The sequence below is a fragment of the Roseivirga sp. AWQ4_251 genome, assembly GCF_056158225.1.
The window spans coordinates 2,014,537-2,072,207 of record NZ_JBSWSW010000001.1 but is presented as its reverse complement, the minus strand read 5'-3'; the positions used below and the strand labels follow the sequence as shown (position 1 = coordinate 2,072,207).

The window sequence follows — 57,671 nt, the reverse complement described above, 5'->3', positions numbered from 1 at the left end:
GAATCCTGCTGTTAGGTTGGGCAACAACCATAAAAACGACATGTATTCAGGGTGAGACGGGAACAAATACGTGTCGAGAAAGCCATAATAAAACGTGAAGTATAGGCCATTTGACAAGGTGTATAAACCATAAAATAGGAACTCGTACTTTCTCACATAAATGAAGAATGTGAAGCCCAAAACAGAGAGCACCAATAACAAACCAGTGAAAATCCCCTCTAAAAGGCCTTTGTCTTCAATTTGCTTATGCCAATCGTCCATCGGCACAATTTTGAAATCGAAGCGGGGAGGGAAGTTATCCAGAGATTTTATCTTGATCAGGATTTCCACGCTTTCTTCTGCATGAAGACTTATTCTGAACCTAGATTGAAAACCTTGTTTGATATCTCGTTCCTCAATAGGCACAAAGTAGCCAGTTTTTAAAGTATCAACTCTGCCATTATGATTTAAGTATGCAGTTGAGTAGGCATTGTCTCCTGTATAGAGCACAAAGTCGCTGTGTTCTTCGGTAGAATTGGTGAGAGAAAGCTTTACCCAATAGGTTTTGGTTTTCTCAAATAGGTCAATTTGATTGAGGGATATAAAGTAACTTTGATTGAAATCTTTAACATCGTCATATTCCAAGAGATTGGTGTCATCTCGGAATACCATGATTTGAGAAGGTGATATTTTCTGTGTTTTGTTACTATATATTTTGTGTTGTTGCCAAAAAACTTCCGCCTTTGCCCAATGAGTTGAACTCAAAGAACAAAGCACTACAAAAACGAGTAAGTTGGTTAGTTTCAGTATTTTAAATCTTCGGGCAAACATGGCCATTGCCTATAATTAAGCGGCAAATTGCGAATTTATCCTATCAATATTAAATGCTGATATATAAAAAAAATGCTATTGCTGTAATAAGCTAAATAGTGAATTCAAACGATCAATTTATGGGTATAAAAACTACGCAAATTTGATGGCGTCTTTACTCCAAGGTTCTGACTGATTTATGGCTTCAATTACTTTTTCAGGATCATCAAAAGTGGTCCAGATGCCTTTATGTACAGGTTTCATGAAATTGTGGTCTATACAATTGTCAAGCATTTTTAGTAGTGGATTGTAATAACCATCTACATTGAGAATTAATATAGGTTTTGTGAAAATCCCCAATCGTTTTAAGGTAATGGCTTCCATAAGTTCTTCCATGGTTCCACAGCCTCCGGGAAGAGTAATTAAAGCGTCAACCCCAACCATAAACTGCTTTTTCCTTTCATGCATATCGGCTGTGAAAATGAACTCATTGACATCTTTATGATGGAATTCAACTTCTCTCATAAAATGAGGCATGATACCGACAATTCTACCTTTTTCAGAAATGATTGTGTCAGCTAGTTTGCCCATTAAGCCCCTTCCGCCACCACCATAAACAACAGTAATGTTGTTCTTCACTAGTATTTTGGCCAGTTTTTCAGTAGCCTCAAAATACTTTTCATCTATATCTTGGCTTGAAGCGCAGTAAACGCAAACCTTTTTAATCTTTTGCATGAAAATTAAACTCAGTTGAGCTTAGCAAGTTCGATATGATTCTTGTGAACTCAAAAGGTTGATCACTAAAAAAGGTAAGTACATACCTTTTGGGTTCGGTTCAATATGGATTTTTGGTATCTTCCACAAACTATCAATAAATAAAACATGATTAGATATTTAACTACACCTCGTTGGATTCTTCTCTTTTTAGCTGCTTGCAGTGCATTTTCTTTGAATGCCCAAGGCACCAGATTGCTGAGAGAACCAACGATATCTCAAAACGAAATTGTTTTTGTTTATGCCAATGACCTTTGGTCTGTTGGTTTAAATGGAGGAGAGGCCAAGAGGCTCACTACTAATATTGGAGGGGAAACCGATCCTCATTTTTCACCAGATGGTAAGTGGATTGCATTTACCGGCCAGTATGATGGAAACGGAGACGTTTATATCATTCCTTCCCATGGAGGCGAGCCACAAAGATTGACTTATCACCCAGGGAATGATGTTGTAACAGGATGGACCCCTGACGGAAAAGTGTTATTTAGTTCAGGTAGAAATGGTCATCCAACGAAAGAATCTAAGTTTTTTAGTGTTAGCACCAAGGGTGGAACATCAGAAGAGTTGATTATTCCAAGAGGAGTGGATGGTCAAATTTCTGCAGATGGAAAATATATTGCTTATCAACAGATTTCATTCTGGGATCCTGAATGGAGGAATCACAGAGGTGGCCAAGCCAAGCCAATTTGGATTGTAGATTTAAAGAATTATGATTTAAAGGAAACGCCTCAATTGGATGGTGAAAGACATACAAGCCCGGTTTGGTTAAACGGAGTAGTTTATTATTTGTCAGAAAGAGATTTCGCTAATAATATTTGGTCTTTCAACCCCAAAAATAATGAATCGAAGCAAATTACTTTCCATGCTGATTTTGATGTAAAAAACATTGATGCCGGTGCAGGAATGTTGGTTTACGAGCAAGGAAGCTATTTGCATACCTTAAATCCGAAGACGGGTGAGCACAAGCAACTCAACATCACTGTTTCGGGAGATATGAATTGGGGTCGCCCAAGGTGGGTAGATGCTTCTGCAGGTCAGTTGATTAATGCAAATATTTCTCCCACAGGAAAGCGTGCCGTCTTTGAGTTTAGGGGCGAAATAATTACTGTTCCGAAAGAAGAAGGCGATTGGAGAAATGTTTCTAATGACAATAGTTCAGCGGATAGGTCTCCAGTTTGGTCTCCTGATGGAAGTAAAATCGCTTGGTTTTCAGACAAAACCGGAGAATACACTTTAATGATTTCTGATCAGGAGGGTTTGGCAACTCCTCGATCTATAAAACTGCCAAATCCCACCTTCTATTTTAATCCAGTTTGGTCGCCAGACGGAAAGTACATTGCCTATACCGACACGGATTATAACATGTGGTATGTGGATATTGAGAAGGATGAAGCAAAAAAGGTTGATACAGAATTGTATGCTCACCCAGATCGTTCTATGAATCCTATTTGGTCTCCAGACAGCAAGTGGATTGCTTATGTTCGATTGCAAGAAAATCAGTTCAAAGCGGTTAAAGTGTATAGCTTAGAATCGGGTAAATCAACTCAAATAACCGATGGAATGTCCGATGCTATTACGCCTGCTTGGGATGCGAACGGTAAATACCTTTACTTTTTAGCAAGTACCGATTTCGGCCTAAATACGGGTTGGCTCGATATGAGTAGCTATAATATGCCAGTCACCAGAGCTCTTTATATGGTATTGCTTGATAAGTCAGAGCCTTCTCCATTCCTTCCTATCAGTGATGAAGAAGTAGTTAAAGAAGAAACCAAGAAGGAAGAAACTAAAGGTGATGTTTCTGTGAAAATTGATTTCGAAGGCATAGAAAAAAGAATCTTAGCGGTTGATGTTCCTTCAAGAAATTATACCGCTTTGATAGAAGGTCCTGCCGATCATGTCTTTTATGTTGAAGTGCAGCCAGAAGGAGGGAATGCGCTTCATCGCTATAGTATAAAGGAAAGAAAAGAGGTTCAGTTTATGGAAAGAATCAGTTCCGCAGTAACTTCTATGGACAAGAAAACGCTTTTATACCGCAGTGGCGGAACTTGGGGGATGGTATCAACTTCAGGAGGGTCAAAAAAATCTGGTGATGGCAGAATCAGCACTTCAGATATCAGAGTAAAAGTAGATCCGCAGGCTGAGGCTAAGCAAATTCTCAAAGAGGGTTGGAGGTATATGAGAGATTTCTTGTATGTAGACAATGTACATGGCGCTCCTTGGGACAAAGTTTGGGAGTGGTATTCACCTTGGGTAAAGGATGTTCGTCATCGTTCCGACCTCAATTATATTGTCGATATTATTAGTGGCGAAGTTGCTGTAGGCCATTCTTATGTTTCTGGAGGAGATTTCCCTAGGGTTGAGAGCGACCGAGTAGGGCTTTTAGGGGCTGATATCACCCAAGATAAAAATGGTTTTAGAATAACTAAGATCTATACTGGTGAAAGCTGGAACCCAAGTTTACGGGCTCCTTTGGCTACTCCTGGTATTAATGTAAAAGAAGGTGATTATATTCTGAAGGTTGACGGTGAAATGGTTGATGCCAATAAAAACTTCTTTAGCTACTTTGTTGGAACCGCTAATCGTCAGGTTAAACTTTTAGTAAACGACAAACCAAAAGTTGATGGCGCCAAAGTGATTACCGTAGAAACCATTTCAAGCGAAAATGGACTTCGTAGTTTCGACTGGATTGAAGGAAACCGTAAAAAAGTAGATGCACTTTCAGGAGGAAAATTGGCCTATGTGTACGTTCCAAATACTTCAAACCCTGGGTACACTTACTTTAATCGTTACTATTTTTCTCAACAAGACAAAAAAGGAGCTGTTATAGACGAGAGAAATAACGGTGGTGGATCGGCTGCCGATTACATGATTGACATCATGAACAGAACCTTGCTAGGTTATTTCAATAGTAGGGTTGAAGGGCACAGGCCTTTTACTACGCCAGGAGCCGGTATTTATGGCCCTAAAGTTATGATTATCAACGGAAGAGCAGGCTCTGGAGGAGATTTGCTTCCTTATATGTTTAAGAAAATGAAACTTGGCCCATTAGTGGGTACACTCACATGGGGTGGTTTAGTAGGTACTTGGGATACTCCTCCATTTATCGATAATGGTAGGATGGTTGCGCCTCGCGGTGGTTTCTATAATACTGAAGGAGAATGGGATGTGGAAGGTCAAGGAATAGCTCCCGATATTGAAGTTGAGCAAACCCCAAAATTGGTGATTGGCGGAAAGGACCCTCAATTGGAAAAAGCCGTAGAAGAAGCTATGAGGTTGTTGAAAACAGAGGAAGTAATTTTCAAGCCTGAACCAGCCGCACCTATCCGTTGGAAGCGCCCTGTAAAAAAAGGTAATGAATAGAAAATTGGTAAATCCTCAAATTCGATGAGGTAAAAATCATAGAATTCAATGATGTTATTTTTAAGTCCCGAATAATCATATTCGGGACTTAATTTTTTTACATTGGAATATTGACATGCGATAATCTTTTTAACTACATTTATTGAGACTTCTAAAACAGATTAAGGTATGTTTTTGAAAATCAATACTTTGTTAACTATACCTAATTTTTATGGTTTCTACCGTTATTCTAGTAATTTTTGGCATACTAGGGCTGCTGAGAATAGGTCGCGTTCATAATACCTTTACTAAGGTCGTAACGTTTGCTTTGTGTTTAAGTGCATTGGCGCTGTGTGTTAATTTTTATGGAATATCTACCTACGCACAATTTGCCGTAGCTTTCTTTTCTCTGTTGGCTAGTTTTGAATCTACAAACTCATTTTCGTTAGAGAAATTCCAAGTGGCTTTTATTGTGGTAAGTGGAATGGTGTTTTTTGCCTACGAACTTATCGTTGCTATTAAATTACCATTGGATATTCCTGTATGGCCTTTGTTGATTGTTTTTCTTTTTGGGGTTTACTACTTACAGGCAAAACACTATCGGCAGATCAGAACCAGATTGGGAATTTTGTTAGTTTGGTCGGGTTTGGCTATTTCGTCAATCATCAACCGAGTGATTTCAATGTTTTAATGTCCAGAATCAGTCGATTCATTTCAAGAGGAATAGTGCCGTTATAAACGCCTCTGATTCTTCCTCTCCCATCAACCAAAATAAGATTTTCTGTGTGAAGAAATTCTTCGGAACTTTTGCTTAAGCCTATTTCCTTTTCCGCGAAATAGGAATTTCTAGCAAGGTCATAGATTTCCTGTTGATTACCAGTAAGTAAGTGCCATTGATTGGAATCAATGTTGTGAAGTTGGGCATAGCTGTTCAAAACCGCTACCGAATCCACCCATGGCATTACCGAGTAAGACAGTATTTTCACCTCAGAATCTTGTTTGAAAGCTTCTTGAACTTGAGATAAATTGGATGTCATTTTGGGGCAAATGCTTGGACAAATGGTGAAGAAGAAGTCAGCGACATAGATTTTGCCTTGCATGTCTTCATTAGTTATGGTGTTGCCATTTTGGTCTTCAAAAGCAAAAGGGGCAATTGAATGAATACTGCTGTATTCTTCTGCGCTTTCTTCAATCCATTCTGGCGAGAAATCAGCTGAATTGTAGAAAGGTAGTGGAATTTGTGTCTGGATTTCTTGAGCTTTTTCAGAATTACTACACCCCAAAAAGCTAATAATTAATAGCAGTGAAAACGCCTTTTTCATCACTCACAGATTTGCAGTTTTTTAATCCGATGAGGCCATATCTATGACCATTTTTAACTATATAATTGGCTCTGATTGAGCCATCGGTTTCCCACATTTTTTGTGAGCCTATTTCTTTTCCATTTTCATAATGAAACACTCTATATGCTTGCCCACTTTCAAACCATTCCTTTGATTCCCCATACTCAAGGCCCTTTTTAAAATAATAATCGAACTTTTGATTTCCATTTGGCCACCAACCTTGGTGATGACCTTCTTTTCTATTCGATGCGTAAAACCTTATTTCTTTTAGGTTGCCATTTTCATAATAAACAAAGTGCTCTCCGTGCTTTTTTCCTTTGAAAAATGACCTTCTGCTTGCAGTCTGGCCGTTTGAATAATTACTGAATACAACTCCGGTAAAAGGAATATCATCAAGGTAGACCAAGGCTCCGGATTGATGGAGCCTTGGATCTTCCTCAGATACTTCGATTGAGGCAATAGTATTTTCTTCGGTCGGATGTTGACTACTTCTTATTCCTAATGAAATGAGGATAAGGCTATATGTGAATACCTTTTTCAAATCAATTGCTTACGGTACCCGCTACTCCAAAAAATCCACTTCCGTTTATATATGGATCAGCATCTGTAATATGGTAGTGGTAAATTCCATCAGGATATTCTTCGGTTTCATGAATATGCCCGTGATAATCGTCAAGGTCGACATTTGTTACCCGTTGCCCATCTTCTATGGGGCCATACACAGGAAATCCATCTAAAAGCCAACCTAGCAAAACATCGCTGCCAAGCGTTGCGGTCAAATAGGAAGGTTCTTGATGATAATGATAAACTCCTGAGTTCTGTGGATGACCAAGATATTGGTCGAAAGAGTCAATTTCATTGGTTAAAGGTTGGTTTGGCCCCGCATATTGATTGAAAAACACTACACCATTTAGTGATATGCCAATTGCGCCCAATGGAGTTGCTTCTTTATTGGTCGCTTCCTTGGGGTTTAGAGGTATTCTAAGTGTAATGCTTTGGGTTTCAATTCGGTTAGGGTTAATATGGAAGTTGGCGTTATCTCCATTATAGGCTTCGTATCGCGAATCGCTTTGAGAGAAATATGGGCTTGAATGATTCGGGATGTCATCAGTTTCTACTACAAGAAAATCACCATCAATATAAACGGTCACGTTATCCGTGAACTTCTCGAAAATAGCAGGTATTTCAGTGTTTTGATCGTCTATCGGGTCGACTTCACCATTGCTTGAACAAGCCAAAGCCAAGGTTAGAAATACGGGAAAAAGAAGAGCTTTTGTTTTCATATCTGTTGCCTTTTTGTAATGCTTTGGATGACAACAGCTCATGAAACTTGCGCTTCAGAAAAAATATTTTGAAAAAAAGAAGGCTGATCAATCGACCAGCCTTGAATAGTTTATTTCTTAAACTGCTTTGAAACGATTAAATCTTTTGTTCCGTGGGTCCAAGAATAGAAGCCTTCACCTGATTTCACTCCCAAATAACCAGCCGTTACCATATTCACCAATAATGGGCATGGCGCATATTTTGGATTGCCGAAACCTTCATAAAGTACATTCATGATAGAAAGGCAAACGTCTAGCCCAATGAAATCAGCAAGTTGAAGCGGCCCCATTGGATGCGCCATTCCCAATTTCATTACGGTGTCAATTTCTTCAACACCAGCTACTCCTTCGAAGAGAGAAATAATAGCTTCATTGATCATTGGCATCAAAATTCTGTTTGAAATGAAGCCAGGATAATCATTTACTTCGACAGGAACCTTGCTTAATTTTTTAGAAGTCTCCATAATCAGTTCGGTTACCTCATCCGAAGTGGCATAACCTCTAATCACTTCTACTAATTTCATTACAGGCACAGGATTCATGAAGTGCATTCCGATAACCTTGTCGGCTCGTTTAGTTGCTGCGCCTATTTTTGTAATTGGAATTGAAGATGTATTGGAAGCCAAAATACACTCTGGTTTAGTGTATTCGTCTAAATCACTGAAGATTTTAAGTTTAATATCTACATTTTCTGTGGCTGCTTCTACCACTAAATCTGCATTTTCAACACCAGCCTTCATGTCAGTAAATGTGGCAATGTTCGATAGGGTAGAGTTTTTTGTGGCTTCATCAATTTTTTCCTTGGCAAGCATTCTGTCAAGGTTCTTTTCAATGGTTTTAACCGCCTTATCTAATGCATTTTGATTGATATCAACTAGGTTGACTTTAAATCCACTTTGTGCAAAAACGTGGGCAATTCCATTTCCCATTGTGCCCGAACCAATGACTGATATATTTTCCATAGTTTACTTTTATTGATTTTCTATCGTTTGCACAAATATAAAAGGGTGAGCAACAAATTTGTTTTGGCTAGCTATTTATTGGCTCATCAATTTCTATAATTTGCTGTATGATATTAGAAGTTTGCGCAAGCTCAATTGTTTCGGCTTTGAATGCCCAGAATGGAAATGCGGATAGAATAGAATTATGTACTCATTTGGAAGTTGGAGGACTTACCCCGAGCCATGGCTTGATTAAAGTAGTCCGAGATTTTTTGAATATTCCAGTGTATGTGCTTATTCGCCCTCGCGCAGGTAATTTTACTTACAGTTCTTTGGAGGTGGAAATCATGAAAGAGGACATTAAATTCTGTGCTGAAGCGGGTTGCCATGGGGTAGTTATTGGCTGTTTGTCCGAGCAAAGAGATGTTCATCAGGAGCATACTGCCGCACTTATGGAAGCTGCTGGATTTATGGATGTAACTTTTCACCGGGCTTTTGATGAAACACGAAATCCTTTTGAGGCCATGGAAACTCTGAAGGAACTCGGGCTTCAGAGAATTTTAACTTCTGGCCAAGAAAAAACAGCTATGCAAGGCATTGACCTTTTGGCCGAATTGATTGAAGAAGCTGATGACGATTTGATCATTATGCCTGGAGGAAGTATTAGGCCCGACAACGTTCAGCATTTTATCGATATTGGAGCTAAAGAAGTTCATAGCTCTGCTATTCCTTCAGGAAAAATGGAGACTAGCGTAGATATGGTGAAAGAGTTGGTAGCAAAGAAAAACGCCTAAACAGTTAAGCTTAGGCGTTTTTATATCGAATTGAAACTTACTGTTACCAGCCAGTTCTGTATTCTCTTTTCACAAACTGATTAGCCTCGTCAAAGTTGGTAATCTTCATGTTCGGACCATCCCAAAGTAATTTCAAGTAACGACCTGGGTATTCAAATCCATTTCCTTTTGGCTTACGAATATCGAAGCTTCTAAGAGCCAAGTTACCCATTAGGATACTTTCAGTTAATGGACCTGCGTAATCGAAGTCAGAGCTACATTCGTTTTGTTTGTAACCAGCAATTGCTGCATTTACCCACTGCACATAGTGTCCTTCTGGAACTCTTGAAATGCTTTCTTTAACGTTCTTAGTTTGCTCGTCAAGCGCTTTAGGCAATAATCTTGGGTTAGCACTATAAGTATCACACATCATAATACCTTTGCTTCCTCTGATCATAACCCCGTTACCACCATCACCCATAATGTCGTTAGGGCCAAGTTCTTCTGGGCGGGTTGGCTGAATACCACCATCCATCCAGTGAAGCTTAACTGGAGGTTTGCCATTTCTAGCAGGGAATTCCAAAGTAATGTGAGAAGAAGGAGGGCAGCTTTCTGGGAAATAGCCTCTTCTAAATTCACCAACGTAAACTGAACCTACTGAACATTCTACTGATGTAGGATATCCTAGGCCTAAGGTCTTAAATGCCGGCTCTATAATATGGCAAGCCATATCGCCAAGGGCACCGGTACCGTAGTCCCACCAGCCTCTCCAGTTAAATGGAACAAGGTTGTCGATGTATTCTTTTTTAGGAGCCGTACCTAACCATAAATCCCAATCTAATTCTTTTGGAATAGCGGTCTTTTTGTCGGTTGGCCAAGGAATACCTTGTGGCCAAACAGGTCTGTCGGTCCAGCACCAAACTTCAGTAGCATCGCCAATAAGTCCAGCTTGGTACCATTCCTGCATTTTTCTAACGCCATCATTTGAAGCGCCTTGGTTACCCATTTGAGTCACAACTTTATATTTGTGAGCCGCTTCTGTCATTTTGCGAGCTTCAAAAATGTCGTGAGTCAAAGGTTTTTGCACATAAACGTGTTTGCCCATTTCCATAGCCGCTAAAGCTTGAATAGCGTGCATGTGGTCTGGAGTAGAGACAGTTACCGCGTCAATAGCCTTTTCTTGGGCTAACATTTTGCGATAATCTTTATAATATTTGGCGTCTTTGAATCGGTCTCTAGAACCTTGAGCTCTACGGTCGTCTACATCGCAAAGTGCAATGATTTTAGCATTAGGGCTTTTTGCAGATTCAGAAAGGTCAGAAGCTCCTTTTCCACCCACACCAATACCAGCGATATAAAGTGTGTCAGAAGGTGCAACAAATCCCTTTCCTAATACATGGCGCGGCACAATTGTAAATGCTGCACCAGCGAATCCAAGATTCTTCAAAAAACTTCTTCTAGTTGTTTGATTTTTAGGTGTTTCCGGTGTTGACATAGTTAAAAAGTGTCTAATGGAGAGATTTCAATTTCCTGAAAATATGAAAACGATTCCATTCAGGCCAGAATTAAACACAACTTTTGTTTGAGTGGTAGCCTTAATTTTTAGCAATTCATTTAAACAGTCACTCAATAAAGTTCAAAAAGCAAGGGGATAAGTTGAGGAGGAACTGTTCCGTATTTCAAAAGTTGAGTGTGGAATTCTTTATAGTTAAAGTGATCTCGCTTAATTTCTTTCTCCCTTTTAAGTGCCTTTAGCATTTCTCCTTCACCTAGTTTGTAAGACAGAACCTGTGCCGGCCAACGTTTCATTCTGGCGATTTCCCTTAACCCAATGTCGTCTTGGTTTTTGATGTGCTCTTTCCAGAACTCTAAAGCTTGTTCATCGGACCAGCCTAAGTAGTTTATGGCAACATCCAAATACACTCTTGTGGAGCGAATCAAATCCCAATTCCATTTTGCTAATTCTTCATAGGGGTCGGTGTATAGCCCCATTTCTTTACCCAAATTTTCAACATATGCTGCCCATCCTTCAATAAAACCCATATACTGGAGATTCTCTCGATAAGGCTTTACTTCCAATTGATTGTGGAAAGATACCTGAAAGTGATGGCCAGGATTTCCTTCATGAATCAAAAGCCAATCCGTATCTGCGAGATCAAAGGGTTTGTCGAAGAGATTATAATAGAAGGTGTTGGATGAATAATAGCCAGGAGCTTGAGCAAGTTGTGCATTCGTACCTTGCTCAATATTGAGTTTAGGTAATGATTTGAAGTCGGGGAAAAGCTTTGGAAGCGACTGATTTATTTGCTTAAGCTTTCTCTGTAGTTTTGATTCAATTTCCGATTTATTCTGCGTGAAATATGTTTCGGGCTTAGGGTTGGTAAGATTGAGCTTTGAAATCTCAGTTTTGACTTTTTCAATTTCCTTAAGTCCGAAATCCATTATTTCTTCTAAACTGAGGTCTGATCCTGTCCACTTTTTTACAGAATAAGCATACCAAGCCTGCCCGTTTGGTAATTCATAAATACGAGTCGCTTTATTAATGGCGTTGAAATCAGCATTGAAATTTTCGATCAGCGCTATTCTTTCCAAGTTGTTTTCTGCTTCAAATTGAATGATGCGATAGTCTAGTTTAAGACTTTGGGTTAATTTCTCGAAACTGATAGTCTTTAATTCTCTTTCAATTTGAAGAAAGAAGCCTTTTTGCGCTTGTAAGTTCTGGCTTTCAAGTTGGTTTCTTAAGTGTGTTTTGAAGTCTAAGCTTATAGCTGGGATTTCTAGCGCTTCTAAGCCTTGCCCAAATTTGTTGGTTAATGCCTCAAATCTGCTGTCAGAGCTTTCTTGGGCTTGAACGTGAATGAGATAAAAGAAGAGAATAAAAATAAGTGAGAAGCGCATAAAGTGAAATTTTGTATTTCTACTCTTTCTTTTCAAGAAAGGTTACTGGTTACTTTTTAGAAATGAAAATGGCCACCATTTAGGCAGCCATTTTTTCTATAAGTTATGATAATGATTAGTTAGCAGGTTCTAACCATTGTTTCCTCAATTTCAATTGAGCTTCCGTAGCATTAGGATCAAAGCCAATGGTTGGTGGCACAGAAACCTCAACTTTTTTAACAGGAGCTGAGAGTTCTACTTCTTCCATTTCGCCCGAAGCATTTTCTCTGTAAACCGTAAAGCTTAGGGTTTTGATAGTATCTAAATTCTGAACCGTTTTCTGAATGAACATGCCCAACATTGGACCTAATTCAGGAAATTCTTCGCCTTGAAGTTTATATAGAAGGTCTCCATTTTGAAAGCCGAGTGACTTGCCCATCTGATCCATGCTGCTCACATTTTGAAGCATAATATATTGCTTGCCTTTGTATTCTTTGGCGTTGATGTTTCCATTGCCAATGCCTAAGCTATAGGTTAGCACAGTGCCGTTGTCTTGAAGTTTAACACCTACTTGATCGAATATTTCGGCATATGGAAGGGGAGTGCTGCCATAAACATACGTTTTGAAGAAATCTCCGATTTCAGGGTAAGTCATTTTGGTGATTACATCGAATAATTCATCATCGTTAAACGCGGCATTCTTTCCATATTTCTGAGAAAGTTCGGCCATCATATCTTGAACACCATAAGCTCCGTTGGAAAGCTTTCTCAATTTAATGTCGAGTGCCATGCCAATCAGCGCACCTTTTTGATACACATTATAATATTGGTCGGCATACGTGTCCAAAGTCCCTTTACTTAACTCAGTGAAAGGCAGATCATCTTTAAACTGTGAAGCCGTGTTGATTTTGTTCAACATTTCTTGCAAATACTGCTCTGGGCTAATCAAGCCATATTTAACCTGTACCAAACCAGCAAAATACTCTGTCATGCCTTCGTAGAGCCATAAATGCTGTGACATTTTCGGGTCATTAAAATCGAAGTCTTCAATTTCGTGGCTATGGATGGTAAGTGGCGTTACGATGTGAAAGAATTCGTGAGCAGCAAAATCACGAAGTTGTTGTTTCATTTCATCAATGGTTTGTTCAGGCATAAAATACAGCGAGCTGTAGGAATGCTCCAAAGCACCGTATGAAATCACAGGTTGATCGGTGAAATAGAAAATGAAAGCATACTTTTCAACAGGAAGTTTGTTGCCTAAAAACTTACGCTGAGCGGCCAAAACTTCTTCAATGCTTTCAGCAATTTGGTGCGCGGTAACTTTTTTGTTGGGAGAATAACTCGCTACCAAAACATCGGTATTGCCCACGTGAACAACAGCGGTGTCGGGTTTGCTGTACATCAATGGCGAATCGATGAGCAAATCGTAATCGGATACCAAAAACTTATCGATGGTGCTGTTGGCATCGGAAGTTACAAAACCTTCTTTCTTTAAAGATCCACTTAAAGTAGTTGCGACCATTTCAGGTTTTAATCCCGTAGCGCCATAAAAGTCCTTAGGGCGAATAATATTCAATTCGAACTTCTCATTCTTCATTCCTTCAAAATAGCCGAAGAAACCGCTAGTGTTGAGCAAAAAGTTCTTTCCGTCTTCAATGTTTGTTCCCGCAGGTTGAAAAATCTCTGGACCGTCCAACGAGGTATCGTAAGTGTCTTCAACCCAATAAGTGATTTTCTCAATCTTTTTTGCCTTCTCGATTTTCCATGAATTGTCGTCAAGTCGAGTAACTGAAAGTTCTCTTCCTTTTTTGTCGTAAGCCTTAAATTCCGAAACCATTCTTCCGTAATCGGCAATGGCATACGTTCCAGGGACGATCTTCGGCAAGTAGAATATAATCTCTTTTTCTTTGATTTTGGGAGGGGCGAGTTCGACAAGCACTTTGTCGTTAGAAACTCGGGTGAGGTCAATTACATATCGATAAGGATCAGCGGCTAAAAGAGCTGTGCTGAGCAACAGACCGAAGCATATTAATCGGAGTTTGTTCATAAATTTTACTTTAGGTGAAGGGTTTTCTTCACGGTGTGTTCTGAGTTAAGACTAAAATTAGTTAGGCAAAGTTGTGGTATGAATGTTAATAACTGCTAAAAAGTGCTTTTTTCATTGAAGTGAGCAAGTGCATTTTCTTGAAAATCACTTTTTAAAAATAACATTTGAGCCAAAAAAATGGGCTGCCTTTGCAAACAGCCCATTTCATAAATAAATGTCTTTTTGATTACTTCATGGTAGCGATTAGCTTTTCATTTAGTCTCACGTAGTCAGGATTTCCGCCTTCTTCCGCCAGTTTCATAGATTTTTGCGCTGCAGCGAGAGCATCTTGCTTGTTGCCAGTTTTGGCTAACAATTTAGCTTGAAGGTGGATCATCCAATATTGCTCTTGTGGAGTTTCTGAAATCGCTTTATTCACCCATTCCAAAGCTTGTCTAGGATCTCTGTCGGTATCAAAGTAATAGGTAGCCGCTTGGAAATATACTACTGGGTTTGATGGAGAAGCGTCAATTACCTGAGCTTTAATATCGGCCATTACTTTGGCATCAACATCAGATTCTATGGTAAAAGCAACTTTGGTTTTTTCCCATTTCAAATTCAGTTTGGCCGAATTCAAGGTGAAATCTGAAAAGCTTATGGTGAAAGTTTCGTAGTGGCTACTTGGGTGCTGAACTGGCACTTCGAACCTAAGTAAGTCTTCGCTGGCTTCGTAGCCAATTGCGCCCCACCAGTCTAATTTTTTGCTCAAAATAACGGTGGCAGTCTTTTTTGTGAACTCAGTGTAAAGCGCATATTCACCAGCAGGAACTTTGTGGCCATTAAGGTTTACGTCTTGGCTAAAGCTCAATTTGGTTGAAGCATTGGCTCCAGTTCTCCATACTTCATTGTAAGGAATTAATTCTCCTGCTACTTTTCTTCCTCTTGCACTAGGCCTTGAATAAACCACTTTTACTTCTGAAAGCCCCACGGTTCCTTTTAATTCGAACGTTGGGCTAGCTGGGGGCATGGCAATTTGAGCCGATGCACAAACCGCTAAAAGCATCGCGATTATGGATAGAGTGTATTTTCTCATAATGTGTTTGGTTGTTGTTTGATTTAACAAAGATAAGCAAACGGATGCTTAGCCTTTTCTGTTTCAAAGTGAAACAACCTTTAATTTTTGCCAGAATTGTAAGTAAACAAAAAAGGCCTGAGAGAACCCAGACCTTAAATTTTCAATGTAACTCTACTTTTAGTTTTTTACTTCGATTGGGAATTTTACCGAAAGGTTTCCCCAAACTAATTCGATGTTTGCTTTGTCTTTTGCGTTTTTGTCGAAGTCTGTCATGTGAATTTCGAAAGTCTCCACGCTGCCAGAGGTTTTAGTAACCGGTGCTTTAAATTGAACGACATCACCCGATTTATCGTATTGTGTTCCCCACTTATCGGTAATGCTGTTCAAAATGATCGTCCATTCTCCGTTGCTAGGAATGGTCCAAAGAGAATATGTACCTGCTTTCACAGCTTTTCCTCCAAGGGTTACATCTTTATTAAAGCTAATTAAGGTATTGTTGTTAGCTCCTGTTCTCCAAACGGGACCATTTTCGTTAGGGTCGTTTACTAAAGTATTTACGTCTCTGCCATCCAAACTTGGGCGGCTATACTCCAACTTCATTTCCGTATTACCTACTACCTGTGTAATGGTCACTTTCGGGCTGGCTTGAATTCTTTGTGCATTCAATTCGGTAGAAAATGCTACCAAACTAAGAATGAAAAGGGCTGTTAAGGTTTTTTTCATGTGTATTGTTTTAAGTTGTTATCCTATTTTAAAGATTGTGGTGAAGCCTTTCTTTAGGCTCTTAACTCTATACTGAAAAATGAATATTTAGTTTGAACATTTTCTCTTTTAACCTCAACAACGAACAATTCATTCCGAAAAATTGTCGTGTAAACAACCCTATGAAAAAACTCCCGCGATCATTTTATACCCAAGCCGATGTAGTTGAAATTGCTCGAAAGCTCTTGGGCAAGAAAGTGGTCAGTATTCAGAATGGTCAAATGGTTTCTGGTAAAATTACTGAGGTAGAGGCTTATTCTGGCCGAAATGACAAGGCCTGCCATGCTAACAATGGCTTGCGAACTGCAAGAACAGAAATTATGTATGCTGAAGGTGGGCACACTTATGTATATCTCTGTTACGGAATTCATCACATGTTGAATATTGTAACCAATCAGCCTGACTTAGCAGATGCTGTTTTAATTCGTGCTATTGAACCTTTAGAAGGCATAGAAATAATGTATGAGCGGAGAAAATCGAATAAGCTGAAAGGCCTAACTTGCGGCCCTGGCAAGGTTGGGCAGGCTTTGGGATTACTCGCTAAAGAGCATAGCGGAATTGATTTGTTGGGTGATGAGGTTTGGTTAGAAGATCAGCCCTTGATTCCAGAAAATCAGATAGTGACTTCTACTCGAATAGGAGTGGATTATGCGGAAGAAGATGCCTTGAAACCTTGGCGGTTTTATATTAAAGATTCTCAATGGATAAGCAAAAAATAGATATTCTCCTTTCAACTTCGGTTTGGGATCCACAACCGTGGATCGATGGTTTAAGCAATTCGGACTTTATCAATAAGGTGCATGTTTGGCCAACAGACGCTGATTTAACAAATGTTTCCGCTCTTTTTGTGTGGAAGCCTTTGGCTGAAGGTGTTATAGAAAAGTTGCCAAATTTGAAATGGATTAGTTCTTTAGGTGCTGGTGTAGATCATTTGATGAATGATCCTCAAATTCCATCACACATGCCGATTACCCGCATTGTTGATCCGCGTTTGACGATTGATATGGGCAATTATGTTTTGATGGCTATGGTAATGCATCAGCGTAATTTTAAACTTCAACAGGAAAATCAGAAAAAAGCACATTGGGAGCGCATTAGCTACAAAAACCTTAAAGTGGGCGTTATGGGCTTGGGTGAATTAGGTGGGCATTTGGCTAAACAACTGCGCGATGCAGGTTTTGTGGTTTCGGGCTTTTCAAGAACCCAAAAGGAGATAGAAGGTATAAAGACTTTTGATCAAAACGGTCTTGATCAGTTCCTTTCTGATTTGGACGTTCTCGTAAATCTGCTTCCTGTAACGCCTCAAACCTCTGGAATTCTCAATTATGAATTGCTCAGTAAAACCCCAAAGGGCTGTTATTTAATTAATGTAGCTCGAGGCAATCATTTGGTTGATGAAGATTTGTTGCGTTTGTTGGATGAAAACCATCTCTCTGGCGCTATGTTAGATGTTTTTCACCAAGAACCTCTACCAACAGATCATCCGTTTTGGGCTCATGAAAAAATCATGGTAACGCCACATGTAGCGAGTGTCACCACACCAGAGTCCGCAATTCATCTTCTTTTAGAACAATCACAAAGGTTGTTGAAAGGAGAGGAGCTTTTACATCAAGTTGATTTGAAGCGAGGGTATTGAGTTATTGACCTTTTTCTAAGGAAAGAAATGCTTTGGCAGTCATTACTGGAATTGATGAAGTCTTAAAGTCTTTTATATTTCTTGTAATGATAATGTCCATTTGATTTTCCAAGGCAGAGTAATATTGAATACTGTCTTCAAAATCATTAAAATCATCATTGTTAAGGGCCAATTCTAGGATTTTATCATCGAGAGGAAGAGTTTCGATGAGAATTTTGAATTTCCGTAGAATCTCTTTGGCCTCGTTTTTATCCATTTGTCTGGATAGAATGTAATGAAGATTCGCAAAGTTAAGGCTTGATGTGTACAACGAAAATAGCCCGCGATCAGCCCTAGAAAATAGAGTTGCTGCTTCGGTATAGAATTCTTGCCTTTCTGCCAACAAGTCCAAAATGATATTGGTGTCAACAAAGAGCTTCATCATTGATATTTATTGGCTAAGAAATCAGTATAATCATCGCTTTGGTTCTCATCTAGCTTAATCACACCACTTAAGCTTTTCACCAATGGAGTAATCGCTTCTTCTTGATCAATCTTGGTTAAGCTTGACAAATAGCCTTCAATTAACCGTGAGAGACTAATGTTATTGGCTTTGGCATATTCCTTAGCCTGTTGAATAACATCCTTGTTCAAACTTAATGTTAGTTTAGAATCCATAATACGTGTTGATTTTTAAATTCTATACGTAAAGGTAATTAACGAAGTTTCAATTTTCAAATATGGAATTCTGGTTTCCACTTCAGCTTGTTCGTTTTCCATTTCACTCCATTAGAATTACGGTTCAGTGATTGATTCTCTTATTTCATTTGCAATAGTGAAACATATAGATTTGTTTTACTATTGTGAAAATAATAAAAACGCATGCAAAGGATTAACCTAGGGGAATTTGAAGAACTGGTTTTACTGGTTGTGGCTATTCTGAATGACAATGCTTACGGCATTAGTGTGATGGAGGAAATTGAGCAACAAACTGGCAGAAAAATCAATATCAGTGCGGTGCATTCTGCTTTGGATCGGTTGGAGCAAAAAGGCTTTCTGGAATCGGAAGTAGGGGGAGCAACACAAGAAAGAGGCGGCAGGCGAAAGCGATATTTCAAAATCACCATGGCTGGCAACGAAGCACTCAATTTTGTAAGAGAGCAACGCAATAGGCTTTTCGATCAGATACCAAACTTGGGATTGAACCAGTATGCAGCCATTTGAACATGAGCCGCCAAAATGGGCGCTCAGGCTCCTGCATTTTTACTGTAAACCCAGAGCGCTCGAAATTATAGAAGGAGATGCCTACGAGCTTTTCTACAAAAGAATTGAAGAGGAAGGAATTGAAAAGGCCAAGCGGAAATTCGTTTGGGATGTGCTTCGTTTTTTCCGCCCAAAATATATCAAAGGTCTAGAAGATATCAACTCATTAAACAACATTGCCATGTTCAAAAACTATTTCAAAATATCGGTCAGAAGCCTTTTAAGGCAGAAATTTTTCAGTTTTATCAATATCAGTGGGCTTTCGCTTGGGCTTGCTTCCTGTTTGTTGATTGTGCTATACATCACCAACGAATTGAGCTACGATAAATATCATCAGGATGCTGATAGAATTTACCGTTTAGCCAATGGAAATACAGGCCCGTGGACACCTGCGCGTTTGGGGATTCAGTCTAAAATGGATTTTCCAGAAATCGAAGAATACGTTCGTTTATCAGGACCATACAGTCAATCTTTTAAAGTGGGAGAAAAGATTTTTAAAGAAGAAAGAGGCTTTAGTGCCAACTCTACTTTCCATAAAATCTTCACAGTAGACTTTATCGAAGGAAATCCCGATAAAGCTTTGGCCGAACCTCATTCTGTAGTGCTTACCCAAAGTTTAGCGAATAAGTTATTCCCAAATGAAACGGCTTATGGGCAGGTAATTAAGCAAGCTGGTGCTTCTTTGAAAGTAACAGGTGTGGTGGCTGATCCTCCAAAGAATACGCATTTCCGTTATAACTTCATTGAATCTTATCCTCACGAACAGTGGATCACAGTCGGTAACTGGACGGGCAATAACTTCTTTACCTATGTTAGGTTGGCGAAGGGTGTTCCACCAGCTTCGGTTGAAGCTAAATACCCTGATTTTGTGGCCAAATATGCAGGTGCTCAGATCGTTTCCTATTCAGGACATTCTAGTTATGAGGAATATCTAGCTTCCGGAGGAAGAAAATATACATTCTCTCTAAAGCCCATGACGGATTTGCATCTGTATTACCCGAATATGGCTTTGGGTTCAAATGGAAGTATCGATAATGTTTATATATTTTCTGCTGTTGCATTCTTCATTTTGCTCATTGCCAGCATCAACTTTATGAACCTTTCAACGGCTCGTTCTGCAGCTCGATCTAAGGAGGTGGGTATGCGCAAAGTGCTAGGTTCGAGAAGAAAAGAATTGATCCAACAGTTTTTAGTAGAATCGCTTCTCATCAGCTTTTTAGCCATGATTTTGGCCATTGGTTTAGCGGTTTTATCGCTTGATTCTTTCAATCAATTGGCCAATCGCGACTTTGTATATACGGACTTACTTCAGCCTACTTCATTATTGTATTTGTTCGGTTTGGTTTTAGCAGTTGGTATTTTGGCAGGAAGTTATCCTGCATTCTACCTTTCAGGTTTTCAACCCATAAAAGCTTTGCGTGGAGAAGTGAAGACTGGTGGAGGCAATGTTTTCTTGAGAAAGGGCTTGGTAGCATTTCAGTTTGCCATTTCAATTTTTCTAATCATTAGCACGGTAGTGGTCTTTTCGCAATTGCAGTTTATGAGCCATCAGAAACTAGGTTTTAATGCTGATCAGGTGATGGTGGTAAAGAGCGCCAATCAATTGAATAAGAAATATGATGCTTTCAGAAATCAAGTTTTGCAGAACCCCAATATCGAAGGCTTTAGCATTACCAATCAGTATTTTTCCCAAGGTTTATCAGACTATTCTTTTCAAACGGTGGAGCAAAACCCACGCTCTTATGGGTTCAGAACTATGTTTGCGACAGACGATTTGTTGGAAACCACGGGCTTAAAACTTGCCGAAGGCCGCTTCTATTCTAATGATAGAGCTTCAGATTCTACTTCGATTGTGATTAATGAAAGTGCTAAAAAATGGCTGGGTTACGATGAAGTAATTGGTCAAAAATTGAGCAGAGGCCAAAATGAAGATTATACCATTGTCGGTGTGATCGAAGATTTCAATTACGAAGGTTTGAAAAGGGAGATTGAGCCAATGGTGATTTCAAGACTTTCTGATCAGGGGATGGCGATGGAGAATTGGTTTGCTGGCAATTATATTGATTTGAAAGTGACAGGCAATTATGCTTCTGCGGTAAATCATGTTGAATCAGTTTGGAACAAGATGGTTCCCGATGAACCTTTTGATTATGCTTTCCTTGACGACTTTTTTGATCAACTTTATAATGAAGAAAGAAGGTTTGGGAGACTGTTTACAGCGTCTTCTGGCTTGGCCATTATCATTGCTTGCTTAGGTTTGTTCGCATTGGCAGCCTTTACTTTAGAAAGACGACACAAAGAGATCGCGGTGAGAAAAGTATTGGGAGCTTCAGTTCAAAACCTTACAGTATTAGTACTTGCTGATTTTACAAAACTGGTGGCTATTGGTGCTTTAATTGCACTTCCGGTTGGTTATTGGGTAATGAAAGGCTGGCTCTCATCGTTTGCTTACCAAATGAATATTAACAATCCGTTGTTGTTTATTATTCCAGCTGTAATTGTGGCAATTATTGCTTGGCTTACCGTTGGATATCAATCAATGAAAACGGCTCTGGGCAATCCTGTGAAAGCCTTGCGAAGTGAATAACATTTCGACCATGTAGAAACAAAAAGAGGCCAAATTTGGCCTCTTTTTGTTTCTACGGAATTATGCTTATTTCTTCTTAGTGGTTTTGGTTGCTCTGCCTTTTTTCACAGGAGCAGCTTCCGCAAGCTGTAAACACTCTTCTAGCGTTAAGTCCTCCGCAACCTTGTCTTTAGGGATTTTCACATTCTGCTTTCCAACTTTGATATAAGGCCCCCAACGACCATTCAAAACTTGAACATCTGGGTTTTCATCAAAACTTTTAATGTGTTTGGCCGCATCAGCTTTACGCTTAGCTTCAATCAATTCAATGGCTGTATCGATGTCCACATCCAACGGATCGTATTCTTTTCCTAGGGAAACAAACTTGTTGTCGTGTCTCAAATAAGGCCCGAATCTACCAATGGCCGCAGTAACTACTTTGCCTTCAAATTCACCAACCTGGCGAGGCAGCTTGAATAGTTCAAGAGCTTCTTCTAAGGTTATGCTTTCAATGAATTGACCTTTTCTAAGGCTTGCATATTTTGGCTTTTCGGCATTCTCATCATCTGGATCGGCTTCGCCAATTTGCGCCATAGGCCCAAATTTACCCATACGAACAATCACCGGTTTGCCCGAAGCTGGGTCGTCTCCTAAGGTTCTTGAAGATCCAACATCTGAGCGTTTTAATTGCTCGGTATTTTCCACTTTTTGGTGAAATCCACCATAGAATGAGTCGATCATTTTGTCCCATTCCTGATAGCCATGAGCAATTTGATCGAATTCTTCTTCCACCTTAGCGGTGAATGAAAAGTCAATCACATTAGGGAAATGTTCTACCAAAAAGTCATTTACAATCATGGCCATATTGGTAGGGAAAAGCTTCATTTTTTCAGCCCCTGTAATTTCCGTTTTTGTAGAAGTTTTTACTGAACCGCCCTTCAAGGTTAATTCCTGATAGTTTCGTTCGGTACCTTCTCTATTTTCTTTAATTACGTATTCTCTTTTTTGAATGGTAGAAATGGTTGGCGCATAAGTAGAAGGTCTACCAATACCCATTTCTTCAAGCTGCTTCACCAAGCTAGCTTCTGTATAGCGTGGCGCATGACGACTAAAGCCTTCTTTAGCTGTCATATAGTCCAAATCTAACTTTTGCCCGATAGAAAGTGGAGGAAGCATGCCTTTGGCTTCATTGGCGTCTTCATCGTCAGTAGATTCGATGTAAACTTTTAAGAATCCTTCGAACTTGATTACTTCACCGTGTGCACTTAGCGTTTCTTCTCTACTGGAAATGCTAATGGTTGCGGTAGTTTTTTCTAATTGAGCATCGGCCATTTGGGAAGCAATCGCTCTTTTCCAAATAAGTTCGTAAAGTCTCTTTTCGTCATAATTGCTACCTGCTTCATGGTTAGCAAAGTTGGTAGGGCGAATGGCTTCGTGAGCTTCTTGTGCCGATTGTGATTTGGTTTTGAACTTTCGGGTTTCGATAAATTCTTTACCGTAAGCCGAATTTATTTCTTGAGTCGCTCCTTGAATGGCCTCGTCAGAAAGATTTACAGAGTCCGTTCTCATATAAGAAATCTTACCGGCCTCGTAAAGCTTTTGCGCCAACGACATGGTACGAGAAACGGAATATCCCAACTTTCTACTGGCTTCTTGCTGTAGGGTAGAAGTAGTAAATGGTGGAGCTGGAGTTCTTTTGGCCGGCTTTTTCTGTAAATCCTTAATGGCAAAATCAGCACCGATGCATCCTTCCAAAAACGCTTTGGCTTCTTCTTCAGCGTTAAACTTTTTAGGGAGTTCAGCTTTCAGCTCAATGCCATCGTCAAGTTTGAAAATAGCCGTGATCTTGTATGAAGAAGTAGGGGTGAACTTATCGATTTCACGCTCTCTTTCTACTACCAAGCGAACTGCTACGGATTGCACTCTACCGGCAGAAAGGCCTCTTTTTATTTTTTTCCAAAGAACAGGAGAAAGCTCAAATCCCACGAGTTTATCAAGAATTCTTCGGGCTTGTTGAGCATTAACAAGGTCAATATCTATAGTGCGAGGGTTTTCAATGGCCCTCTGAATTGCGTTTTTGGTAATCTCTCTAAAAACGATTCGCTTGGTGTTGTTATCGGCAAGTTTTAAAGCCTCTTTTAAGTGCCAGCTAATGGCTTCTCCTTCGCGGTCATCATCACTCGCGAGGTAAATCATTTCTGATTCCTTAACTAATTTCTTTAGGTTTTTTATGACATCCTTTTTGTCTGCCGTAACCTCGTAGGTGGGTTTAAAACCATGTTCGATATCAATCGCTTTGTCTCCTTTAGGTAAGTCACGAACGTGTCCGTAGCTCGATACTACTTTATAATCTTTTCCTAAAAAACCCTCAATGGTTTTTGCTTTTGCTGGTGACTTTACTATGACAAGATTTTTCGACATATATACCCTCCTATATTCTTTTGACCGCTTCAAAGATGGTCATAAAACTTTCAAAAAAACAAATCAAACATTTTTTACCCTCATTGATTTTATATGAGTACCGTAAAATGTGCGTTTTACAGGGCATAACTTAAAACACTTAGCAATGGTTAGAAATATATTGTTGATACGCCATGCCGATGCTAATATGCAAGGGCAGAACGACCGTGATTTTGAACGTAAATTGAGCGGTCGTGGGGCAGATGAGTCCGTATTGTTGGGCGCTTATATAAAAGAACTACCTTTTCAGTTGCAGGCCATCTATACAAGTCCTGCGGTGAGAGCTTTAGATACTTGCGGAAACTTTGTTCAGCCTTTGGGATATGTTCCCCGAATAATTTCTTCTGAAGAATATTACGAAGCTACTAAAAATGTGATGGTTGCCGCGGTGAGTTGGTTTGACGAACTCTTTCATAATATTGCTGTGGTTGGCCATAATCCTTCAATTACAGAGCTTTATGAACACTTAACTGACGAAAGTGTAGGAGGCTTTTTAACAGCTTCTTGCGCGTGGATTCAAGTAGAAGTAGACAGTTGGCAAGAGGTTTCTGGAGGCACGGCAACGGCTAAGTCTTACTACTATCCGGGAATGGTTTCGGCATAAAAAGCAGGTTTGATTTGGAGACTATAGCCATAAGCCTTTTTCTTTGTAAGAAAAACTAAACTGAATGGCATCTCTTGGTAGACACATTATTGTAGAATATTACGACTGCTCATCGGAAATTCTTAACGATGTAGTACACATTAAAAAAAGTATGGAAGACGCGGCCGAAGAGGCTGGCGCAACAATTATCAATTCCACCTTTCACCATTTTTCACCCTATGGTGTTTCTGGCGTAGTGGTTATTCAAGAAAGCCATTTGGCAATTCATACATGGCCAGAATATGGCTATGCTTCTGTAGATTTATTTACCTGTGGCGACACTGTTGATCCATGGGTTTCCTATAAAATTTTAAAAGAGAAGTTTCAAGCTGGCCACGGTTCTGCTATTGAATTGAGCCGTGGAGAAAAAGCTTTGTTGCAAGAACGCGAGTTCGATATCAACGCAATGCGTGATAACAAAAGCTCTGAAGATGGTAGTCCAATCAGAACTATGGACGTGTGGTTTACAGAAAGAGACGATAAAATAGCGCTTTCTTTAAAACATGATGGTAAGCTTTACGAAGCACAATCTGACTTTCAGAAGGTGGAGGTTTACCAAACTCAAGCTTATGGAAATATGCTGACCTTGGACGGCATGGTAATGACCAGTGAGAAGGACGAGTATGTTTATCACGAAATGATCACCCATATTCCTACTTTGACGCACCCAAAACCAAAAAGAGCTTTGGTAATTGGAGGAGGAGATGGTGGAACCGCCAGAGAACTTCTTCGCCACGATAGCTTTGATGAGGTGGTTATGGTTGAAATTGACGACAAGGTAATTGACGCTTGTAAAAAGCATTTGCCTAGCATCGCTTCGGCTTTTGATCATCCAAAATTGAACCTGATTGTGGATGATGGAATTAAATATGTGAAAGAAGCCGCTGATGGTTCTTTCGATATTGTGATCGTTGATTCTACAGATCCTGTTGGGCCAGCTGAAGGCTTATTCACGGTTGATTTCTATAAGGAAGTTTACAGAATTCTTTCTGAAGATGGCATCATGGTGACCCAAAGTGAATCGCCAAGATTTAACAGCAAAGTGTTTAAAGAAATCTATCAGGTTTACAGATCAATTTTCGGTCAAGATCAAGTGCATTGCTACTTAGCTTATATCCCAACTTACCCAACTGGAATGTGGTCTTTCTCTTATTCTTCTAAAGGTAAGGCGCATCCACAAAACGGCTTTGACGCAGAAAAATCTAAGGCTTTTGCAAAAGAGAATGGCTTAAAATATTACAACGAGCATATTCACCAAGCTGCATTTGCTTTGCCTAACTTTGTAGCCGAAATGATAAATCAATAATGGCTATTCCTGAAGATTTTAATCCTAATGATGTAGGCGTAAAGGGCACCTTGTTTGGGTTGCCCTTTGATACCGATTCGGCAAATGTTATCGTAATTCCCGTGCCTTGGGATGTAACTGTTTCTTACGGAGCAGGAACTGCCGATGGGCCCGCGGCTATTTTAGAAGCTTCTTCTCAAATTGATTTCAGTCAGTTGGACATTGAAGGAGCTTGGAAAATGGGTGTTGCCATGGCCGAAATTCCAGAAGTGTGGTATGCTTTGGGAAAAGACTTAAGGGTGAAATCTGAAGTTTATATTGAATGGTTGGAAAGCGGAAGTTCAGAAGATAGAAGCGAAGAGATGGAAGCCATTGTGGCCGAAATCAATGAGCAAACTCATCAATTGATGGACTACGTTAAGCAACAATCTGAATACTGGCAAAAACAAGGAAAAGTAACGGTTTTACTTGGTGGAGATCACAGTACTCCATTAGGTCATATTCAGGCTTGTGCCGAAAAGTATGGCGAATTTGGCTTGCTTCAAATTGATGCCCATGCCGATTTGCGAGATGCCTACGAAGGATTCAACTATTCGCATGCCAGTATAATGACGAACGTCTTGAATATCGATGAACTCAAAAAGTTAGTTCAGGTAGGTATTCGAGATTTTTGTGAGGAAGAGCAGGAAAAAATTTCAACTTCTAACGGAAGAGTGAAAACCTTCTTCGATCAACAATTAAAACAAGAGTCTTACGAAGGAAAAACTTGGGCCGAGCAGTGTAAAGCGATCATCGCTGAACTGCCTGAGCAAGTTTATATTTCTTTTGATATAGATGGTTTAGACCCAAAACTTTGCCCTAATACGGGTACTCCAGTGCCAGGAGGCTTTGATTTGGAACAGGTTATGTACCTTATCAAGCAGGTAGTCCTTTCAGGTAAAAAGATTATTGGTTGCGACCTTAATGAAGTTTCTCCAAGAGAAGATGAGTGGGATGCAAATGTTGGTGCTAGAGCCTTATATCGTATGATCAACCTGATGGGAGTAAGCCAAGGGAAGTTGAAATTCAACTAAGAATTGCTTTCACAAATAGAAAATGAGGCTATCTCAAAAGAAAATCTAAGGTCACAAAAGCTTATTTCGGAATCTATAACTGATAAAAAATCAGAAGAGGATTCTGAAAGAAATTCAGAATGACTTGTTTTTCGACCTTTGAGAGAGCCTCATTTTTACTTTAAGAACTTCAGTTTCCTAAAGTTCTTTAATTCTGATATTACGGTAGTAAACTTCGTCACCGTGGTTTTGAAGACTAATTCTTCCGGTTTTTGAAGCAGCATAAGAGTTAGACTTTGCCCATTTTCCAGCAGCTTTTTGCTCTTTCCATTCTTCACCACCTTCTTCGAATTCCAAAACTTTTTCACCGTTTAACCAGTGCTCTACGTGGCCGTTATCGTAAACAAGTTTCACCTTGTTCCACTCCATGAAAGGATTTGGTTTTTTACTTTCAGAAGGAGCCATCATAGAATAGTTAGAAGCAACCATTTTGTATGGTTCAGATTCAGTTCTAGAAAATTCGTCATCTAAAATTTGAAATTCTGGACCTGAATAATAGTCTTGTCCCCATTCTGGTTTTTCAACCACATGGTAGAAAAGGCCACTATTACCACCTTTGGCAATTTTGTATTCCAATTCTAAAACGAAGTTATCGTAATCTTTAGTGGTCATGATAGAACGGTTGAAGCCGGCATTTTCTTCGCCAAGGCCAACATTACAAGCAATTGTTCCATTTACAACTTGCCATTGGTCCATAATTGGTTCTTCACCATACATTTCCCATCCATCAAAATTTTCTCCATTAAATAGAGATACCCATTCTTCCTTTTCAGCAGGAGTTGATTGAGTTTCAGTAGTTTCAGTTGTCTTTTTTCCTCCACATCCGGCAAGAATTACGAAAGAAAAAAGCACAATTAGGTTTAAAGTGCGTTTCATAGTTTTTAATTTGATGGCACCAAGTTAATTAATTTCACAAATTAATTTTGAAATGCTTGGTTCTTAACGATATTGAACCTTAAACCCGGAAAACCATTGAACGAGCGGGTGGTTAACGAAATACAACATTTTAAAAACACATGAACATTTTTGTAGGCCGGTTGAGCTACGAAACCCAAGAAAACGAACTAAAAGCGCTTTTTGAGCAAATTGGCCCAGTAAGAAGTGCTAAGATCATCACCGATCGCGAAACCGGAAAATCTAAAGGATTTGCCTTTGTTACTATGGTAAATAGAGCTGATGGCGAAAAAGCGCTTCAGCAATTGAATGGAGCCTCATTAAATGGGCGAAATATTGCCATATCAGAGGCTGAAGATCGTAGGGGAGGAGATAAGAAACCTGGAGCTCCCAACAGGAACACCCAACGATCGAACGATTTTAGGCCAAGAACCGATGAAAAGAGAGAGCCCAGAGCACCGCGTGAGAAAGATGACTCGCAGGATGGTTCAGATTCCTCTTCTTCTTCCTCACCATCAGAATGGTCGGGCGATTCAGCCAGAGAGGCTAGCCGAAAGAACAAATCGAAGAAAAAGGAAAAGTCGAAACATGGAAGAAGCGATGATGACAGCTTCAACCGAAAAAAGAAAATGATGCCCAAACAGAAAAAGAACAACCGCGGTTGGGAAGATGATTTGGACGACTTTTCAGATTTCAACTATTCTTAATGGTTCTCTTCTTGTGTAAAAAGACCTGATATATGAACGCTATGTAGTTTTGTGTATCAGGTCTTTCTTTTTCCATCTACCGGTTTTATACCATATAAAAATTATTGTGGCTGGAATAACGTAGGAAATGGGGAAAGACCACCAAAGGCCTTTAAAACTCAGGCTGGTGTAATTAGAAAGGTACCAGGCCATAGGGAATTGAATGCCCCAAATACCAATTATGGTAAGCACCATAGAAGAAACGGTATTTCCCGATCCTCTGAAGGTACCAATAAGCGCCATCTGAACACCCATAAAGCCAAAACTCAAAGCCGTTATTTTCATAAAGTTTACGGCCATTTCTATAACCTCTTCATCGCCTTGAATAAAGGATTTCACTATGGGTTCGGTAAAAACAAAGAAAATTACACCTACAATGGTCAGAGCTACCATGCCTATTATAGAAGCATAATTGGCTGTTTTTTCTGCCCTTTCCACTTGTTGTGCCCCCATATTTTGCCCCACTAGTGTAGTGCAGGCTTGTGAAATGCCTAAACCAAAAATCACCACAAAACTGATTAAGCGGGAACCTACTCCATAAGCGGCTAAAACTTCCGTACCGAAACCAGCCACCAATACCGTCATCATGGTAAGGCCAAGTGCTCTTGCAGAAATTTCTATGGAAGAAGGTAGGCCAATCTTGATGGCTTTTTTCAGCAAAGGAAAATCGAAGGCAAAGTTTTTCAGGGAAAGGTTGATGTCTGTTTTGCCTGAAAACAATATGTACATTCCAATGCTGATTGAAAGAAATTGAGTGACCAAAGTTGAAACTGCTGCACCTCTTACACCAAACGCGGGGATAGAGCCCCAGCCATAAATAAAGAGAGGATCGAGTCCGAAGTTTAACAAAAGCGTGCCTGCATTAATCAATAAGGGGATTCTTACTTCTCCAATTCCTCTTAAAAGAGATTGAAACATAATGAATCCAAAATTGAAAATGAGGCCTATAAAAATGGTGCGCTGAAAGAGGTTGGCATCGTCAAAAATCTCTTCTTCAACGCCAATTGCCTTTAAAATCTGAGGCGATAAAATATAAGCGATAATGGAAAGGGTAAGGGCAATCAAAAAAGCCATGGCCATGGTTTGTGTCGCCACATGGTTCAGCATTTTTAAGTTTTTGGCTCCTGCATATTGAGCCACCAAAATGGCGCCAGCGAAAGCGAAACCGGAACTCAAAGAAATCAAAAGAAAGTTGATGGGAAAACTGACAGAAACTGCAGCAACAGCATTGGCTCCCAAACGCCCAACCCAAAAAGCATCCACCAATTGATAACCCGTTTGAAGTAAATTGACCCCAATGATAGGAAGGGCCAGCATCATCATTGCCTTAAGAATAGAACCTTCCGTAAGTGACTTCTTGGGGTTTCTCATGCGCCAGCAAAGCTAAGCCTTTTCGTTTTTCCGCTTCCTTTTTTTACTTAAAGATTGAATCAGGTGGCTCGATTTCATTTTTCGGACTTACATATTTTGTATGTTTAAATTTCGTGCTTTTAAAATGCTGAACTGTCACCGATTTCAGCATGATAAAATCGGATAAGGTCAACCAAAATCTCTGATTTTAGTAAAATTGAAGAGGTTCAGAATACTCAATTTTTTATGATAAGAAGTTACCTGAAAGTTGCGGTCAGGCATTTTGCTAAAAAGAAGATCACTTTTCTCGTCAATCTTTTGGGTTTAACCATTGGTATTATTTCTACCGTACTTTTGGTGCTTTATGCCGCTTACGAGCTTTCTTATGATGATTTCCATAGAGATAGCAAGGATACTTACCGACTTCTTAGAACTGAGTTTATTGGCAACAATCGCCAGGTTGTAGCCAAAACCAATCCTAGAAATATCATGTCTTTCAGGGAAGATTTTCCTGAAGTAGTGGCCACCACAAGTCTTTTCAAGCATTGGGATGAGCCTTTGTTAAGCATAGGCGATGTTGGGTTCTATGAAGAAAATTTTCTCTTTGCTGATTCTTCTTTCTTCGATGTTTTTGGTTACGAATTGATTCAAGGAGATCCTAAATCGGCTTTAAACGAGCCTTTTTCTTTAGTGCTAACCGAAGAAATGGTAATCAAGTACTTTGGGAATGAAGAGCCTTTGGGGCAATCGGTGAAATATGAACTGGGCCAGGAGTTTATTGTTACCGGGGTTGTTCGATTGAACTCCCAGAACAAAGCGCATTTCACTTTCGATTTTTTGGCATCAATGCCATCCTTGCGCCATGTGATGTGGTATGACATCCTGAGTGGAAATTACAATGGATTCTATAATTACGTGCGTTTGAGGCCAGGTACAGATTTGAATGAATTCACCCAAAAGTTTGGAGATTGGGCCAAACTCCGTTTTCCGGATCAATCATTGAGTTTTCAACCTTTACTTGATATTCACTTGAAATCAAATGCCATTGCTGAAATAGAACAGCAAAGCGACATAATGTTTGTGCGAGTGGTCATAATCATTGCCATTGTGGTGATTTTATTAGCCACCATCAACTATGTCAATTCTGCGATTTCAAACTCCGTGGAAAGGTTGAAAGAAATGGGGGTAAGGATGGTTTCAGGAGCATTTGGGCCACAGATTTTTGCACAATATATTTCCGAAGCATTGTTGATTATGTTGTCGGCATTCGTGCTCTCGCTTCTGGCTCTGTTCTTTTTAATCACACCATTTAACGAATTGCTGAATATTCACTTGAGCTTTGATTTTGCAGGGCAATGGCAAATTTGGCTCGTGATTATTTTGATCCTTTTTGTTACAGGCGTTTTAAGTGGAATGGCTCCTGCTATGGTCATTCTGAGAATGGATTTGACCGATGTTTTACGCAATGTAATTACCATTGGTAGAATTGGTTTTTTAAGAAAAGCCCTGATTGTTTTTCAGTTTATTGTGTCGGTGGTGATGATCGTTGGGGCGATTACGATCAATAGACAGGCAGCTTTTATCAAAACGAAAGACTTGGGCTTCAATCAACATGGAGTTATGATTGTGCCCATGAAAGATAGAGGTATAAACTCTGGCTTTCAGGGCTTCAAAGATAAATGCGAACAAATTGCGGGAGTTTCTGCGGTTTCAAGATCAAAATCAATTCCTGGGCGCCCTATGGCTACCGGTTATTTCAAGAATGTTTACGATGGCCTGGATTCCCTTTTAATGAATGAAAATTGGGTAGGGGAGGATTTCCTGAAAACCATGGGAATTGAATTGCTATATGGCCTTACTTTTCAGGAAAGTATGAACACTACCATTCGCCCTATAATTGTGAATGAAACTTTAATGCATGCTTTTGATTGGGGAACCCCAATGGAATCCATCAATCAGAAAATTTATCAAAACGGCAATGATTATACGGTCATTGGCGTAGTTAAAGATTTTAATTACCAAAGCCTGCATAGCCAAATCCAACCGTTGGTTATGCATCCTGGTAAAGATTTAACTGATTACATTTCTATTCGTTTTGCCGCGGGCAATTCAGAAATAGTAGCTAACGGATTGTCGCAGGTTTGGTACGATTATGCAACGGATCAGCCATTGACGCATTCTTTACTCACAGAAGAACTGGCTCAGCTTTATGAATCAGAGCGGATTTGGGAGAAAATAGGAAACCTTGCTATGCTAGTTTCACTGGTTATCGGAGGTTTAGGAGTGTTTGGTTTGGTGTCTTTGGTGGTTCAAAAACGTTTTAAAGAAATTGGAGTCAGGAAGATTTTTGGAGCCAGCCATGGCAATATCGTTTTGCTGGTTTACTACGAATTTTTGTTCATTCTGCTGATAACACTTCTTATCGCAAGTCCTTTGGGCTATTATTTCGCGAGTTTGTGGCTAACTGATTTTGCCTATCGCATTTTAGTGCCTATAGATGCGTTTTTCACGGCAATGGCCATTTTGGCTGGAGTAACTTGTTTGGCTGTTTTGTTTCACACTTTCCGAGCCTTAAGCAAAAACCCGATTCATTCTTTGAAAGATTAAGGAATTCGGTACCTAAAAGAATGGAAGTTTAGGCAATGGAACTTTTAACCGATTCTCTTTTCTTGCTTCTATAATTAAAATAGCTGGCAGCAATATATCCTGAAAAGACATCCCAAACACCCCACCAAGCCGCAATTAATGCCATGGGGCCATTTCCATTAAAGAAGGTGAAAATGAGTACCAAAGCAAGCCCTCCGTTTTGCACACCCGTTTCTATGGAAATGGTTCGAGAAACCTGTTCTGAATTGCCCAATAACTTGCTACTAAAATAGCCAATGGTTAAAGCCATCAGATTGTGACACAAAACCAAAAGCAAAACATAGTGAATGTAGTTTTTGAAAACGTCAATGTTATCAAGAAAAGCGACCAAGATAAAACCCAACAGAATCAGGAATGAGAGCCACTTTACGGGTTTCTCGATCACTTTGGTGAGTTTGGGTAATTTGTTTCCAACCAACAAGCCGAGAATAAGCGGAAATACCAGAATCAACAAAACAGTTTTGAACATGTCCAAAAAGCTTAATCCAATATTTTGAATAAGGCTTGAAGTTTCAGGAAGAAGATTTCCCCAAAATTGAAAGTTGAAAGGCGTAGCGAAAGCGGCAATTAAGGTAGCAAATGCCGTTAGCGTTACCGAAAGCGCTACATTTCCCTTAGCTACCATTGAATAGAAATTAGAAACATTTCCGCCAGGGCAAGCCGCAACCAGAATCATTCCTAAAGCAATTCCCGGATGAGGCTTGAATAATACCACCAAAAGAAAAGTAAATGCAGGCAGCAAAATGAATTGGCTCAAAAGCCCACTCAATACAGATTTTTTGTTTTCAAGAAGGTTGAGGAAATTTTCTTTCTTTAAATTAATAGCAACTCCAAACATGATAAAACCCAAACAGAAATTGAGCAAACCGACACTATCGTTGGAAAAATTGATCTGAACTTGTTCTACTGAAGACATCGTATAAAAGTAATCACAAAGCCTTTGTTTGCAAACGAAACTAGGGATGTCAATTAATTGAATTTATGCTTTTGATCTAAAGAAGAATTGCCCAAATTCGCATCAAAATTACAGACTATGTTAATGCTTGCCTTTATTGTATTCTTGTTCGTTTTAGGAATTGTTTCTCCAAAAATTTTCCCTAACACAAAAATCAGCAAACACAAGAAAGATTGGGAGGTTTAAGCCTCCTTTATTGTTTTTATTAGTCTATCTCGATGTGTATATGGTCGTCATGTCTTACTGCTTGACAACCATGAAATCGAATTCTATTACTTGTGAGTTGAAGTCGAGCTTTTAAATGTGGCTCAATAAAGATTCTACTGACTTCTGCTTTACTTAAAATTTCCTCGATCAGAAATTTTGTCCCGATTTCTGAAAATTCAATCTTTTTGTTTTTCCAGCCAAAGGTTAAGTATTTGGTGGTGTCATATTGCCAGTTGCCTTTACTTTTACAGGATTCATTTTGATTAAATTCATAGTCTCTAGGCGCTTCATAAACCCATAGCCTAAAAACGATATTTTTTTATTCGAGATTGGGTTTCCGTTTTCAGCGTATACAAAGCTTAGATCTAATTTTTTTCCATCGCTATGACCTAAGTGAGGAACTAAAGGGTATCCTTTTAAAAAGGGAAAGTTAGCATCGAGGTAATGTATGACAATGTTTTGCTTATGAGTTTTTCGGCTAATATCAATCAGTAATTTATTGATTTTAGGGTCAACATAGTTTCTATTAAGTATTACTGTAAGGAAAGTGGTAGGTCTTACCCACTGAGAATTTTTTATAGGCTCTCTACCAAAAGATTTTGCGACAATTGGTACCAATAGAAAGCTTGAAACTGAATAACATATTATAAAGACTAAAGATCTTTTGGATATTGAAAATGTTAGTCAACAATAATGAAAGTAGATAGATCAGGCCACCTACCTGAGTAACAATAGTTAAAATAGTGACTATAAAGAATTGAAATAAAAATGCCCTGACTTTTTCTGTCTTCATTTATTGTTTTATCTCTTCCCTGCCATCGGCATGTAAGGCGAATCTGCCTTTTGTACCGTGGTTATATTCATATTTGGGCCATGGCCACCCTCCAAACTGGGTTCTCTGATATTCCGACATGGCTTGCTGGATTTCCATCTGGTTATTCATTACAAAAGGACCATATTGGGCAACTGGCTCATTGATAGGTTTTCCTTGTAAAAACAGCATTTGAGCAGGTTCATCCCCATTCTTAAGCGTAATTTCCTCGTTTGCCTTAAGTTTTATAACGCTCAAGTTATCGGCTTTCTTTCCTTCCACTTCTATAGAATTTCCTGCATATAAATAAAGGTTTCGATTGGCTTCGGCAGAAGCTTTCGGTAAAGTACATTCTGCGTTAGGTTCCATTTGAATGGTCCAGATGGCTACTTCATTTGCAGGATCAGCGGCCCAAGAGTCAGGGGCTGGCGATTTGTTTTCCTTGTCTCCAACTTTTCCAGCTACCACTTTCACTTTGGTTTGTAATCTATTTGAATCTTTATGTTCAAAGACAGGGATGTCTTCTGACCAAAGCATGGAAAAATGAGGAGTCACCATTTTGCTCTTCTTTGGTAGGTTAAGCCAAATTTGGAACAGAAGAAGAGGGTTTTTTTCTTCTTCATTGATTAAAGGAAACATTTCGGAATGCTGAACGCCTTTTCCTGCCGTCATCCATTGTACGTCCCCGTTTCCAAATCTACCAGCAGCACCAAGAGAATCGGTGTGGTCTACCCAACCTTTTTCAGCAATGGTTACGGTTTCAAAACCGCGGTGAGGGTGAGCAGGAAAACCCGGCATTGATTGGCCATGATACATGCTCCATCCATCTTTGCCAGCGAAGTCAGAGCCGATGTTTCTGCCTGCTAAAGATGCTTTAGGCCCAAGTTGGCCATTTCCTTGAGGAAAATTGTCGTTATGAAAGGCACAGAAAAGGAAAGGATCGCTGGTTTGCCAAGGAAAGGATAGGGGCTGAATGGAGATAATTGCGCTCATGATGTTTCTATTTTGAATGTACCAACATATAAAATGAAGCTTATGTTTCCTACATCTGATTTAAAGTTCAGGGTTTCGATTAAAACTTGAAAACTTAAAGCTTAAACAAACCACATAAATCTATAAATTGCGCCCTCGTTTGTGAAAAGGCATGGATAAGTTTATTGGATTTGTAAGAACGTTCAGTTATTTAATTTTTGTAACCGCCATTATTTGGGCTTATGCTTCCATTGCAGGGCAGGTTTCGTATAGGTTCGATAATGAAGGGAATTCGTTAGAAATCATCAATAAGGATACGTTCTTCTTTTCGGGAATCACCATTTTTTTAGTCACCAATATTATTTGCATTGCTTTTATCAACGTGTTGAAGAAAATCAAAACCACGGAAGATGGTGTTGGAATTCGCAATCGTTCCTTAAAGCTTGATATTATTACTTGGGTAAAAGGTTTTGCTGGCATTTTGAATATCATGTTCACTACCATGGTTTTCTTTTTAGGTTATATGAACATGCATGAATTAAGACTGGACAGGTTGAGTTTGTACATGTATGTTGGGCCTGTTTTTCTTATCATTTGGTTTTTCTATTTGGTCGTGGTTTTGTCTAAAAAACGACCTTCATAACAAACGGCTAGCTCTCCAAATCAAGGTTTGATTGTTAATTTAATTTGTCTGTTTAGCCCTTTTATTGGGCAAAGTCAATAGTGCTTTTTTAGTTTTTATATTCTAACTTCCGCCTTGGATTGTGCGAATGTGCACAGAATCTTCTCGAATCTTTTTGGAGTTTTTGAATGGCGAATCAAGCAGTGAATTATACCGAAGATAGTATTCGGTCCCTCGATTGGAAAGAACACATAAGACTTAGGCCCGGTATGTACATCGGGAAATTGGGAGACGGGTCGGCCCAAGATGACGGTATCTATGTTTTAGTAAAGGAAGTTATCGACAACAGTATTGACGAACACATGATGGGTTATGGAAAAACCATCGATGTGAAGGTGTCGGAGCATAAAGTTGAAGTCCGGGATTATGGACGTGGCATTCCTTTAGGAAAGGTTGTGGACTGTGTTTCAAAAATCAATACTGGGGGTAAGTATGACAGTGGTGCCTTTCAAAAATCAGTGGGTTTGAATGGAGTTGGTACAAAAGCAGTTAACGCGCTTTCTACTTATTTCAAGGTTCAATCTTACCGTGATGGAAAAACCAAAATGGCCGAATTTAGCCGTGGTGAAATTACCAAAGATGAAGCTGAAACAACTTCTAGCGGAAGAAATGGTACGCAAATCGTTTTTAAACCAGACGAAACCATTTTCAAAAACTACCATTTCATTCCAGAATATTTAGATGACCTAATTTGGAATTACTGCTTTCTGAATGCGGGTTTGAGCATCAATTTCAACGGCACAAAGTATCATTCTGAAAAGGGGCTTTATGATCTGCTTTTGAGAAAGACCAATGCCGATAACCTTCGCTATCCGGTAATTCATTTGAGAGGCGATGATATTGAAATTGCGCTTTCACACTCCAATCAATACGGAGAAGATTACTATTCATTTGTAAATGGACAGTACACAACCCAAGGAGGAACACACCAAGCTGCATTGCGCGAAGCTTTGGTGAAAACCGTCCGCGAGTTTTACAATAAAAACTTTGATGCTACTGATGTTCGTGCTTCGATTGTTGGAGCCATAGCCGTTAGAGTTCAAGAACCGGTTTTCGAGTCGCAGACAAAAACCAAGCTGGGTTCGCAAAACGTTGGGCCTGATGGGCCAACCATGAGGACTTTCGTGAACGACTTCGTGAAAAAGGCTCTCGATGATTTTTTGCATAAAAACCCTGATACGGCAAATGCTCTTTTGAAGCGAATTCTTCAGTCTGAAAGAGAAAGAAAGGAAATTGCGGGTATCAAAAAGCTTGCGAATGACCGCGCCAAAAAAGCAAACCTTCACAATAAGAAATTAAGGGATTGTAGAATTCACCTTGACGACAAAAAAGGCGATGACGATTTAAGAAATGCCACTACACTCTTTATTACGGAAGGGGACTCGGCCAGTGGTTCTATCACAAAATCTAGAAATGTTCAAACCCAAGCGGTATTCAGTTTAAGAGGAAAACCTTTGAACTGCTATGGCTATTCTAAAAAGGTGGTGTATGAAAACGAAGAATTCAACCTTCTTCAGCATGCCTTAAATATTGAAGATGGGCTTGAAGGTTTGCGCTATGATAAGATAGTAATTGCTACCGATGCCGATGTAGACGGTATGCACATTCGCTTATTATTGCTCACGTATTTTCTTCAGTTTTTCCCTGATTTGGTAAGAAGAGGCCACGTTTATATTCTCGAAACTCCGCTTTTCAGGGTTCGAAATAAGAAGGAAACCATTTACTGTTACAGTGATGAGGAACGCGTAGCCGCGATTAATAAGCTGGGCAATAAGCCTGAAATCACACGATTTAAGGGGTTGGGCGAGATTTCTCCAGATGAATTTAAAGGTTTCATTGGCGAGCAAATGCGTCTTGAACCTATCATTTTAAGAAAGGACACCAGCATTGAAGAACTACTGAAATTCTACATGGGCAAGAACACACCAGACCGTCAAAACTTTATCATTGATAGGTTGAAGGTGGAGAAGGATTTGGTAGAACAAACTGCCTAGGGTTTTTGCTAAGAATTTATCAGATTAATTGAGTGATTAATAATTTTTAGCCTTTGCGTTGCTCAGCGCTTTGAATGGTTAAAAGCAATTCATGTTTGCAAAATAGATGTCAGAGAATACTGAAGATTTGAATAACAACGAAGAGAGAGCCATGCAGGAAGTGCGCCCGGTTTCGGGTATGTACGAAAACTGGTTTCTTGATTACGCCTCATATGTAATTCTGGAAAGGGCTGTGCCGGCCATTCAGGATGGCTTCAAGCCTGTTCAGCGTAGAATCCTTCACGCCATGAAGGAAATGGACGATGGACGATTCAACAAAGTTGCCAATGTAATTGGGCAAACCATGCAATATCACCCACACGGTGACGCGTCCATTGGAGATGCCATTGTGAATTTGGGTCAGAAGGATTTGCTGATTGAAACGCAAGGTAACTGGGGTGATATTCGCACTGGCGATAGCGCTGCTGCCGCTCGTTATATCGAAGCCAGACTTTCAAAATTTGCCCTTGATGTTGTATTCAATCCGCAAACTACGGATTGGCAACTTTCTTACGATGGAAGAAAGCGCGAACCTGTTACGTTGCCCGTAAAATTTCCAATGCTTTTGGCACAAGGCGTGGAAGGAATTGCGGTTGGGCTTTCTACCAAAATTCTTCCTCATAACTTTATTGAGCTAATTCAGGCTTCAATCAAAGTTTTACAAGGTAAGAAACCGAAAATCTATCCTGATTTCCCAACAGGGGGAATGGCCGATTTTTCGGAATACAATGACGGTTTAAGAGGAGGAAAGGTAAAGGTTAGGGCGAAAATCGAAGAAGATGACAAAAAGACCCTGATCATCAAAGATATTCCTTTTGGTACAACCACTACCAGCTTGATCGATTCCATCATTAAGGCTAATGATAAAGGAAAGATCAAAATTAAAAAGGTGATTGATAACACGGCCGAGCATGTGGAAATCTTGATTGAACTTGCTCCTGGTCAATCTCCAAATATTACAATAGATGCACTTTACGCTTTCACGGATTGCGAAGTAAGCATTTCTCCAAATGCTTGTGTGATTATCGATGATAAGCCGCATTTTATTAGCGTAAACGAAATTCTGAAAATTTGTACCGACCAAACGGTTGAGTTGCTCAGAAGAGAATTAGAGATCAGAAAAGGTGAGTTGCTAGAAAAGCTTCTTTTCTCTTCCCTCGAAAAGATTTTCATCGAGAACAGAATTTACCGCGATATTGAAGAGTGTGAAACTTGGGAAGCCGTTCTTGAAACGATTGATAGAGGTTTAGATCCTTATAAGCCCGAATTCTATCGTGAAATCACTACGGATGACATTATTCGTTTGACAGAAATCAAGATCAAACGAATCTCTAAGTTCAACTCATTTAAGGCCGATGAGCTTATGAGAAGGCTTCAGGAAGAACTTGCTGAAGTGGAACATAACTTGGCCAATATCATTGATTACTCGATTGCTTACTACCAAAAACTTCTTGAGAAATATGGTAAAGGCAAAGAGCGTAAAACCGAAATCAAGTCGTTTGAAAGTATTGCCGCAACAGTTGTTGCTGCAAACAATGCCAAGCTTTACGTAAACCGCGCAGAAGGTTTTGTGGGCTATGGAATGAAGAAGGACGAATTCGTTTGCGACTGTTCCGATATTGACGATGTGATCGTTTTCCGTAAGGACGGGAAGTTTCAGGTGGTTCGGATTTCTGACAAAATATTCGTGGGTAAAGACATTATTCATGTGGGAGTTTTCCATAAGAATGATGAACGCATGGTTTATAACATGATTTACCTTGATGGTAAAACCGGCCGAAGCATGGTGAAACGCTTCCAGGTATTGGCCATAACCCGCGACAAAGAATATGACCTAACCAAGGGCGAAAGAGGCTCGAAAGTGCTGTATTTCACTGCTAATCCAAATGGTGAAGCTGAATTGGTTACTGTATACCTTACTTCGGGCGCAAAAGCCAGAATCAAAGTCTTCGATTTTAATTTTGCCGATGTAGAAATTAAAGGAAGATCCGCAGGCGGAAATATTCTGACGCGTTATCCAGTGCGTAAAATCCAACTTAAAATGGAAGGGAAATCTACCCTTGGTGGCGTGGATATTTGGTACGATGATTCTGTTGGCAGATTGAATCGTGATGAACGAGGAACTTTGTTAGGCAATTTCCAAAGTGACGATAAAATCTTAGTGATTTTTGATTCGGGAGAATACGAATTGACTTCGTTTGACTTAACCAATCGCTATGAAGCGGATAAAATCCATTTGATTGAAAAATTTGATTCAAATGGAGTGATTTCTGCCATTCATTACGATCCTGAATCGCAACTCCATTATGTGAAGCGCTTCCAAATTGAAACCAGTACTTTAGATAAGAAATTCGGTTTTATCAGCGAACATAAAGGAGCAAAGCTACTTTTGGCCACTGTGATTCCGCAACCTCAAGTGGAAGTTACTTACACGATAAAAGGTATTCGGGAACACAAGACCATGGAAGTTGACCTTGACATGATCATTGATGTTAAAGGCTGGAAAGCAATGGGAAATAAACTTTCTCCGCACTCAGTTAAAAAAGTGAAATTGCTCAATGCCGATAGCAAGCCTGGAAAGGAAGAAAATGACGAAGGGTCTTCAAAGGAAAAGCCTTCTACAGAAAACAAAAATGATGGAAAAGAAGGTGATGGAGGCTATAATGTAGGCTCTACTATAGATCTTTTTTAAAGTTTTTCATTAAAGAATCAGACTTCGTTTTTATGAAATCCAATTTTTGAATAATAAAATCTATGAATAAACAATAAGGGTATTATGACTGTGAGCTGTTAAATATTTGAATCTAAATCAGTTAGTGAGAATACAGCTTTAGATTGTAATGATTTTTGTTTGTTCAATATGAAAAGCTGCTGACTATTGAAGTCAGCAGCTTTTCTTTTTCACTATTTTTGCCATTCAATGGATCAAACTTTACAATCGGAAATTACCCAGTATTTAGAGCAATTTGTTACTGAAAATAAGGTAGCGCTTATAGATCAGGTATTGGCCGAAAGAACTCGTCATATTACTGTGGTGTTGGAAGATGTGTATCATTCGCACAATGCAAGTGCGGTTTTAAGAACCTGCGATTGCTTTGGAATTCAGGATTTGTACATCACTCAAAAGCTTCACGATTATAAAATCAATCCGAATATAGTTCGTGGTGCCTCAAAATGGGTGACACTTCAAAAGTATGAAAGGGGAGAAGCGAGTAACCGACAGTGCCTAGAAGATTTAAAAGCGAAAAATTATCGCTTGGTGGGTACAACCCCAAATCAAAATTATGCATCTATTCATGAGTTGGACGTTAGCTCAAAAACGGCTTTAATTTTTGGAACTGAGCACGAAGGCATTTCAGATGAAACAAAATCGATGCTCGATGAATTAGTATATATACCCATGTATGGCTTTACAGAATCTTTTAATATTTCAGTAAGTGTTGCATTAATCCTTCAGCAATTGGTTTGGCGATTGAAAAATAGCGATGTCGCTTGGCAATTATCCGATGATGAAAAGCAGGATTTGAAATTCGAATGGTACCAACAAATCGTAAAAAGATCGGACCTTCATATTAAAAATTTCGTAAAGGAACATTCTAATAAGTAGTTGGGTTAAGGAAAGGTCAATCCAATTCCAATACTTTTATTTAATCAACGTTACCCAAATCATAATCTTAGACATTAAAGGTTTGAAACCAAAACATACTCTAACATTCGTGTTGCTTATTCTGAGCACTTTTTCAGTATTAGCTCAGCAAAAAACCATCATTAAAGGTAAAGTAACAGATGCCGAAACAGGCGACCCAGTGCCATTTGCCAATGTGGTTATCCAAGGTTCAAGTGTAGGTTCCCCAACCAATTTCGATGGAGATTATGAGATTGTTGGCGAAGCAGAATCCGACACACTGGTGTTTTCTTACATCGGTTACGAATCCAAAAAAAGAGTTTATCAAAAGGGAATTAGTCAGGTGATCAATATTCAACTTATTCCAGAGGCGACAAGTTTGGAAGATTTTGTGATCGTAGCTGGTAGAACAGAAAATCCTGCATTTCCCATTATGCGGGCAATCATTGATAATAAGAACAAAAACGATAAAAGAAGAATTGAAGCTTACGAGTATGAGTTTTACAACAAAATCGAAATTGATGTAGACAATATTTCAGAAAATCTTCGCGAAAAGAAATACATGAAGAAGATCACGTCCGTTTTAGATAGCATTGATGTGATTGCTGGTGAGGATGGAAAACCCATTTTGCCTCTCTTTATTTCTGAATCGTTATCCGACTTTTATTGGCGTTCTAACCCAAAGCTTCAAAAGGAACATATTATAAAAACTAAAATTACGGGTGTTGGTATTGAAGATGGCTCACTTGTTTCTCAAGTGATTGGTTCTTCTTTTCAGGAGTATAACTTTTATCAAAACCGAATGAATATTGTGGAGAAGGAATTTGCTTCTCCAATTGGCGATGGCTGGAGAATTCTCTACGATTACGAACTCCGCGATAGCGTTTACTTGGAAGATGAGTATTGCTATGTTATCGATTTTCAGCCTAAAAACAGCTTAGAATTGGCTTTCATCGGTACCATGTGGATCACCAAAGCCGACTATGCTGTAAAAAGAATGGATGCTACCATGCAGCCTACAGCAAATTTGAATTTCATAGAGAAAATCAAAATTCAGCAGGAACTACAAAGAATGGAAAACGGAGCTTGGCTGCCTGTGAAGTCCCGAATTCTGATCGATGCCAATGAGCTTACAAAAAAATCGGCTGGCTTTTTGGCCAAATTCTATACTTCTAATAAGAACCTCAAAATTACAGAACCCCGACCGACCAAGTTCTTTGAAAGAAGTTTAGAGCTGGAAGAAGATGCACGAATGGCTGATGAGGATTTCTGGGTGAAAAACAGGCATGACTCATTGAGTACAACGGAACTTCACGTAATGGCCATGATCGATTCTTTGAAGGAAATCAGGGTTGTGAAAACTGCCACAGAATTATTGAAAACATTTGCACGAGGTTATGTTGAAGTTGGGCCTTTAGATCTTGGGCCATGGCCTGTGCTTATTTCAGGGAATGATGTCGAAAGATTTAGAGTAAGGGTAGGAGGAAGAACCAACGAGAACTTCAGTTTGAGATGGCAGTTCAACGGGTATTTGGCTTATGGTTTTAGAGACGAAAAATACAAATATGGAGTTGGTGCTACTCATATTATATCGAGAAAGAAATGGACGACAGTTTCCGTCAATTATCGCTCCGATTTAGATCAGCTGGGATTACAGCCCGATGGTATCACAGATCTGGACGATGCCAACGCTTTTGTAGCGTTGAACTCTTTGGGTAACCTCATCAGGCCGTTTTATTACGATAGAGCGCAGATCGATTTTACCAGTCAGGTTTCCAAACCCTTTTCATTCAGCCTTAGAATGAAAAATGAGAATTTCACGCCTATCCAAGACGATAATTTCAATTTTCAGTATTACACAGATTTAAATAACCCTGATTCTCCAACAGCCAGTAACTTTACAACAACTCAGGCTACTTTGAGAATTAAATACGCAAGAGATGAGTCCTTCATTATCAGCGATAACAGTAGAATCAGTTTGGGTACTTTAAGGTGGCCAACTTTTGTATTGGCTTATACCCGAGGTTTGAAAGGCCCTTTCGGAGGCGATTTCAGTTTTAATAAACTAGATTTAGGAGTTTCTCAAAGATTGAAAATGGGTTTTTGGGGAGTTTCAAAATATCAGCTCACGGCTAGCCACATTTTTGAGGCAGTTCCTTATCCATTGCTAACCGCTCATATTGGTAACGAACGCCCTGTGTACGCGAGTTTTGCCTTTAATACCATGAATTTCTTCGAATTCGTGAGCCAGTCTTACGTTTCACTTCGCTATCAACATTATTTCGAAGGTTTCATCCTAAATAGAATTCCTTTGCTCAGAAGATTGAAATGGAGATTGGTGGGCAGTGGAAACCTGTTGTTTGGAAGTGTTAGCGATAAAACTTTGGCTGCTCAGCCTGTTGTAGATTTTCAGACTTTAGATCCGAGCAAGCCTTTTGCGGAAGTTGGTGTTGGTGTAGAAAACATTTTCAAGTTTTTCAGGGTAGACTTCTTCCAGAGATTAACCTATATGGACAATCAGAATGTGACACCTCGACAAATCAAAGTTAGTTTTCAGCTCACTTTATAAAAGCTAAACACAGATTTTTGAGCTTGAAAATTGAAGCGTAGAAAATTACTTTTAAAATGAGATTTGGAAGCTTAGAATCGGCATTCTCTTAAATATTATTGCATATTTGCGATTGAATAAATCAAGAACAAAACCCAAATGGTTTGTAGCATTTGGTGAGAAAAAACATGAGCAAAGAAAGTATCAAAATTACACTGCCTGACGGAACTGTTAAGGAATTTAAAAGCGGAAGCTCCGCCATGGATGTGGCTTTGAGCATAAGTGAAGGTTTGGCCAGAAATGTATTGGCTGCGGAAGTAAATGGCGAAGTTAGAGACGCCAACCGTCCTATCACGGAAGATGCTGACATTAAGCTTTTAACATGGAATGATGCAGGTGGTAAATCAACTTTTTGGCACTCTTCGGCACACCTTATGGCCGAAGCGTTAGAGGCATTGTATCCGGGCACGAAGTTCGGTATTGGTCCATCCATCGAAAACGGATTTTATTACGATGTAGATTTTGGCGATGACGTAAACTTCGATCATTCTCATATCGAGAAGATTGAGCAGAAGATGCTTGAGTTGGCGCGCCAAAAAAATGAATATATCAGAACGGAAGTTTCTAAAGCCGATGCCATCACTTATTTCACAGATAAGGATGATGAGTACAAACTAGATTTGATTGATGGATTGGAAGATGGAAGCATCACTTTCTATCAGCAAGGAAATTTCACCGATTTGTGCCGCGGGCCACACATTCCTAATACTGGCTTTATCAAAGCTGCCAAAATTTTGAATGTGGCTGGGGCTTACTGGCGCGGAGACGAAAACAATAAACAGCTTACTAGACTTTACGGAATCACTTTTCCAAAGCAAAAGGAGTTGACCGAATACCTTCACATGTTGGAGGAAGCTAAAAAGCGTGACCACAGAAAACTAGGCCAAGAACTTGAGTTGTTTACATTCTCTCAGAAGGTAGGTATGGGTTTGCCGCTTTGGTTGCCAAAAGGTGCAAAGCTTCGCGAAAGGTTAGAAACTTTTATGCGAAAAGCTCAGGTGAAAGCAGGTTATGATCCTGTAGTTACCCCCCATATTGGTCACAAAAATTTATATGTGACTTCTGGCCACTATGAGAAATATGGTGAAGATTCATTCCAGCCAATCAAGACTCCGAACGAAGGAGAAGAGTTCTTGCTGAAACCAATGAACTGTCCTCATCACTGTGAGATTTTCAAATCGAAGCCACGTTCTTACAAAGAATTACCTGTAAGGTTGGCTGAATTTGGTACAGTATATCGATACGAGCAGAGTGGTGAATTGCATGGCTTGACTCGGGTTAGAGGATTTACTCAAGACGATGCCCATATTTTCTGTAGCCCAGATCAGGTGAAGGAAGAATTCACAAAGGTGATCGATTTGGTATTGTATGTTTTCGAATCTTTAGGTTTCGAAGATTTTACGGCTCAAATTTCCCTACGCGATCCAGAGAATAAGCAGAAATATATCGGTACTGATGAAGCTTGGGAAAAAGCGGAATCGGCCATTATTGATGCTGCCGCTGAAAAGAATTTACCAACAGTTACTGAATTAGGAGAAGCTGCTTTCTACGGTCCTAAGCTGGATTTTATGGTGAAAGACGCTTTGGGTAGAAGATGGCAGTTGGGAACAATTCAGGTAGATTATAACCTTCCTGAACGTTTCGAGTTGGAATATACAGGTTCCGACAACCAAAAACACAGACCGGTAATGATTCACCGTGCTCCTTTTGGTTCGTTGGAAAGGTTCGTTGCCGTACTTATTGAGCACTGTGCAGGTGATTTTCCACTATGGTTAACGCCAGATCAGGTAGCCATTTTACCGATTTCAGAAAAATATTCTGATTACGCTCAAGAGATTTACAAGCATCTGGAGGCCGAAGATATCACTGGTTTCGTGGATAATAGAGACGAGAAAATCGGAAGAAAAATCCGTGATGCAGAAGTTAAAAAAATCCCTCTAATGCTTATTGTAGGCGAAAAAGAGCGAGATAATAAAGAAGTTTCTGTGAGAAAACACGGTGAAGGAGATGTCGGAAGTATGGACATTGAATCATTTATGAATTACTTTGGAAAAGAAAAGGCTAAGTCGCTGAACGCCCAATAAAAAATTATGCTTTCAGCAGCTTATTGATAATTAGAAAATTATGCCGATATTTGCAGTCATTTTTAACAAAAGAAGGAGGTTAACATCGCAAAAATGAGGAGAAATTACCCGCCAAGGGGCAGGGTAGAAGAGCCATACAAGATCAATGAAAAGATTATGGCGCCAAAAGTACGTGTTGTGGGAGACAATGTGGAAGTAGATATATACGACACCAAAGCTGCACTACAAATAGCTAGAGATCAGGGTCTTGATCTCGTAGAGATTTCTCCGAAGGCTGATCCTCCTGTTTGTAAAATTGTTGATTACTCTAAGTTTAAGTACGATCAGAAGAAGAAGCAAAAGGAAATAAAAGCCAAAGCTTCTAAAACTGTGATTAAAGAAATCAGATTCGGCCCTAATACGGACGATCATGATTTCAACTTTAAACTGAACCATGCAATTGGTTTTTTGAAGGAGGGATCGAAAGTTAAGGCTTACGTTCACTTCAGAGGTAGAACCATTGTATATAAAGAGAGAGGTGAAATTCTTTTGTTGAAGTTCGCCCAAGCTTTGGAAGAATATGCCAAAGTAGAACAACTACCTAAATTGGAAGGAAAGAGAATGTTCCTTTTCCTTGCACCAAAGGTGGCCAAAAAGTAGAACCAGTTTTTATTAAATAAATTTAAAATGCCTAAAGCAAAAACTAAATCAGGAGCTAAGAAGCGTTTCAAATTGACAGGAACCGGCAAAATCAAAAGAAAGCACGCTTTCAAAAGCCACATCCTAACCAAGAAAGAAACGAAGCAGAAGCGTAATCTTACCGATATGACTGTGGTTCACAAGTCTGACGAGAAGAACGTTAGAAAAATGCTCAACATCTAATTAAACCTTAAGGTTAAATGTTTCACCGGATAATTGGTTAGTAAGCATCTAGTATAAGCTAGGACGCCAAGTATCAAAAAAATTAAAATTATGCCAAGATCAGTAAACGCAGTAGCGTCAAGAGCAAAAAGAAAAAGAATACTGAAGTTAGCCAAGGGTTACTTCGGTAGAAAAAAGAATGTTTGGACTGTAGCGAAGAACCAAGTTGAAAAAGGTCTTCAGTTTGCTTACAGAGACAGAAAAGCTAAGAAAAGAGAGTTTAGAAAACTTTGGATTCAAAGAATCAATGCCGGAGCAAGACAACATGGTATGTCTTATTCTCAGTTAATGGGAGCTTTAGGCAAGTCTGGTATTGAGTTGAACAGAAAGGTATTGGCTGACTTAGCCATGAACCACCCTGAGGCTTTCAAAGCCATTGTAGACAAAGTGAAATAATCTCACAAAGTTATATATGAAGAACCCCGGCATTTGTCGGGGTTTTTTGTTTTTAAAGCATTCGAAGGATGAGGTCTTGCTCAAGCCAATGTATTTAAGAGAGAAAGCTGATCGTGGTTTCTCCGGCTATCACAGAAATTCAGATCTAGCATGTAGGATAGTTCTCTTTGTGAAGTTCTGAACAATGAGTTTGAAAGGATTTGGGCTTATGATTAAGGTTTGGGTGCGAGATTCCCAACAAAATGAAAAAGCCCAAATTCTGGAAGAAAATGGGCTTTTAGAGTAGCGAGGACGGGAGTTGAACCCGTGACCTCAGGGTTATGAATCCTGCGCTCTAACCAACTGAGCTACCTCGCCTTGAAATCGGAGTGCAAACATACGAATTAGAAAAAATAAAACACAATAGGATTGTAAAGATTTTTCGTCATCTTGACCATAAAATATTTCTAGGGGAGATAAGAGCTTAAAAATGACCAAGTAAGGCGAAAAGTGAACGTTTAAACCTTCTGGACGTTATTAGTTTGTTGGATTCCCTTTTAAATTCTATATTATCCAACTAAGATTTTTTGACCTATGGCGAAAAATAAGTTTGTAACTGAATTCGAAGTTAACGCTTCACAAAAAATGCTATTCCCGTATTTGAGCACAGCGAGTGGGTTGTCTCAGTGGTTTGCCGATGATGTTAATATCAATGAAGATAAAGTGTACAGCTTTCTTTGGGATGGCGAGGAACATAAGGCTATAAAGGCCTCTCAAAAAACGAATCATTTTGTGAAGTTCGAGTTTCTACCTGAAACGGAAGAAGATGAAGATGATCCCAACTATATTGAATTAAGGCTGATGATTGGTGAACTCACGCAGTCTGTTTTTTTACAGATCACAGATTATTCTGACCTAAATGATCCGGAAGAGCAGCAAGATTTATGGGAAAACATTGTATACAGTCTAAAGGAATTGATAGGGGGGTAATAAATCCGTTAGTTTAGTTCTTTTCTGCATTTGCTTTTAGCCTCTTAAGGCATGATCTTTGCCAAAAGCAGAAGACTGTAAGGAATGAAGAAGATTGATAAACTTGTATTCGGTTCGTTCATCGGGCCTTTTCTGCTTACTCTCATTGTTGTAGATTTTATCTTGCTTTTAGTAACCCTGCTCAAATATTTTGATCAGATTATGGGTAAGGGTTTGAGTTTTGGTGTATTTGCCAAGCTCATTACATATTTCTCCATTTCCGCTTCTCCCGATGCCTTTCCTTTGGCTGTTCTTCTAAGTTCTATCATGACTTTCGGGAACTTGGGGGAGCATTCTGAATTAACAGCAATTAAAAGTTCGGGTATTTCTTTAGTGAGGTCACTCGTGCCGATTTTTGTGTTCGTTTTAGGTCTTACAGCTTTCACGTATTATTCAAACACAGAGCTTGTTCCAAAGACCAACCTTAAAACTTACAGTCTACTTTGGGATATGCGAACTAAAAAACCAGCCTTAGACATAAAGCAAGGTGTGTTTTATGATGGTATTCCAGGATATAGCATTAAGGTGAATCATAAGGTGGATGATGAGCGCTTGCAGGACATCATCATTTATGATCATACAAATGCTAAAAAGAAAGGCAATAAAGAAGTGATCTTAGCTGATTCAGGTAGAATGTACTCTTTCATGAATCAGCGCTATTTGGCACTTGAGCTTTATAATGGAATAAAATACGATGAAAACACAAATGACACCTACACACAGAAAAAATCAGGTGGTCAGTTTGTGAGAAATAAATTCAGTAAGAGTAAAATCATATTCGATCTTTCTTCTTTTGATATGTCCGAAACAGACCCAAATCTGTTCAGCAGAAGTAGGTTGGTTCAAACCCGTCAGGATTTGGAGGCTGGTATCGATTCCATGGAGCTGAATATTCTGAACAGCAAGAGAATGGTTTTTGAAGAAGCTTCCAGTACTTTCAGGTTCAATAGTGCAAAAGATGTTGAGTTGCCAGAAGGCATGGAATCAAAACGAGCTTACATGGATTCTATCAAACTCGAGAGAAGAAGATTACAGGCTTCAAATAAAGAAGTGGATCAAGATGATTCTTTAGTCCAAAAGGGTCCTGCACTGCCTCCTTCAGCTGGCGGTCCAGCCTTTAATGAGGATGGAGATCCAGAAATTCTACAAGAAACCAGAAAACGGAGTGATATTCCTATGGGTGAACTCAACAAGAAAAAGACCGAAGAGAAGTCTCCTGCTATAAGTGATGAAGAAGCATTGGTGAAATTTGATGAATATTTTGAGAATAAGGTGAGAATGTCCAGCGCATTGGCCAATGCATCCAATGCTGCAAGAATGTTCACAAACAGATTGAAGGCAAGAATCACAACCTTACATTCAGTGGAAAGGGATCAACGTAAATTTAGGGTTACGCGCCAACAGCAGGTATCACGCTCATTTGCTTGCTTAATTATGTTTTTGATTGGTGCGCCAATTGGGGCAATTATTAAAAAAGGAGGTTTGGGGATGCCGGTAATTGTTTCTGTAATTTTCTTCTTGATTTTCTATACCTTAAATACTACAGGAGATAAATGGGGAAAAGAAGGGGTTGTAGAGCCTTTTGTTGCCATGTGGATGTCCAACTTTATATTGTTTCCTTTTGGCTTGTTTTTCTTGCGCCAAGCAAGAAATGATGCCAGACTTTTTGAAGCTGACTTCTATGCAAATTGGATTGAAAAAATCAAAAAACTGATCAAAAGCCGCAAACAATTAAAAACTACCTAACTTGTTTACTAGTAGCTAATAAGTTATCTTTGCGGCTGTTTTATATTATTTTAATAAATTTTAGCTAAGCATGTATTTAACTAGTGAGAAGAAAGAAGAGCTGTTTGAAAATCATGGTCGGTTAAAGTCAAAATCTGATACAGGGTCTCCTGAGTTTCAGATTGCACTTTTTACCTACCGTATCAACCACCTCACCGAGCACTTGAAGACCAACAAAAAGGATCACTCTTCAAGAACAGGGCTTTTAAAACTTGTAGGTAAAAGAAGAAGATTGTTAGATTACCTTTACGAAAACGATATTGAAAGGTACAGATCAATCATCGCTGAATTGAACTTACGTAAGTAATCAATAACATTAGAAAGTAGAAAGGGAGTTCTTTGAATTCCCTTCTTTTCTTATCTACAAGTACTGCTGGTTGAATAATCTCCCCGCGCTGTTCTAAGACAAAAAATATTTTATGCTGAATGTAATTACGAAAACCATCGAAATGCCTGATGGTAAGACAATAACGATTGAAACGGGTAAACTAGCAAAACAAGCCGATGGATCGGCTGTAATCAAAATGGGCAACACTATGTTGCTTGCCACTGTGGTGTCGAGTCAAGATGCCAAAGAAGATGTAGACTTCCTTCCATTATCTGTAGACTATCAGGAGAAATTTGCAGCAGCGGGAAAAATACCTGGAGGATTTTTGAAAAGAGAAGGACGACTTTCTGATCACGAAGTATTGATCAGTAGATTGGTGGACAGAGCCCTTCGTCCGCTTTTCCCAGACGATTATCATGCCGATACTCAAGTTATGATTTCCTTGATTTCTCATGATGACGAAATTCAACCTGATGCTTTGGCTGCTTTAGCCGCTTCTTCTGCTTTGGCAGTTTCTGATATTCCTTTCAATGGGCCGATTTCAGAAGTAAGAGTGGTATTGCACAATGGCGAATTCATTGTAAACCCAAGCAAAGCAATCACTAAAGAAGCTGATCTAGATATCATTGTAGCAGCTTCAATGGAAAATATCATGATGGTAGAAGGTGAAATGAACGAAGTTTCTGAAGCCGAAATGCTTGAAGCTATGAAAATAGCTCATGATGCCATCAAAATTCAATGCCAAGCTCAAATCGAATTGACTGAGCTTGTTGGTAAAACCGAAAAGAGAGAATACTCTCACGAAAACTCTGATGCAGAGCTTTTCGAAAGAATGAAATCAGACCTTTACGAAAAACTTTATGCTGCAGTTTCTAAGCAAACAGCTGATAAGTCTGTAAGAAGTTCTGATTTAAAAGCCATCAAAGAAGAGTGGGTAGGAGCATTACCTGAAGATCATGAATATGACAAATTCTTGATTGGTCAATATTATAAGAAATTACACAAGTCTGCGGCCAGAAACTTTGTTCTTGACGAGCAGAAGCGTTTGGATGGTCGTGATTTTACAGAAATTAGACCTATTTGGAGTGAAGTAGATTACTTGCCATCAGCACATGGTTCTGCAGTATTCACACGTGGTGAAACTCAATCATTGACTTCATGTACGCTTGGAACTAAGCTTGACGAGCAAATGATTGATGGAGCTACCGAAGAAGGTTCTAACAAATTCATTCTTCACTATAATTTCCCTGGATTCTCAACAGGCGAAGTAAGACCTAACAGAGGTCCGGGTAGAAGAGAGGTTGGTCATGGTAACTTGGCTTTAAGAGCGTTGAAAAAAGTTTTACCACCAGTTGAACAAAATCCTTATACAATTCGATTAGTATCTGACATTCTTGAATCAAATGGTTCATCATCTATGGCAACTGTATGTGCTGGTTCTTTGGCACTTATGGATACTGGAGTAAAAATCTCTGGCCCTGTTTCAGGTATCGCTATGGGTATGATTTCAGATTCTGTTACTGGAAAATATGCTATTCTATCTGATATTCTGGGAGATGAAGATCATTTAGGAGACATGGACTTTAAAGTGACTGGAACTGAGAAAGGAATCACTGCATGTCAAATGGACATCAAAGTAGATGGTCTTTCATACGAAGTTTTGGAAACAGCTTTGAATCAAGCTCGTGAAGGTAGACTTCACATTCTTGGCGAAATGAAGAAAGCCATTTCTGAAACTAGAGAAGATTATAAACCACACGTTCCACGTAGCGAAAAAGTTATTATTGCTAAAGATCAAATCGGAGCAGTAATCGGGCCTGGTGGAAAAGTAGTTCAAGAAATTCAGAAAGAAACTGGAGCTACAGTAATCATTGAAGAAGAAGCAAACAATGGTGTTGTTACTGTGTTTGCAGATAATAAAGAAGTGATGAACGCAGCCCTTAAGAGAATTAAGGCAATTGTTGCGGTTCCTGAAGTTGGCGAAATTTATGAAGGTAAAGTAAAATCTATAATGCCATTCGGTGCGTTTATAGAATTCATGCCTGGTAAAGATGGCCTTCTACACATCTCAGAAATCAAATGGGAGCGTGTAGAGAAAATGGATGGCATCATGGAAGTAGGCGAAGAAGTAACCGTCAAATTAGTTGAGATTGACAAGAAAACGGGTAAATACAGACTTTCAAGAAAAGCACTTTTACCAAAACCTGAGAAAAAACAACCAACTAAAGAAGACTAAAGACGTTACTTATTAAGGAACTTTTATTAGATTCCTTAACGTTTATAAATCTGGATAACAATATTTTAAACCACAATTAATTGAATGAGACAGCTTAAAATTAGTAAGCAGATAACCAATAGAGAGTCTCAATCACTTGACAAGTATTTGCAAGAGATTGGAAAGGTTGATCTTTTGACTCCCGATGAGGAAGTGGATTTAGCGAAGAGGATACGCGAGGGAGATCAGTTGGCATTGGAAAAGCTTACTAAGGCTAATTTGAGATTCGTTGTTTCTGTGGCTAAACAATATCAAAACCAAGGTCTTTCATTGGGCGACTTGATCAATGAAGGAAACTTAGGTTTGATTAAAGCTGCACAAAGATTTGATGAAACCAGAGGTTTTAAGTTCATTTCTTATGCCGTTTGGTGGATTCGTCAGTCTATTCTTCAGGCTTTGGCCGAACAATCTAGAATTGTAAGGTTGCCTTTGAACAGAGTAGGTTCATTAAATAAAATTTCTAAAACCTTTTCAGAGCTTGAGCAAAAGTTTGAGCGTGAGCCATCACCAGATGAATTAGCAGAAGTGCTAGAGGTTACTACCAATGAAGTGGTAGACACTATGAAAATTTCTGGTCGTCACGTATCTATGGATGCTCCTTTCGTGCAAGGTGAAGAGAACAGCCTTTTGGACGTTCTTGAAAACGACATGGAAGAAAAACCTGATACAGGTTTGATGAACAACTCTTTGAGAAGAGAAGTGCAAAGAGCACTTTCTACACTGACCCAAAGAGAAGCTGACGTTATTACACTTTATTTTGGTTTGAATGGAGAGCATTCGATGACGCTTGAAGAAATCGGTGAGAAGTTCAATCTAACCAGAGAAAGGGTTCGTCAGATCAAAGAGAAAGCAATTAGAAGATTAAGACATACCTCTAGAAGTAAGGCATTAAAGCCTTACCTGGGTTAATCAACAGAAATATCAGGTAAAAGGGTCTCTTGAAAAGGAGACCTTTTTCATTTAAGCTAAGGAACATCCGTTGTTCAGAAGCTGTTAAACTTTTAGTTTTGAAGATCAAGAAATAGTAAAATGACAGAAGAGAAAGTTAAAGTGCTAATCATCGGTTCCGGGCCAGCAGGTTACACAGCTGCCATTTATGCCTCAAGAGCAGGTTTAAATCCGGTATTGTACACAGGCGGAGAGCCAGGTGGTCAGTTGACTACCACAAATGATGTTGAAAATTTCCCTGGTTATCCTGATGGCATCAATGGCCCTCAAATGATGGTGGATTTTCAAAAGCAGGCTGAACGTTTTAAAACTGATGTGCGCTATGGCTTGGTTACCAAAGTTGATTTCTCAGGCTACCCACACAAGGCCTGGGTGGATGATAATCACTTAATTATTGCTGAATCGGTTATCATTGCAACTGGAGCGAGTGCGAAATACTTGGGACTTGAATCTGAAAAGAAATTTACAAATCTAGGTGTTTCAGCTTGTGCTGTTTGCGATGGATTCTTCTATAGAGGACAAGAAGTTGCTGTAGTTGGGGCGGGTGATACTGCTGCTGAAGAGGCTACTTATTTGGCTAACATTTGCCCTAAAGTGCACATGTTGGTGAGAAGAGATGAAATGAGAGCTTCTAAAATCATGCAGAAGCGTGTGCTTAATACTAAAAACATTGAGGTTCATTGGAATACTGAAACTGAAGAAATTTTAGGAGACGATACCGGAGTTACCGGAGTTCGAATCAAAAATACTCAGACAGGTGAAACCAAAGATTTGGATGTAAAAGGTTTCTTTGTAGCCATTGGTCACAAACCAAATACAGATATCTTCAAAGGCTATTTGGATATGGATGAAACTGGTTATTTGAAAGTAGTTCCTGGAACTTCTAAAACAAATGTTGAAGGAGTTTTTGCTACTGGTGATGCAGCAGATAGAGTATATCGTCAAGCGGTAACAGCGGCTGGTACTGGTTGCATGGGTGCTTTAGATGCAGAGAGGTTCTTAGCGGCTAAAGAAGCTGCTATGGAAGAAGATCAGCAAATTGTGATGTAAAGAATTTTAGGAAAAGCCGTTGAATAAACGGCTTTTCTTTTTTGCTCATTTCTATGGAACTCCTCCAATGGATTTGGGTGTTTACCCTCCAATGTAAATTTGGTCAATACCTAGACCTTATAATTTAAAAGAATGAAACTGGATATACTTGGCCTTGCCGCCCACCCTGACGATATTGAGCTTTCTGCCTCGGGAACCTTGTTGAAAGCTGTTCTAAACGGAAAGAAAGCCGGAATTGTAGATTTTACCAGAGGAGAGTTAGGTACTAGAGGTACGCCAGAAATAAGAGCAGAAGAAGCTCAAAAATCCGCTGAGATTTTAGGTTTAAGTGCTCGTGAGAATCTTGGTTTTAGAGATGGTTTCTTCAAGAATGATGAAGAGCACCAATTGGAGGTCATTAAAATGATCAGGAAATATCGTCCAGAAATCGTTTTGGCGAATGCTTATGACGATAGACATTCCGATCATGGCAGGGCTTCTCAATTGGCCAAAGAAGCTTGTTTTCTTTCGGGTTTAAAGAATATTAAAACTGAACTTAACGGTGAAGCGCAAGAGGCTTGGAGGCCAAAGGTTGTTTATCATTACATTCAAAGTATTCCTTCACAACCTGATTTTGTTGTGGATGTATCGGAGGTTTGGGAAAAGAAGATCGACTCTATTAAAGCATTTGCTTCTCAATTTTACGACCCCAATAGTAAAGAGCCTACTACTTACATTTCCTCACCTGAGTTTTTCAAAATGGTTGAAGCACGTGCCATTCATTATGGTCACGAAATAGGTGTGAAATACGGTGAAGGCTTCAATGTAGAAAGAATGACAGGAGTAGGAGATGTTTTTGATCTCATTTAATGAGATCAAGGCGCCATTCTAAAAGTACTCCATTCCCCGTTTTCTAATTGTTTGTACATAATTCGGTCGTGAAGTCTACTTTGTCGGCCTTGCCAAAACTCAAACGAATCCGGCACAATTCGGTATCCTCCCCAGAAGTCGGGTAAAGGTACTTTGCCCTCCTTGAACTTAGCTTTCATTTCCTGAAGCTTCATTTCCAGAATGCTTCGCGATTTAATGATTTCACTCTGATGAGAAACCCAAGCTCCTAATTGACTTCCGAAAGGACGCGAAGTGAAATAAGCCAGAGATTCTTTGGTGCTAACCTTTTCAACTCTGCCTGTAACCCCTACTTGTCTTTCCAAAGCATACCACGGGAAAAGCACAGAAACATGAGCGTTTTCTGCCATATGTTGAGCTTTTCTGCTTTTATAGTTTGTATAGAAAACGATTCCTGAATCATCAAGGGCTTTCATTAATACGGTTCGCTGAAAAGGCCTATTTTCAGGAGAAACGGTGCTCAATACAAAAGCATTTGGTTCCAAAACCTGACTTTTTTGGGCTTCTTCAAACCATTTTCTGAATTGCTCTATTGGAGAATCGGCTATGCTGTCTAGTTCTAAACTGGCTTGAGTGTACTCTCTTCTTAAATCGGCAATCTTGTCCATATGGGGCATTTTCAAGGTGGTTGGCAAATATAACACAGTAATTGACGAATCTTTGTTTTTGAAATTAGGCATTCCAAAATACGTTCTCTAAATTCAATCCAACGACATATGCAGCTCGAATACGATAAAAATATTCCCGATCCACAAAAAGGAGATCTTCTGATTTCCGAACCTTTTTTGCACGATCCTAATTTTGAGAGGACGGTGATTTTGGTCTGTGAAAATGGTATGGAGGGGACTTTTGGCCTTGTTGTGAATAAAACCACAGACTTACTTCTTGACGAAGTAATGAACGAAACCATAGATTTTAACGGGAAGCTGAATATTGGAGGCCCAGTGGAACAAAACACGCTTCATTACATCCACCGTATTTCTATTCCTATTGAAGGGGCTATAGAAATTGGGGATGGACTTTTTTGGTCGGGAGACTATGAGCAGATAAGGTCTTTAATCTTGACGGGTGTTGTTAGTGAGAAAGATATTAAATTTTTTCTGGGGTACTCAGGGTGGTCCGAAGGTCAACTAAGAGAAGAATTGGACCAACAATCATGGTTTGTTAAACCAAAGGCCAGTGCCAGGCAAATTTTTGACCTCGATGAGGATGAACTTTGGAAATCAATACTCAAAGAAATGGGTGGCAAGTACAAAGTGTTTTCAAATTACCCTGCCGACCCTCGCTTGAATTAATAGTTTTGTTAACTTTGGTTTGTTACGGAGCGGCCCCGAGGCCGAATCAATTGTTATGAGTGAAGAGAAGAATATGCAACCCGGTGATCAGAATGCAGAGGAGAGAGCATCTGATAATAACATCGAAACCACGCAATCAACCCCTGAAGTAGAAGAAAATTCAGTTGTAGAAACTGAAAATAACAGTGTAGAATCTGCTGAAACTCCAGCAGAAGAAACT

The 57,671-nt window shown here is 39.4% G+C and carries 50 protein-coding genes and 1 tRNA gene (2 of these 51 only partly in view); 30 read left to right on the top strand and 21 right to left on the bottom strand.

What is annotated here, in order from left to right; genetic code table 11:
* Positions 1 to 651: the beginning of an ATP-binding protein gene (locus tag ACXACJ_RS09020; protein WP_475134035.1), read on the bottom strand. It extends 1,710 nt beyond the left edge of the window; the window shows 651 of its 2,361 coding nt (coding positions 1-651); its start codon is at positions 649 to 651; its stop codon lies beyond the left edge, outside the window.
* Between the two features lie 291 nt (positions 652 to 942).
* A complete protein-coding gene (locus tag ACXACJ_RS09015; protein WP_475134034.1) occupies positions 943 to 1,524 on the bottom strand; it encodes an LOG family protein in 582 nt (193 codons plus the stop codon).
* 147 nt (positions 1,525 to 1,671) lie between these two features.
* On the opposite strand from ACXACJ_RS09015, the gene ACXACJ_RS09010 reads away from it, so the two are divergent.
* Positions 1,672 to 4,923 (top strand): S41 family peptidase, encoded by a 3,252-nt coding sequence (locus ACXACJ_RS09010; RefSeq protein WP_475134033.1) that lies wholly within the window; start codon positions 1,672 to 1,674, stop codon positions 4,921 to 4,923.
* Between the two features lie 211 nt (positions 4,924 to 5,134).
* Positions 5,135 to 5,593 carry a hypothetical protein gene (locus ACXACJ_RS09005; RefSeq protein ID WP_475134032.1) on the top strand — a complete coding sequence of 153 codons (459 nt, stop codon included), beginning with the start codon at positions 5,135 to 5,137 and terminating at the stop codon, positions 5,591 to 5,593.
* Here ACXACJ_RS09005 and ACXACJ_RS09000 read toward each other — a convergent pair.
* The 4 genes from ACXACJ_RS09000 to ACXACJ_RS08985 form a co-directional block, all read right to left on the bottom strand.
* The gene (locus ACXACJ_RS09000) at positions 5,568 to 6,224 is read right to left on the bottom strand and encodes an SCO family protein (protein ID WP_475134031.1); all 657 of its coding nucleotides are present in this window, start codon (positions 6,222 to 6,224) and stop codon (positions 5,568 to 5,570) included. The two genes, ACXACJ_RS09005 and ACXACJ_RS09000, sit on opposite strands and share 26 nt — an antisense overlap.
* Entirely contained in the window at positions 6,190 to 6,786 is a 597-nt protein-coding gene (locus ACXACJ_RS08995) for a toxin-antitoxin system YwqK family antitoxin (RefSeq protein ID WP_475134030.1), read from the bottom strand. The genes ACXACJ_RS09000 and ACXACJ_RS08995 overlap by 35 nt, the downstream gene beginning before the upstream one ends.
* A gap of 1 nt (position 6,787) precedes the next feature.
* The gene (locus tag ACXACJ_RS08990; protein WP_475134029.1) at positions 6,788 to 7,528 is read right to left on the bottom strand and encodes a YHYH protein; all 741 of its coding nucleotides are present in this window, start codon (positions 7,526 to 7,528) and stop codon (positions 6,788 to 6,790) included.
* Positions 7,529 to 7,638: 110 nt separating this feature from the next.
* Complete coding sequence (locus ACXACJ_RS08985) at positions 7,639 to 8,529, bottom strand: 3-hydroxybutyryl-CoA dehydrogenase (protein ID WP_475134028.1); 891 nt, start codon at positions 8,527 to 8,529, stop codon at positions 7,639 to 7,641.
* A gap of 107 nt (positions 8,530 to 8,636) precedes the next feature.
* Here ACXACJ_RS08985 and ACXACJ_RS08980 point away from each other — a divergent pair, with 107 nt between their 5' ends.
* The gene (locus ACXACJ_RS08980; protein ID WP_475134027.1) at positions 8,637 to 9,302 is read left to right on the top strand and encodes a copper homeostasis protein CutC; all 666 of its coding nucleotides are present in this window, start codon (positions 8,637 to 8,639) and stop codon (positions 9,300 to 9,302) included.
* A 43-nt stretch (positions 9,303 to 9,345) separates the two neighbouring features.
* Here the strand turns inward: ACXACJ_RS08980 and ACXACJ_RS08975 are convergent, their stop codons facing one another.
* The 5 genes from ACXACJ_RS08975 to ACXACJ_RS08955 form a co-directional block, all read right to left on the bottom strand.
* Positions 9,346 to 10,776, bottom strand: coding sequence for a Gfo/Idh/MocA family protein (locus ACXACJ_RS08975; RefSeq protein WP_475134026.1), 1,431 nt, complete (start codon positions 10,774 to 10,776; stop codon positions 9,346 to 9,348).
* 131 nt (positions 10,777 to 10,907) lie between these two features.
* The gene (locus tag ACXACJ_RS08970; protein WP_475134025.1) at positions 10,908 to 12,179 is read right to left on the bottom strand and encodes a DUF885 domain-containing protein; all 1,272 of its coding nucleotides are present in this window, start codon (positions 12,177 to 12,179) and stop codon (positions 10,908 to 10,910) included.
* Positions 12,180 to 12,294: 115 nt separating this feature from the next.
* On the bottom strand, positions 12,295 to 14,205 hold the full coding sequence (locus ACXACJ_RS08965; protein WP_475134024.1) for a M61 family metallopeptidase: 1,911 nt from the start codon (positions 14,203 to 14,205) through the stop codon (positions 12,295 to 12,297).
* Positions 14,206 to 14,431: 226 nt separating this feature from the next.
* Complete coding sequence (locus ACXACJ_RS08960; RefSeq protein WP_475134023.1) at positions 14,432 to 15,277, bottom strand: DUF2911 domain-containing protein; 846 nt, start codon at positions 15,275 to 15,277, stop codon at positions 14,432 to 14,434.
* Between the two features lie 159 nt (positions 15,278 to 15,436).
* Positions 15,437 to 15,982 (bottom strand): DUF2911 domain-containing protein, encoded by a 546-nt coding sequence (locus tag ACXACJ_RS08955; RefSeq protein ID WP_475134022.1) that lies wholly within the window; start codon positions 15,980 to 15,982, stop codon positions 15,437 to 15,439.
* A gap of 161 nt (positions 15,983 to 16,143) precedes the next feature.
* Between ACXACJ_RS08955 and ACXACJ_RS08950 the strand changes: the two genes are divergently transcribed.
* Positions 16,144 to 16,740, top strand: coding sequence for a DNA-3-methyladenine glycosylase (locus ACXACJ_RS08950; RefSeq protein ID WP_475134021.1), 597 nt, complete (start codon positions 16,144 to 16,146; stop codon positions 16,738 to 16,740).
* Positions 16,722 to 17,657 (top strand): 2-hydroxyacid dehydrogenase, encoded by a 936-nt coding sequence (locus tag ACXACJ_RS08945; protein WP_475134020.1) that lies wholly within the window; start codon positions 16,722 to 16,724, stop codon positions 17,655 to 17,657. The genes ACXACJ_RS08950 and ACXACJ_RS08945 overlap by 19 nt, the downstream gene beginning before the upstream one ends.
* A 1-nt stretch (position 17,658) precedes the next feature.
* Here the strand turns inward: ACXACJ_RS08945 and ACXACJ_RS08940 are convergent, their stop codons facing one another.
* A complete protein-coding gene (locus tag ACXACJ_RS08940; RefSeq protein ID WP_475134019.1) occupies positions 17,659 to 18,081 on the bottom strand; it encodes a type II toxin-antitoxin system VapC family toxin in 423 nt (140 codons plus the stop codon).
* Entirely contained in the window at positions 18,078 to 18,314 is a 237-nt protein-coding gene (locus ACXACJ_RS08935) for a DUF6364 family protein (protein WP_475134018.1), read from the bottom strand. The genes ACXACJ_RS08940 and ACXACJ_RS08935 overlap by 4 nt, the downstream gene beginning before the upstream one ends.
* A 204-nt stretch (positions 18,315 to 18,518) precedes the next feature.
* Here ACXACJ_RS08935 and ACXACJ_RS08930 point away from each other — a divergent pair, with 204 nt between their 5' ends.
* Positions 18,519 to 18,860: a PadR family transcriptional regulator gene (locus ACXACJ_RS08930; RefSeq protein ID WP_475134017.1), complete on the top strand. Its 342-nt coding sequence runs from the start codon at positions 18,519 to 18,521 to the stop codon at positions 18,858 to 18,860.
* Entirely contained in the window at positions 18,847 to 21,486 is a 2,640-nt protein-coding gene (locus ACXACJ_RS08925; RefSeq protein ID WP_475134016.1) for an ABC transporter permease, read from the top strand. The genes ACXACJ_RS08930 and ACXACJ_RS08925 overlap by 14 nt, the downstream gene beginning before the upstream one ends.
* Before the next feature lie 66 nt (positions 21,487 to 21,552).
* Here the strand turns inward: ACXACJ_RS08925 and topA are convergent, their stop codons facing one another.
* Positions 21,553 to 23,886 carry a type I DNA topoisomerase gene (gene topA / locus ACXACJ_RS08920; protein ID WP_475134015.1) on the bottom strand — a complete coding sequence of 778 codons (2,334 nt, stop codon included), beginning with the start codon at positions 23,884 to 23,886 and terminating at the stop codon, positions 21,553 to 21,555.
* Positions 23,887 to 24,031: 145 nt separating this feature from the next.
* Here topA and ACXACJ_RS08915 point away from each other — a divergent pair, with 145 nt between their 5' ends.
* The 3 genes from ACXACJ_RS08915 to ACXACJ_RS08905 all read left to right on the top strand — a co-directional run bounded on the left by ACXACJ_RS08915 (position 24,032) and on the right by ACXACJ_RS08905 (position 26,926).
* Positions 24,032 to 24,529, top strand: a complete 498-nt coding sequence (locus ACXACJ_RS08915; protein WP_475134014.1) for a SixA phosphatase family protein — start codon at positions 24,032 to 24,034, stop codon at positions 24,527 to 24,529.
* A gap of 64 nt (positions 24,530 to 24,593) precedes the next feature.
* On the top strand, positions 24,594 to 25,874 hold the full coding sequence (gene speE, locus ACXACJ_RS08910) for a polyamine aminopropyltransferase (RefSeq protein WP_475134013.1): 1,281 nt from the start codon (positions 24,594 to 24,596) through the stop codon (positions 25,872 to 25,874).
* Complete coding sequence (locus ACXACJ_RS08905) at positions 25,874 to 26,926, top strand: agmatinase family protein (protein ID WP_475134012.1); 1,053 nt, start codon at positions 25,874 to 25,876, stop codon at positions 26,924 to 26,926. The genes speE and ACXACJ_RS08905 overlap by 1 nt, the downstream gene beginning before the upstream one ends.
* 177 nt (positions 26,927 to 27,103) lie before the next feature.
* On the opposite strand, the gene ACXACJ_RS08900 is transcribed toward ACXACJ_RS08905, so the two are convergent.
* Positions 27,104 to 27,841: a 3-keto-disaccharide hydrolase gene (locus ACXACJ_RS08900; RefSeq protein ID WP_475134011.1), complete on the bottom strand. Its 738-nt coding sequence runs from the start codon at positions 27,839 to 27,841 to the stop codon at positions 27,104 to 27,106.
* A 140-nt stretch (positions 27,842 to 27,981) separates the two neighbouring features.
* Between ACXACJ_RS08900 and ACXACJ_RS08895 the strand changes: the two genes are divergently transcribed.
* Entirely contained in the window at positions 27,982 to 28,566 is a 585-nt protein-coding gene (locus ACXACJ_RS08895; protein ID WP_475134010.1) for an RNA recognition motif domain-containing protein, read from the top strand.
* 39 nt (positions 28,567 to 28,605) lie between these two features.
* Here the strand turns inward: ACXACJ_RS08895 and ACXACJ_RS08890 are convergent, their stop codons facing one another.
* The gene (locus ACXACJ_RS08890; protein ID WP_475134009.1) at positions 28,606 to 29,976 is read right to left on the bottom strand and encodes an MATE family efflux transporter; all 1,371 of its coding nucleotides are present in this window, start codon (positions 29,974 to 29,976) and stop codon (positions 28,606 to 28,608) included.
* Positions 29,977 to 30,201: 225 nt separating this feature from the next.
* Between ACXACJ_RS08890 and ACXACJ_RS08885 the strand changes: the two genes are divergently transcribed.
* A complete protein-coding gene (locus ACXACJ_RS08885; protein WP_475134008.1) occupies positions 30,202 to 32,562 on the top strand; it encodes an ABC transporter permease in 2,361 nt (786 codons plus the stop codon).
* Between the two features lie 28 nt (positions 32,563 to 32,590).
* Here ACXACJ_RS08885 and ACXACJ_RS08880 read toward each other — a convergent pair whose 3' ends face one another.
* From ACXACJ_RS08880 to ACXACJ_RS08870, 3 genes are all read right to left on the bottom strand, one after another.
* Positions 32,591 to 33,517, bottom strand: coding sequence for a bile acid:sodium symporter family protein (locus ACXACJ_RS08880; RefSeq protein WP_475134007.1), 927 nt, complete (start codon positions 33,515 to 33,517; stop codon positions 32,591 to 32,593).
* Positions 33,518 to 33,967: 450 nt separating this feature from the next.
* Entirely contained in the window at positions 33,968 to 34,381 is a 414-nt protein-coding gene (locus ACXACJ_RS08875) for a hypothetical protein (protein WP_475134006.1), read from the bottom strand.
* Between the two features lie 175 nt (positions 34,382 to 34,556).
* A complete protein-coding gene (locus ACXACJ_RS08870; protein WP_475134005.1) occupies positions 34,557 to 35,567 on the bottom strand; it encodes a pirin family protein in 1,011 nt (336 codons plus the stop codon).
* A 151-nt stretch (positions 35,568 to 35,718) separates the two neighbouring features.
* On the opposite strand from ACXACJ_RS08870, the gene ACXACJ_RS08865 reads away from it, so the two are divergent.
* From ACXACJ_RS08865 to rplT, 9 genes are all read left to right on the top strand, one after another.
* Positions 35,719 to 36,189 (top strand): hypothetical protein, encoded by a 471-nt coding sequence (locus ACXACJ_RS08865; protein ID WP_475134004.1) that lies wholly within the window; start codon positions 35,719 to 35,721, stop codon positions 36,187 to 36,189.
* 167 nt (positions 36,190 to 36,356) lie between these two features.
* The gene (locus ACXACJ_RS08860; protein WP_475134003.1) at positions 36,357 to 38,222 is read left to right on the top strand and encodes a DNA topoisomerase IV subunit B; all 1,866 of its coding nucleotides are present in this window, start codon (positions 36,357 to 36,359) and stop codon (positions 38,220 to 38,222) included.
* Between the two features lie 106 nt (positions 38,223 to 38,328).
* On the top strand, positions 38,329 to 40,953 hold the full coding sequence (locus ACXACJ_RS08855) for a DNA gyrase/topoisomerase IV subunit A (RefSeq protein WP_475134002.1): 2,625 nt from the start codon (positions 38,329 to 38,331) through the stop codon (positions 40,951 to 40,953).
* 228 nt (positions 40,954 to 41,181) lie between these two features.
* The gene (locus ACXACJ_RS08850) at positions 41,182 to 41,868 is read left to right on the top strand and encodes a TrmH family RNA methyltransferase (RefSeq protein ID WP_475134001.1); all 687 of its coding nucleotides are present in this window, start codon (positions 41,182 to 41,184) and stop codon (positions 41,866 to 41,868) included.
* A gap of 82 nt (positions 41,869 to 41,950) precedes the next feature.
* A complete protein-coding gene (locus tag ACXACJ_RS08845; RefSeq protein ID WP_475134000.1) occupies positions 41,951 to 44,455 on the top strand; it encodes a DUF5686 and carboxypeptidase-like regulatory domain-containing protein in 2,505 nt (834 codons plus the stop codon).
* 167 nt (positions 44,456 to 44,622) lie between these two features.
* Positions 44,623 to 46,578 carry a threonine--tRNA ligase gene (thrS, locus tag ACXACJ_RS08840; RefSeq protein WP_475133999.1) on the top strand — a complete coding sequence of 652 codons (1,956 nt, stop codon included), beginning with the start codon at positions 44,623 to 44,625 and terminating at the stop codon, positions 46,576 to 46,578.
* Positions 46,579 to 46,671: 93 nt separating this feature from the next.
* Positions 46,672 to 47,217 carry a translation initiation factor IF-3 gene (gene infC, locus ACXACJ_RS08835; RefSeq protein WP_475133998.1) on the top strand — a complete coding sequence of 182 codons (546 nt, stop codon included), beginning with the start codon at positions 46,672 to 46,674 and terminating at the stop codon, positions 47,215 to 47,217.
* Positions 47,218 to 47,244: 27 nt separating this feature from the next.
* Positions 47,245 to 47,439, top strand: a complete 195-nt coding sequence (gene rpmI / locus ACXACJ_RS08830; protein ID WP_475133997.1) for a 50S ribosomal protein L35 — start codon at positions 47,245 to 47,247, stop codon at positions 47,437 to 47,439.
* 90 nt (positions 47,440 to 47,529) lie between these two features.
* Positions 47,530 to 47,874, top strand: coding sequence for a 50S ribosomal protein L20 (rplT, locus tag ACXACJ_RS08825; RefSeq protein WP_475133996.1), 345 nt, complete (start codon positions 47,530 to 47,532; stop codon positions 47,872 to 47,874).
* A 283-nt stretch (positions 47,875 to 48,157) separates the two neighbouring features.
* Here the strand turns inward: rplT and ACXACJ_RS08820 are convergent.
* Positions 48,158 to 48,231 (bottom strand) — tRNA-Met (locus ACXACJ_RS08820).
* Between the two features lie 216 nt (positions 48,232 to 48,447).
* Here ACXACJ_RS08820 and ACXACJ_RS08815 point away from each other — a divergent pair.
* From ACXACJ_RS08815 to bshB1, 7 genes are all read left to right on the top strand, one after another.
* A complete protein-coding gene (locus ACXACJ_RS08815) occupies positions 48,448 to 48,843 on the top strand; it encodes an START-like domain-containing protein (RefSeq protein ID WP_475133995.1) in 396 nt (131 codons plus the stop codon).
* 84 nt (positions 48,844 to 48,927) lie between these two features.
* Entirely contained in the window at positions 48,928 to 50,628 is a 1,701-nt protein-coding gene (locus ACXACJ_RS08810; RefSeq protein ID WP_475133994.1) for an LptF/LptG family permease, read from the top strand.
* A gap of 70 nt (positions 50,629 to 50,698) precedes the next feature.
* On the top strand, positions 50,699 to 50,974 hold the full coding sequence (gene rpsO, locus ACXACJ_RS08805) for a 30S ribosomal protein S15 (protein WP_475133993.1): 276 nt from the start codon (positions 50,699 to 50,701) through the stop codon (positions 50,972 to 50,974).
* 112 nt (positions 50,975 to 51,086) lie between these two features.
* The gene (locus ACXACJ_RS08800) at positions 51,087 to 53,231 is read left to right on the top strand and encodes a polyribonucleotide nucleotidyltransferase (RefSeq protein ID WP_475133992.1); all 2,145 of its coding nucleotides are present in this window, start codon (positions 51,087 to 51,089) and stop codon (positions 53,229 to 53,231) included.
* Between the two features lie 84 nt (positions 53,232 to 53,315).
* Positions 53,316 to 54,179, top strand: a complete 864-nt coding sequence (locus ACXACJ_RS08795; protein WP_475133991.1) for a sigma-70 family RNA polymerase sigma factor — start codon at positions 53,316 to 53,318, stop codon at positions 54,177 to 54,179.
* A gap of 120 nt (positions 54,180 to 54,299) precedes the next feature.
* The gene (trxB, locus tag ACXACJ_RS08790; RefSeq protein ID WP_475133990.1) at positions 54,300 to 55,268 is read left to right on the top strand and encodes a thioredoxin-disulfide reductase; all 969 of its coding nucleotides are present in this window, start codon (positions 54,300 to 54,302) and stop codon (positions 55,266 to 55,268) included.
* A gap of 132 nt (positions 55,269 to 55,400) precedes the next feature.
* Positions 55,401 to 56,117: a bacillithiol biosynthesis deacetylase BshB1 gene (gene bshB1 / locus ACXACJ_RS08785; protein WP_475133989.1), complete on the top strand. Its 717-nt coding sequence runs from the start codon at positions 55,401 to 55,403 to the stop codon at positions 56,115 to 56,117.
* A 5-nt stretch (positions 56,118 to 56,122) separates the two neighbouring features.
* On the opposite strand, the gene pdxH is transcribed toward bshB1, so the two are convergent.
* Positions 56,123 to 56,764, bottom strand: coding sequence for a pyridoxamine 5'-phosphate oxidase (gene pdxH / locus ACXACJ_RS08780; RefSeq protein ID WP_475133988.1), 642 nt, complete (start codon positions 56,762 to 56,764; stop codon positions 56,123 to 56,125).
* A 108-nt stretch (positions 56,765 to 56,872) separates the two neighbouring features.
* Here pdxH and ACXACJ_RS08775 point away from each other — a divergent pair, with 108 nt between their 5' ends.
* A complete protein-coding gene (locus tag ACXACJ_RS08775) occupies positions 56,873 to 57,451 on the top strand; it encodes a YqgE/AlgH family protein (RefSeq protein ID WP_475133987.1) in 579 nt (192 codons plus the stop codon).
* A 55-nt stretch (positions 57,452 to 57,506) separates the two neighbouring features.
* Positions 57,507 to 57,671 carry the start of a DUF349 domain-containing protein gene (locus tag ACXACJ_RS08770; protein ID WP_475133986.1) on the top strand. 1,866 nt of this gene lie beyond the right edge of the window, so the window shows 165 of its 2,031 coding nt (coding positions 1-165); it begins with the start codon at positions 57,507 to 57,509; its stop codon lies off the right edge, out of view.

Coding starts and splice junctions, on each gene's coding strand:
- ACXACJ_RS09015 (WP_475134034.1), bottom strand. CDS start 1,524: ATGCAAAAGATTAAAAAGGTTTGCGTTTACTGCGCTTCAAGCCAAGAT.
- ACXACJ_RS09010 (WP_475134033.1), top strand. CDS start 1,672: ATGATTAGATATTTAACTACACCTCGTTGGATTCTTCTCTTTTTAGCT.
- ACXACJ_RS09005 (WP_475134032.1), top strand. CDS start 5,135: ATGGTTTCTACCGTTATTCTAGTAATTTTTGGCATACTAGGGCTGCTG.
- ACXACJ_RS09000 (WP_475134031.1), bottom strand. CDS start 6,224: ATGAAAAAGGCGTTTTCACTGCTATTAATTATTAGCTTTTTGGGGTGT.
- ACXACJ_RS08990 (WP_475134029.1), bottom strand. CDS start 7,528: ATGAAAACAAAAGCTCTTCTTTTTCCCGTATTTCTAACCTTGGCTTTG.
- ACXACJ_RS08985 (WP_475134028.1), bottom strand. CDS start 8,529: ATGGAAAATATATCAGTCATTGGTTCGGGCACAATGGGAAATGGAATT.
- ACXACJ_RS08980 (WP_475134027.1), top strand. CDS start 8,637: ATGATATTAGAAGTTTGCGCAAGCTCAATTGTTTCGGCTTTGAATGCC.
- ACXACJ_RS08975 (WP_475134026.1), bottom strand. CDS start 10,776: ATGTCAACACCGGAAACACCTAAAAATCAAACAACTAGAAGAAGTTTT.
- ACXACJ_RS08970 (WP_475134025.1), bottom strand. CDS start 12,179: ATGCGCTTCTCACTTATTTTTATTCTCTTCTTTTATCTCATTCACGTT.
- ACXACJ_RS08965 (WP_475134024.1), bottom strand. CDS start 14,205: ATGAACAAACTCCGATTAATATGCTTCGGTCTGTTGCTCAGCACAGCT.
- ACXACJ_RS08960 (WP_475134023.1), bottom strand. CDS start 15,277: ATGAGAAAATACACTCTATCCATAATCGCGATGCTTTTAGCGGTTTGT.
- ACXACJ_RS08955 (WP_475134022.1), bottom strand. CDS start 15,982: ATGAAAAAAACCTTAACAGCCCTTTTCATTCTTAGTTTGGTAGCATTT.
- ACXACJ_RS08950 (WP_475134021.1), top strand. CDS start 16,144: ATGAAAAAACTCCCGCGATCATTTTATACCCAAGCCGATGTAGTTGAA.
- ACXACJ_RS08945 (WP_475134020.1), top strand. CDS start 16,722: ATGGATAAGCAAAAAATAGATATTCTCCTTTCAACTTCGGTTTGGGAT.
- ACXACJ_RS08940 (WP_475134019.1), bottom strand. CDS start 18,081: ATGATGAAGCTCTTTGTTGACACCAATATCATTTTGGACTTGTTGGCA.
- ACXACJ_RS08935 (WP_475134018.1), bottom strand. CDS start 18,314: ATGGATTCTAAACTAACATTAAGTTTGAACAAGGATGTTATTCAACAG.
- ACXACJ_RS08930 (WP_475134017.1), top strand. CDS start 18,519: ATGCAAAGGATTAACCTAGGGGAATTTGAAGAACTGGTTTTACTGGTT.
- ACXACJ_RS08925 (WP_475134016.1), top strand. CDS start 18,847: ATGCAGCCATTTGAACATGAGCCGCCAAAATGGGCGCTCAGGCTCCTG.
- topA (WP_475134015.1), bottom strand. CDS start 23,886: ATGTCGAAAAATCTTGTCATAGTAAAGTCACCAGCAAAAGCAAAAACC.
- ACXACJ_RS08915 (WP_475134014.1), top strand. CDS start 24,032: ATGGTTAGAAATATATTGTTGATACGCCATGCCGATGCTAATATGCAA.
- speE (WP_475134013.1), top strand. CDS start 24,594: ATGGCATCTCTTGGTAGACACATTATTGTAGAATATTACGACTGCTCA.
- ACXACJ_RS08905 (WP_475134012.1), top strand. CDS start 25,874: ATGGCTATTCCTGAAGATTTTAATCCTAATGATGTAGGCGTAAAGGGC.
- ACXACJ_RS08900 (WP_475134011.1), bottom strand. CDS start 27,841: ATGAAACGCACTTTAAACCTAATTGTGCTTTTTTCTTTCGTAATTCTT.
- ACXACJ_RS08895 (WP_475134010.1), top strand. CDS start 27,982: ATGAACATTTTTGTAGGCCGGTTGAGCTACGAAACCCAAGAAAACGAA.
- ACXACJ_RS08890 (WP_475134009.1), bottom strand. CDS start 29,976: ATGAGAAACCCCAAGAAGTCACTTACGGAAGGTTCTATTCTTAAGGCA.
- ACXACJ_RS08885 (WP_475134008.1), top strand. CDS start 30,202: ATGATAAGAAGTTACCTGAAAGTTGCGGTCAGGCATTTTGCTAAAAAG.
- ACXACJ_RS08880 (WP_475134007.1), bottom strand. CDS start 33,517: ATGTCTTCAGTAGAACAAGTTCAGATCAATTTTTCCAACGATAGTGTC.
- ACXACJ_RS08870 (WP_475134005.1), bottom strand. CDS start 35,567: ATGAGCGCAATTATCTCCATTCAGCCCCTATCCTTTCCTTGGCAAACC.
- ACXACJ_RS08865 (WP_475134004.1), top strand. CDS start 35,719: ATGGATAAGTTTATTGGATTTGTAAGAACGTTCAGTTATTTAATTTTT.
- ACXACJ_RS08860 (WP_475134003.1), top strand. CDS start 36,357: ATGGCGAATCAAGCAGTGAATTATACCGAAGATAGTATTCGGTCCCTC.
- ACXACJ_RS08855 (WP_475134002.1), top strand. CDS start 38,329: ATGTCAGAGAATACTGAAGATTTGAATAACAACGAAGAGAGAGCCATG.
- ACXACJ_RS08850 (WP_475134001.1), top strand. CDS start 41,182: ATGGATCAAACTTTACAATCGGAAATTACCCAGTATTTAGAGCAATTT.
- thrS (WP_475133999.1), top strand. CDS start 44,623: ATGAGCAAAGAAAGTATCAAAATTACACTGCCTGACGGAACTGTTAAG.
- infC (WP_475133998.1), top strand. CDS start 46,672: ATGAGGAGAAATTACCCGCCAAGGGGCAGGGTAGAAGAGCCATACAAG.
- rpmI (WP_475133997.1), top strand. CDS start 47,245: ATGCCTAAAGCAAAAACTAAATCAGGAGCTAAGAAGCGTTTCAAATTG.
- rplT (WP_475133996.1), top strand. CDS start 47,530: ATGCCAAGATCAGTAAACGCAGTAGCGTCAAGAGCAAAAAGAAAAAGA.
- ACXACJ_RS08815 (WP_475133995.1), top strand. CDS start 48,448: ATGGCGAAAAATAAGTTTGTAACTGAATTCGAAGTTAACGCTTCACAA.
- ACXACJ_RS08810 (WP_475133994.1), top strand. CDS start 48,928: ATGAAGAAGATTGATAAACTTGTATTCGGTTCGTTCATCGGGCCTTTT.
- rpsO (WP_475133993.1), top strand. CDS start 50,699: ATGTATTTAACTAGTGAGAAGAAAGAAGAGCTGTTTGAAAATCATGGT.
- ACXACJ_RS08800 (WP_475133992.1), top strand. CDS start 51,087: ATGCTGAATGTAATTACGAAAACCATCGAAATGCCTGATGGTAAGACA.
- ACXACJ_RS08795 (WP_475133991.1), top strand. CDS start 53,316: ATGAGACAGCTTAAAATTAGTAAGCAGATAACCAATAGAGAGTCTCAA.
- trxB (WP_475133990.1), top strand. CDS start 54,300: ATGACAGAAGAGAAAGTTAAAGTGCTAATCATCGGTTCCGGGCCAGCA.
- bshB1 (WP_475133989.1), top strand. CDS start 55,401: ATGAAACTGGATATACTTGGCCTTGCCGCCCACCCTGACGATATTGAG.
- pdxH (WP_475133988.1), bottom strand. CDS start 56,764: ATGGACAAGATTGCCGATTTAAGAAGAGAGTACACTCAAGCCAGTTTA.
- ACXACJ_RS08775 (WP_475133987.1), top strand. CDS start 56,873: ATGCAGCTCGAATACGATAAAAATATTCCCGATCCACAAAAAGGAGAT.